The organism is Priestia sp. 179-F W1.4 NHS (genome assembly GCF_045369295.1).
Taxonomy (GTDB): domain Bacteria; phylum Bacillota; class Bacilli; order Bacillales; family Bacillaceae_H; genus Priestia; species Priestia zanthoxyli.
Map to the genome: position 1 here is coordinate 1 of NZ_JBIQFF010000003.1, position 57,671 is coordinate 57,671.

Annotated in this window: 56 protein-coding genes (1 of these 56 running past the window's edge); 47 read left to right on the forward strand and 9 right to left on the reverse strand. The window is 37.4% G+C overall.

What is annotated here, in order from left to right; translation table 11 throughout:
* Positions 1-117: 117 nt before the first annotated feature.
* The 9 genes from ACH0CI_RS15270 (at position 118) to ppsA (ending at position 7,328) form a co-directional block, all read left to right on the forward strand.
* A complete protein-coding gene (locus ACH0CI_RS15270) occupies positions 118-630 on the forward strand; it encodes a DinB/UmuC family translesion DNA polymerase (RefSeq protein WP_406901784.1) in 513 nt (170 codons plus the stop codon).
* Positions 631-644: 14 nt separating this feature from the next.
* Entirely contained in the window at positions 645-977 is a 333-nt protein-coding gene (locus ACH0CI_RS15275; RefSeq protein ID WP_335708180.1) for a YolD-like family protein, read from the forward strand.
* Between the two features lie 130 nt (positions 978-1,107).
* Entirely contained in the window at positions 1,108-1,623 is a 516-nt protein-coding gene (locus ACH0CI_RS15280) for an SMI1/KNR4 family protein (RefSeq protein WP_406901785.1), read from the forward strand.
* Between the two features lie 13 nt (positions 1,624-1,636).
* Complete coding sequence (locus ACH0CI_RS15285; RefSeq protein ID WP_335708182.1) at positions 1,637-2,014, forward strand: SMI1/KNR4 family protein; 378 nt, start codon at positions 1,637-1,639, stop codon at positions 2,012-2,014.
* A gap of 132 nt (positions 2,015-2,146) precedes the next feature.
* On the forward strand, positions 2,147-2,479 hold the full coding sequence (locus tag ACH0CI_RS15290; RefSeq protein WP_406901786.1) for a hypothetical protein: 333 nt from the start codon (positions 2,147-2,149) through the stop codon (positions 2,477-2,479).
* A gap of 77 nt (positions 2,480-2,556) precedes the next feature.
* The gene (locus tag ACH0CI_RS15295; RefSeq protein ID WP_406901787.1) at positions 2,557-3,057 is read left to right on the forward strand and encodes a hypothetical protein; all 501 of its coding nucleotides are present in this window, start codon (positions 2,557-2,559) and stop codon (positions 3,055-3,057) included.
* 104 nt (positions 3,058-3,161) lie between these two features.
* On the forward strand, positions 3,162-3,620 hold the full coding sequence (locus ACH0CI_RS15300) for a hypothetical protein (RefSeq protein ID WP_406901788.1): 459 nt from the start codon (positions 3,162-3,164) through the stop codon (positions 3,618-3,620).
* 349 nt (positions 3,621-3,969) lie between these two features.
* A complete protein-coding gene (locus tag ACH0CI_RS15305; RefSeq protein WP_406901789.1) occupies positions 3,970-4,353 on the forward strand; it encodes a hypothetical protein in 384 nt (127 codons plus the stop codon).
* Between the two features lie 368 nt (positions 4,354-4,721).
* Positions 4,722-7,328: a phosphoenolpyruvate synthase gene (ppsA, locus tag ACH0CI_RS15310; RefSeq protein ID WP_335708185.1), complete on the forward strand. Its 2,607-nt coding sequence runs from the start codon at positions 4,722-4,724 to the stop codon at positions 7,326-7,328.
* A 140-nt stretch (positions 7,329-7,468) separates the two neighbouring features.
* Here the strand turns inward: ppsA and ACH0CI_RS15315 are convergent, their stop codons facing one another.
* Entirely contained in the window at positions 7,469-8,215 is a 747-nt protein-coding gene (locus ACH0CI_RS15315; protein WP_335708186.1) for a gamma-glutamyl-gamma-aminobutyrate hydrolase family protein, read from the reverse strand.
* 286 nt (positions 8,216-8,501) lie between these two features.
* Here ACH0CI_RS15315 and ACH0CI_RS15320 point away from each other — a divergent pair, with 286 nt between their 5' ends.
* From ACH0CI_RS15320 to ACH0CI_RS15380, 13 genes are all read left to right on the forward strand, one after another.
* Positions 8,502-10,040 (forward strand): ABC transporter substrate-binding protein, encoded by a 1,539-nt coding sequence (locus ACH0CI_RS15320; protein ID WP_406901790.1) that lies wholly within the window; start codon positions 8,502-8,504, stop codon positions 10,038-10,040.
* A 59-nt stretch (positions 10,041-10,099) separates the two neighbouring features.
* Entirely contained in the window at positions 10,100-11,053 is a 954-nt protein-coding gene (locus ACH0CI_RS15325; RefSeq protein ID WP_335708188.1) for an ABC transporter permease, read from the forward strand.
* A gap of 9 nt (positions 11,054-11,062) precedes the next feature.
* Positions 11,063-11,971: an ABC transporter permease gene (locus ACH0CI_RS15330; RefSeq protein ID WP_034264721.1), complete on the forward strand. Its 909-nt coding sequence runs from the start codon at positions 11,063-11,065 to the stop codon at positions 11,969-11,971.
* Positions 11,968-12,966 (forward strand): ABC transporter ATP-binding protein, encoded by a 999-nt coding sequence (locus ACH0CI_RS15335; protein ID WP_028413752.1) that lies wholly within the window; start codon positions 11,968-11,970, stop codon positions 12,964-12,966. Before ACH0CI_RS15330 ends, ACH0CI_RS15335 begins: the two co-directional genes overlap by 4 nt.
* The gene (locus ACH0CI_RS15340) at positions 12,959-13,948 is read left to right on the forward strand and encodes an ABC transporter ATP-binding protein (RefSeq protein WP_047751176.1); all 990 of its coding nucleotides are present in this window, start codon (positions 12,959-12,961) and stop codon (positions 13,946-13,948) included. Before ACH0CI_RS15335 ends, ACH0CI_RS15340 begins: the two co-directional genes overlap by 8 nt.
* A 258-nt stretch (positions 13,949-14,206) precedes the next feature.
* Positions 14,207-14,689, forward strand: coding sequence for a Cys-tRNA(Pro) deacylase (gene ybaK / locus ACH0CI_RS15345; protein WP_034264724.1), 483 nt, complete (start codon positions 14,207-14,209; stop codon positions 14,687-14,689).
* Positions 14,690-14,853: 164 nt separating this feature from the next.
* Entirely contained in the window at positions 14,854-15,138 is a 285-nt protein-coding gene (locus ACH0CI_RS15350; protein ID WP_028413748.1) for a DUF5316 family protein, read from the forward strand.
* A gap of 87 nt (positions 15,139-15,225) precedes the next feature.
* Positions 15,226-15,636: a GNAT family N-acetyltransferase gene (locus tag ACH0CI_RS15355; protein ID WP_034264713.1), complete on the forward strand. Its 411-nt coding sequence runs from the start codon at positions 15,226-15,228 to the stop codon at positions 15,634-15,636.
* 374 nt (positions 15,637-16,010) lie between these two features.
* The gene (locus tag ACH0CI_RS15360) at positions 16,011-18,074 is read left to right on the forward strand and encodes a transporter substrate-binding domain-containing protein (protein ID WP_098999833.1); all 2,064 of its coding nucleotides are present in this window, start codon (positions 16,011-16,013) and stop codon (positions 18,072-18,074) included.
* A complete protein-coding gene (locus ACH0CI_RS15365) occupies positions 18,046-19,458 on the forward strand; it encodes a sigma-54-dependent transcriptional regulator (protein ID WP_406901791.1) in 1,413 nt (470 codons plus the stop codon). Before ACH0CI_RS15360 ends, ACH0CI_RS15365 begins: the two co-directional genes overlap by 29 nt.
* A 138-nt stretch (positions 19,459-19,596) precedes the next feature.
* Entirely contained in the window at positions 19,597-20,616 is a 1,020-nt protein-coding gene (locus ACH0CI_RS15370; protein WP_406901792.1) for a TAXI family TRAP transporter solute-binding subunit, read from the forward strand.
* Positions 20,617-20,680: 64 nt separating this feature from the next.
* Positions 20,681-22,027, forward strand: a complete 1,347-nt coding sequence (locus ACH0CI_RS15375) for an MFS transporter (protein ID WP_406901793.1) — start codon at positions 20,681-20,683, stop codon at positions 22,025-22,027.
* A 471-nt stretch (positions 22,028-22,498) separates the two neighbouring features.
* On the forward strand, positions 22,499-23,467 hold the full coding sequence (locus ACH0CI_RS15380; protein ID WP_335708464.1) for an extracellular catalytic domain type 1 short-chain-length polyhydroxyalkanoate depolymerase: 969 nt from the start codon (positions 22,499-22,501) through the stop codon (positions 23,465-23,467).
* Positions 23,468-23,602: 135 nt separating this feature from the next.
* Here the strand turns inward: ACH0CI_RS15380 and ACH0CI_RS15385 are convergent, their stop codons facing one another.
* Together ACH0CI_RS15385 and ACH0CI_RS15390 are read right to left on the reverse strand one after the other, a co-directional pair.
* On the reverse strand, positions 23,603-23,758 hold the full coding sequence (locus tag ACH0CI_RS15385; protein ID WP_016763750.1) for an aspartyl-phosphate phosphatase Spo0E family protein: 156 nt from the start codon (positions 23,756-23,758) through the stop codon (positions 23,603-23,605).
* A gap of 491 nt (positions 23,759-24,249) precedes the next feature.
* Positions 24,250-24,390, reverse strand: coding sequence for a hypothetical protein (locus ACH0CI_RS15390; RefSeq protein ID WP_165573386.1), 141 nt, complete (start codon positions 24,388-24,390; stop codon positions 24,250-24,252).
* Between the two features lie 524 nt (positions 24,391-24,914).
* Between ACH0CI_RS15390 and ACH0CI_RS15395 the strand changes: the two genes are divergently transcribed.
* Positions 24,915-26,366 carry an NADP-dependent glyceraldehyde-3-phosphate dehydrogenase gene (locus ACH0CI_RS15395; protein ID WP_406901794.1) on the forward strand — a complete coding sequence of 484 codons (1,452 nt, stop codon included), beginning with the start codon at positions 24,915-24,917 and terminating at the stop codon, positions 26,364-26,366.
* Between the two features lie 106 nt (positions 26,367-26,472).
* Here ACH0CI_RS15395 and ACH0CI_RS15400 read toward each other — a convergent pair whose 3' ends face one another.
* Positions 26,473-26,769 carry a hypothetical protein gene (locus ACH0CI_RS15400; RefSeq protein ID WP_028413740.1) on the reverse strand — a complete coding sequence of 99 codons (297 nt, stop codon included), beginning with the start codon at positions 26,767-26,769 and terminating at the stop codon, positions 26,473-26,475.
* 401 nt (positions 26,770-27,170) lie between these two features.
* On the opposite strand from ACH0CI_RS15400, the gene ACH0CI_RS15405 reads away from it, so the two are divergent.
* The 13 genes from ACH0CI_RS15405 to fsa all read left to right on the forward strand — a co-directional run bounded on the left by ACH0CI_RS15405 (position 27,171) and on the right by fsa (position 42,148).
* The gene (locus ACH0CI_RS15405; RefSeq protein ID WP_406901796.1) at positions 27,171-28,898 is read left to right on the forward strand and encodes a PrpR N-terminal domain-containing protein; all 1,728 of its coding nucleotides are present in this window, start codon (positions 27,171-27,173) and stop codon (positions 28,896-28,898) included.
* A 258-nt stretch (positions 28,899-29,156) separates the two neighbouring features.
* Positions 29,157-30,047 (forward strand): 4-hydroxy-tetrahydrodipicolinate synthase, encoded by an 891-nt coding sequence (gene dapA / locus ACH0CI_RS15410; RefSeq protein ID WP_406901797.1) that lies wholly within the window; start codon positions 29,157-29,159, stop codon positions 30,045-30,047.
* Positions 30,048-30,081: 34 nt separating this feature from the next.
* Positions 30,082-31,248: an iron-containing alcohol dehydrogenase gene (locus ACH0CI_RS15415; protein WP_098626732.1), complete on the forward strand. Its 1,167-nt coding sequence runs from the start codon at positions 30,082-30,084 to the stop codon at positions 31,246-31,248.
* A gap of 17 nt (positions 31,249-31,265) precedes the next feature.
* Complete coding sequence (locus ACH0CI_RS15420; RefSeq protein WP_034264664.1) at positions 31,266-32,579, forward strand: four-carbon acid sugar kinase family protein; 1,314 nt, start codon at positions 31,266-31,268, stop codon at positions 32,577-32,579.
* Positions 32,580-32,623: 44 nt separating this feature from the next.
* Positions 32,624-33,631, forward strand: coding sequence for a 4-hydroxythreonine-4-phosphate dehydrogenase PdxA (gene pdxA, locus ACH0CI_RS15425; RefSeq protein WP_406901798.1), 1,008 nt, complete (start codon positions 32,624-32,626; stop codon positions 33,629-33,631).
* Positions 33,632-33,782: 151 nt separating this feature from the next.
* A complete protein-coding gene (locus ACH0CI_RS15430; RefSeq protein ID WP_406901799.1) occupies positions 33,783-34,733 on the forward strand; it encodes a phosphoglycerate dehydrogenase in 951 nt (316 codons plus the stop codon).
* A 59-nt stretch (positions 34,734-34,792) separates the two neighbouring features.
* Entirely contained in the window at positions 34,793-36,106 is a 1,314-nt protein-coding gene (locus ACH0CI_RS15435) for an MFS transporter (RefSeq protein WP_098626736.1), read from the forward strand.
* A gap of 134 nt (positions 36,107-36,240) precedes the next feature.
* On the forward strand, positions 36,241-37,665 hold the full coding sequence (locus ACH0CI_RS15440) for a sodium:solute symporter family protein (RefSeq protein ID WP_098626737.1): 1,425 nt from the start codon (positions 36,241-36,243) through the stop codon (positions 37,663-37,665).
* Positions 37,666-37,702: 37 nt separating this feature from the next.
* Positions 37,703-38,896 carry a sialidase family protein gene (locus tag ACH0CI_RS15445; protein ID WP_406901800.1) on the forward strand — a complete coding sequence of 398 codons (1,194 nt, stop codon included), beginning with the start codon at positions 37,703-37,705 and terminating at the stop codon, positions 38,894-38,896.
* Positions 38,897-38,925: 29 nt separating this feature from the next.
* Positions 38,926-39,672 (forward strand): SDR family NAD(P)-dependent oxidoreductase, encoded by a 747-nt coding sequence (locus ACH0CI_RS15450; RefSeq protein ID WP_033578703.1) that lies wholly within the window; start codon positions 38,926-38,928, stop codon positions 39,670-39,672.
* 80 nt (positions 39,673-39,752) lie between these two features.
* A complete protein-coding gene (locus ACH0CI_RS15455; protein ID WP_034264652.1) occupies positions 39,753-40,655 on the forward strand; it encodes an AEC family transporter in 903 nt (300 codons plus the stop codon).
* Between the two features lie 254 nt (positions 40,656-40,909).
* Positions 40,910-41,419, forward strand: coding sequence for a hypothetical protein (locus ACH0CI_RS15460; protein ID WP_406901801.1), 510 nt, complete (start codon positions 40,910-40,912; stop codon positions 41,417-41,419).
* Between the two features lie 60 nt (positions 41,420-41,479).
* Positions 41,480-42,148, forward strand: a complete 669-nt coding sequence (gene fsa / locus ACH0CI_RS15465; protein WP_013082751.1) for a fructose-6-phosphate aldolase — start codon at positions 41,480-41,482, stop codon at positions 42,146-42,148.
* A 63-nt stretch (positions 42,149-42,211) separates the two neighbouring features.
* Here fsa and ACH0CI_RS15470 read toward each other — a convergent pair whose 3' ends face one another.
* The gene (locus ACH0CI_RS15470; RefSeq protein ID WP_406901802.1) at positions 42,212-43,105 is read right to left on the reverse strand and encodes a sigma-70 RNA polymerase sigma factor region 4 domain-containing protein; all 894 of its coding nucleotides are present in this window, start codon (positions 43,103-43,105) and stop codon (positions 42,212-42,214) included.
* 303 nt (positions 43,106-43,408) lie between these two features.
* Between ACH0CI_RS15470 and ACH0CI_RS15475 the strand changes: the two genes are divergently transcribed.
* Together ACH0CI_RS15475 and ACH0CI_RS15480 are read left to right on the forward strand one after the other, a co-directional pair.
* Positions 43,409-43,933, forward strand: coding sequence for a DinB family protein (locus ACH0CI_RS15475; RefSeq protein WP_406901803.1), 525 nt, complete (start codon positions 43,409-43,411; stop codon positions 43,931-43,933).
* 189 nt (positions 43,934-44,122) lie between these two features.
* A complete protein-coding gene (locus ACH0CI_RS15480) occupies positions 44,123-45,178 on the forward strand; it encodes an aldose epimerase family protein (RefSeq protein WP_406901804.1) in 1,056 nt (351 codons plus the stop codon).
* 62 nt (positions 45,179-45,240) lie between these two features.
* Here the strand turns inward: ACH0CI_RS15480 and ACH0CI_RS15485 are convergent, their stop codons facing one another.
* The gene (locus ACH0CI_RS15485; protein ID WP_013056562.1) at positions 45,241-45,366 is read right to left on the reverse strand and encodes a hypothetical protein; all 126 of its coding nucleotides are present in this window, start codon (positions 45,364-45,366) and stop codon (positions 45,241-45,243) included.
* A 65-nt stretch (positions 45,367-45,431) separates the two neighbouring features.
* Complete coding sequence (locus tag ACH0CI_RS15490; protein ID WP_013056563.1) at positions 45,432-45,854, reverse strand: CBS domain-containing protein; 423 nt, start codon at positions 45,852-45,854, stop codon at positions 45,432-45,434.
* 216 nt (positions 45,855-46,070) lie between these two features.
* Between ACH0CI_RS15490 and ACH0CI_RS15495 the strand changes: the two genes are divergently transcribed.
* Positions 46,071-46,535 (forward strand): hypothetical protein, encoded by a 465-nt coding sequence (locus ACH0CI_RS15495; RefSeq protein ID WP_335707922.1) that lies wholly within the window; start codon positions 46,071-46,073, stop codon positions 46,533-46,535.
* Between the two features lie 202 nt (positions 46,536-46,737).
* Here the strand turns inward: ACH0CI_RS15495 and ACH0CI_RS15500 are convergent, their stop codons facing one another.
* The gene (locus tag ACH0CI_RS15500) at positions 46,738-47,970 is read right to left on the reverse strand and encodes a cytochrome P450 (RefSeq protein ID WP_335707923.1); all 1,233 of its coding nucleotides are present in this window, start codon (positions 47,968-47,970) and stop codon (positions 46,738-46,740) included.
* A 267-nt stretch (positions 47,971-48,237) separates the two neighbouring features.
* Here ACH0CI_RS15500 and ACH0CI_RS15505 point away from each other — a divergent pair, with 267 nt between their 5' ends.
* The 7 genes from ACH0CI_RS15505 (at position 48,238) to ACH0CI_RS15535 (ending at position 55,230) form a co-directional block, all read left to right on the forward strand.
* Positions 48,238-49,131, forward strand: coding sequence for a TetR/AcrR family transcriptional regulator (locus ACH0CI_RS15505; protein ID WP_406901805.1), 894 nt, complete (start codon positions 48,238-48,240; stop codon positions 49,129-49,131).
* A 422-nt stretch (positions 49,132-49,553) separates the two neighbouring features.
* Positions 49,554-50,492: a cytochrome c oxidase subunit II gene (locus ACH0CI_RS15510; protein ID WP_221833694.1), complete on the forward strand. Its 939-nt coding sequence runs from the start codon at positions 49,554-49,556 to the stop codon at positions 50,490-50,492.
* A gap of 1 nt (position 50,493) precedes the next feature.
* Positions 50,494-52,461, forward strand: coding sequence for a cbb3-type cytochrome c oxidase subunit I (locus ACH0CI_RS15515; protein ID WP_406901806.1), 1,968 nt, complete (start codon positions 50,494-50,496; stop codon positions 52,459-52,461).
* A gap of 1 nt (position 52,462) precedes the next feature.
* Positions 52,463-53,062, forward strand: a complete 600-nt coding sequence (gene cyoC, locus ACH0CI_RS15520) for a cytochrome o ubiquinol oxidase subunit III (RefSeq protein WP_335707926.1) — start codon at positions 52,463-52,465, stop codon at positions 53,060-53,062.
* Complete coding sequence (cyoD, locus tag ACH0CI_RS15525; protein WP_028413717.1) at positions 53,063-53,359, forward strand: cytochrome o ubiquinol oxidase subunit IV; 297 nt, start codon at positions 53,063-53,065, stop codon at positions 53,357-53,359.
* 150 nt (positions 53,360-53,509) lie between these two features.
* Positions 53,510-54,004: a universal stress protein gene (locus ACH0CI_RS15530; RefSeq protein ID WP_026106550.1), complete on the forward strand. Its 495-nt coding sequence runs from the start codon at positions 53,510-53,512 to the stop codon at positions 54,002-54,004.
* A 341-nt stretch (positions 54,005-54,345) separates the two neighbouring features.
* Complete coding sequence (locus ACH0CI_RS15535) at positions 54,346-55,230, forward strand: SDR family oxidoreductase (protein ID WP_406901807.1); 885 nt, start codon at positions 54,346-54,348, stop codon at positions 55,228-55,230.
* A gap of 44 nt (positions 55,231-55,274) precedes the next feature.
* On the opposite strand, the gene ACH0CI_RS15540 is transcribed toward ACH0CI_RS15535, so the two are convergent.
* Entirely contained in the window at positions 55,275-56,177 is a 903-nt protein-coding gene (locus ACH0CI_RS15540) for a COX15/CtaA family protein (RefSeq protein ID WP_406901808.1), read from the reverse strand.
* A 391-nt stretch (positions 56,178-56,568) separates the two neighbouring features.
* On the opposite strand from ACH0CI_RS15540, the gene ACH0CI_RS15545 reads away from it, so the two are divergent.
* A protein-coding gene (locus tag ACH0CI_RS15545) for an NAD(P)-binding domain-containing protein (RefSeq protein ID WP_406901810.1) crosses the window boundary here: on the forward strand, positions 56,569-57,671 show its 5' portion. 334 nt of this gene lie beyond the right edge of the window; 1,103 of the gene's 1,437 nt are visible here — the first part of the coding sequence; the start codon lies at positions 56,569-56,571; its stop codon lies beyond the right edge, outside the window.

The window sequence follows — 57,671 nt, forward strand, 5'->3', positions numbered from 1 at the left end:
TGTACGTACGGTTTGGAGGAAAGTACAGGAAAACCTGTCGTAGAAATGCGATAAGGCGTCAGGTGCTTATCCTACCATCAACACGCGAATGGAATTGATTACAGTCGCATTTCTGATGTGTACATTCCTAGCTCTCGTTCATTTGGAAAAAGTCAGATTCTATTCCATGATTATACAAACCGAAAAGAAGTGGAGTTATTGCTGTTGGAGCTATTAGACGATGTATGTTTTCGTTTACGCATGCATCAAGTAGTGGCTCAGACTGTTCATTTATCCATTGGTTACAGCAAACGAACAGGTGGAGGCTTCTCAAGACAAAAGAAAATGAGGAGAGCTTCGAATTTAAGCCAAGATATCTTTCCGTATTGTTTAACCATCTTACATACACATGATAGCGGAATGCCGATTCGTTCCATTGGGATTTCCTTGTCGAACACACGCATTCAAGAAGAAGAACAAATGAGCTTATTTGAGGATATTGATCAGCGGGAAAGAGCCTATGCACTTGCAAAAACGATTGATGACATTCGTCTTCGTTATGGAAAGAATAGCGTTCTACGGGCCTCAAGCTATCTGGATCATTCAACGGCTCGTTATCGAAACGGCCTTCTAGGAGGTCATAAAGCATAAAGGAGGAAGCTGCTATGCAGAACAGAGGAATGAAAAAATGGCGACCGTTCGCCACTATGCCAGAGCAATACAAAGGATTACAGGAAATTATAAAAAAACAAGCAGAGATACCACAACCTTTTTTAACAGAAGATCAAATGGAACAGATTAATTTCACTTTGATTGAAGCGCTTCATACACATAAAAAAGTGTACCTGACGTATTACAAGCATGGGCAGTGTATAACGGAAACAGGAATTATTCAATTTGTTGATTCTCTAAGAGGTGTCTTTGTTTTTATAGATGAAGGATGTAAGCAAACAAACAAAATGAGGCTAAGTGAACTAATTGATGTTCGTTTCATGTAGTTTCATGTAGTAGAAAATAATAAAACAGTTTATTTACATAAGATTTCCATACATAATTAGTATAAGCTTAAAAAGTACAGGATCATTTTCATAGATTCATTTAGTAATGTTATATAAGGAGGCCTTTAAAATGAAGCAGGTTTGGCATGAATTTGAACAGTGGTTGAGAATAAATCGTCCAGAAGCAGTAGGAACACTTAACGAAGCAGCTGCTGAATCAGAAATTGCAGCGGTTGAACAAAAGATGGGACTAACCTTCCCCCAAAACCTTAAAGACTGGTTAATGATACATAATGGACAGAGCAATGAGTATATAGGAGTTATTGAAAATTATACTCTATTACCTCTAGAGGAGATTCTGTATACGTGGCAAACCTTAAAAGAGCTTTTAGACGGAGGAGAATTTGAAGATTTTCCAGAAGTAGAACCTGTTGGACCAGTGAAAAAAGAATTGTGGTGGAACCCGCGTTGGATTTCGATTGCCACGAATGGGGGAGGAGATGATATTTGTATAGACTTGGATCCGGCTGAAGGAGGAAAAGTCGGCCAAATTATCACCTTTTGGCACGATTGGGAACAGCGCGAAGTAATAGCAGACAGCTTAGAAGAATGGGTGATGGCCACGACAAATCATACAGATCATTAAAGGGGAGAAGCAAATGATAAAGCCGGATATAGAGAGAATTTATAAAATTCTTAAAGAGCTTCCAGGTACGTCGGTGAACGTAGAGTTTGAAGATGAAGTGGGAGAAATTCTTTCTACTCCTTATTATATCTATCTTAAAAGCGAGTTTTTAGATGGACAATTAGGCTATAGAGAAGATCTAGAAGCAAATTCCCTTATAGGAAATCAAGAAGGAGATTGGCAAGAAAGCTGGTATGTCATAGGGTATGATGAAGAAATCGGCGGTGACCCGCTTTTTATTGATATAGCGAATGAAGATTATCCAGTTTTTACAGCTGAACATGGTATGGGTGAATGGGACGCTTTAGAAATGTATGATTCTCTAGAAGAGTTTGTAGAAGATGTTACTTAATTATGGCTTCGTTAAAAGGTTTTGATAAGAGTACGGACATAAGAGGATAGATAGTAGTTTAATATCTACCTAGCTGTCCTCTTTTGTAGTACCTATTAAACTTAGAAAGAATGTAGAGAAAGGAAGGTCCTGATGGTAGGAATCGATTTCTATATCGTTAATAATGAGAAAGAAGCAGCTTCTTCTACTAAATGTGTAAAATTTGAGGAAAGAGTACAAGACAATCTGTTAGCGAGAGAATCCAAGGGTCCATTTGAATTATTGAAGGGGTTAGATCAGTATGGTGACAAGTTATTTTATGTACAAGAAATAAAGCAATTAGTAAAGATATGTGACGCATTACAGACTACCTGTAGACAACCAACGGAGATAAACCTGAATACGAGAGCTTTTGCTGAAGCATTAAAGAATCTTTGCTTAGAAGCACTGAAGCTAAATAAATTAGTATTTGCAGCTGGTGATTAATGTAGAATTAAATGAAATCCATGTTGTGGTTTCGTCGCTTCGATAATATGAATGAATAAATTCAAAGGGGAAACGTCTTGAAAAAAACAGTTCTAAATAAAAATAAAACACTTATAGAGTTAGGGTATGAGTTTCTAGTCGTTTGTCCACATTGTGCTTCTTGCGCCAAAGTCATAGCTTTAGATGACCCGAGTCCTTATATCGCTCACGTCAGAAGAAGGTTTATTTGTACTGCTTGCGGAGTCATAAAAAACAAAGTTATAAAAGCAAACAGTTATGGACAAGCAAGGGTCTCGTATGAACCTAAAGTGAATTATGAAGTGATTTTAGCCAAAAATCCCTGCGACTGGTATTTTCGACTTCCACTCTACTTACAAATCGCATGCAGTGGAAACACCTTATGGGCATTAAACCTAGAACATTTAAATTATATCGAAAGCTATATAGAAGCTGAACTTAGGGAATCACACTCCTATTATTTAAGTGTCGAGAGTCGACTTCCAAAGTGGATGAAGCTTGCTAAAAATAGGAATGAAGTATTAAGAGCCATTCAGAAACTAAAGGTGAAGAATTATTAGATGCTTTTGCTGATTCATTATAATTGGACATATATCTTTCTAATCAGCTTATAAATTAAGCTAAAGCATTCTGCAACTGAAGGTAACTTCTAAATAGCCTAAGTATGAGGAGAGAAGACTGTGTATCAAACGATAAAATCAACAATTTGATTTTAGAAATTGATGTTGAAGAAACCAAAAAACAGTACTTAAAAGATTGGAATTTATGCGATTGTCTATATTGTCTAAATTTCTATGAAGCTATGAATTCACGATCAGAGATAGAGCTTCAGTTTTTTAACCAATTAGGTATTAATCTTTCTCAATGTAATCACTTATCACATTTTGATCCTCAAGAAAATGGACTACACTTCTATATTGGCTGCTATCATATTGTAGGTAATGTATCTAACAAAACACCTCTTGAAATTATAAATTTAGATGATGCAATTGAAATAAGCAATAACCTACGTATGGGTTTTTCCAACAATTTAGAATTTGTCCCTAGCGGATTTACTAGATCCGTACTTCAACTTGATTTTGAGATAGAAGTTCCTTGGGTACTTGCTGAAGAACCGAGTTAACGTGCTTTTATATTTTAACTACCGCTTTAAAGTATGTTTTTAAAATGCTAAAGCAGGGATAGAAAAAAAGCTACAGTCAAGAGTAAAAGAGATAGTATACAAAGACGCACTATTCTTTAGTAAACAAAGAATAGTTGAATAAACACATGTGCTGCTTAAATAAATATGCTGTAAAAAAGCACTCACAAGAGTGCTTTTTACTTTGCCTTAAGAAATGATTTTACAAACAATCATGATACATATGGGTATTTCTACACTCCCTGTGCGCAAAAAACTGGAAAAAATTCTCTTCGTTCATTTATAATAATAGAGAACTATGTCGAATCCTAAATATTGGAGAGATTACTATATGAGAAGAATATTTCCTTTTATAATTTTTACCATTTATTGCATTCCATATGTTTATCTATCTATACGAAAAGATTTTGAAGATGATTCAAAAATAAACTATATAATCATGGCCATGGTTACAGTCGTACTATCTTATCTAAGCGGGCTGATTAGAGCAGATTTGTCACTTATTTTAGGAAATATCGTTTCTTTTAGTACTTCATATTTTTATAACGCGTTAAGACTTCCTGATCCAAAATGGGAAAAATACTTTTCGCCTGTTACTTCGGTTGAGCAAATCGTACTCATAAGCCTTGCGGCGCTTGTACTGCAGATGATTGTTTATACAGTTGCTAGAAAGCGAGCGAAGAGATACATTCGTAACGCTATGGTTTTAAAATAGCAAAAAAGAGAGTTAGTCATTTGATGGGCCAGACTCTTCAGATGACTAGCTGAAAGAAGGGGTAAAAAGAAATTCATTCTGTATGAGAAGATAAAGCGATTAAAAACATTGAAAAAAATTCTCTTGCAGTCAAACGAGGAGGGAAGAATAGCAGTGTTATGAGGCGTGTGCCTATCTGCTTTAAAAAGGATACAAATCAATTAGATAAGTTAGTTATACAACTTCCCAATATGTAAACGTAAACAAAAAGGTATGTATTTCTCTTCCTACTTTAATTATACCACATAAAAAAATGCCGATATAGACTGTTTATTCTCATTTACTGCTGGTAAAATCAATAAAACATTACCGGTTAGGAGAGATGTTGAATGAACTCTTTAGTTCTTAGCTTTCAAGAAATAAAAGATACACAGCTTTCACTTGTTGGAGGAAAAGCTTTAAATTTAGGCGCGTTATCAAAAATTCAAGGAATACAAGTACCGGAAGGATTTTGTGTGACGGCGGCCGGGTATCAAAAAGCTCTTGAACAAAATGAAACATTTCAAGCATTACTGAACCAGCTGACGATGCTAAATGCTGATGATCGAGATCAAATTGGTGAAATCAGCGAAAAAATTCGCCAAACCATTATGGAAATAAAAATTCCTTCTGACGTTGTAAAAGCAGTTATTCATTCTCTCTCTCAGTTTGGGGAAGAGCATGCTTATGCAGTTCGTTCAAGTGGGACAGCTGAAGATCTGCCACATGCTTCTTTTGCTGGTCAGCATGACACCTATTTAAATATCAGAGGCAAAGAAGCCATCCTTGAGCACATTAGCAAATGCTGGGCTTCCCTGTTTACAAATCGCGCGGTAACCTACCGGATAAAAAATGGATTTGACCATAGTCAAGTGCACGCATCGGTTATTGTTCAACGAATGGTTTTCCCGCAGGCTTCAGGTATTTTATTTACCGCTGACCCAATTACTTCTAACCGAAAGCTGTTATCCATTGATGCAGGCTTTGGACTTGGAGAAGCGCTGGTGTCTGGTTTGGTATCTGCCGATTGCTATAAAGTACAAGAAGGAGAAATCGTCGATAAAAAAATAGCAGCTAAAAAGGTAGCTATCTACGGATTAAAAGAAGGTGGAACAGAAACCAAGGAAGTTCATTTTGATCTGCAAAAAACGCAAGCGCTCACTGACTCTCAAATTTTACAATTAGAACGCGTTGGAAGACAGCTTGAAGCTTATTTTGATTGTCCTCAAGATATTGAATGGTGCTTGGCTGATGATACATTTTACATTGTCCAAAGTCGCCCAATCACTACTTTATATCCAATTCCTGAAGCAGCTGATCAAGAAAATCACGTGTATGTATCTGTTGGACACCAACAAATGATGACCGATGCCATGAAACCACTGGGATTGTCTTTTTTTCTGTTAACGACTAATGCACCGATGCGTACAGCCGGTGGAAGGTTGTTTGTTGATGTCACCCCTATGCTGGCTTCACCTGACAGCAGAAAAATGATGTTAGGTGCCATGGGACAGCATGATCCGCTCATGAAAGACGCACTTACAAGCATAATAGAGCGAGGAGATTTCATAAAATCTTTATCTAATGATCAAAGTTCCGGTAAAAGCAATAAAAGCGTGCCGCCTACGAAACCTAAGGTACAAATCGAAAACGACTTTACGATCGTTTCTGACTTGATCAAGAAGAATCAAGCTTCAATAGAAGAGCTAAAACAAACCATCCAAACGAAGTCAGGGTCGGAATTAGTCGATTTTATTTCAGAAGATATCGGGACATTAAAGAAGATTTTATTTGATCCACAAAGTACAGCTGTGTTTATGGCCGCTATGGATGCTTCATCATGGATTAATGAAAAAATGGAGACATGGTTAGGTGAAAAAAACGCAGCAGACGCGCTTTCTCAATCCGTCCCAAACAATATTACTTCAGAAATGGGTCTGGCGCTATTGGATGTCGCAGATGTAATTCGCCCTTATCCAGAAGTCATGCATTATTTAAAACATGTAAAAGATGATAACTTTTTAGAAAACCTGGTTAAGTTAGAAGGCGGACAGGAAACCAAAGACGCTATCTATGATTATCTCAGCAAATACGGAATGCGATGTCCCGGTGAAATCGATATTACGAGAACTCGGTGGAGCGAAAAGCCAGCTGCACTTATCCCTGTGATTCTTGGTAATATTAAAAACTTTGAGGCTAGCGCCAGCAAACAAAAATTTGAAAAAGGTTTGCAGGAAGCCTTAAAAAAAGAGAAAGAGCTATTAAGTAGATTAAAGCAATTGCCCGATGGCGAACAAAAAGCAAAAGAAACAAAAGAAAGAATTGATCTCCTCCGAAATTTTATCGGTTATCGTGAATATCCCAAATACGGGATGATTAACCGTTATTTTGTTTATAAGCAGGCTCTCCTGAAAGAAGCCGCTCTGCTAGTAAAAGCCGGCGTTATTGATGAATCAGAAGATATATACTATGTGACGTTTGAAGAACTTCAAGAAGTTGTGCGCACACATAAACTGGATTACCGAATCATCAGTAAACGAAAAGAAGAGTACAAATTATATGAAAAGCTAACGCCTCCGCGTGTGATTACGTCTCAAGGTGAAATTATTACAGGTGCGTACAAACGAGAAAACCTTCCGTCCCAAGCAATTGTAGGTTTACCAGTTTCTTCCGGAGTGATAGAAGGGCGAGCGCGCGTCATTCTAAACATGGAAAAAGCTAATCTATCAGATGGAGATATATTAGTCACTTCCTTTACCGACCCTAGCTGGACCCCGTTATTCGTAGGGATAAAGGGGCTTGTTACGGAAGTTGGGGGACTGATGACTCATGGCGCAGTCATTGCACGCGAATACGGATTGCCAGCGGTTGTCGGAGTAGAGAATGCTACTCGGCTAGTAAAAGACGGACAGCGAATTCGCGTACATGGAACAGAAGGGTATATTGAAATACTTTAAAAGCCAAAAATACTTGCAATATTTTATCTAATTAATAGATGAAGATTTGTCTAGATTTCTTTGCGCATCTTCAGTTCATACAAAAAGGCAGGCCACAATGGCCTGCCTTTTTTAAATTGGTAACAAAGTAGATTGAAACGTCAAATGCTGACTTTTTTCGTAGCTGTCTGCTGCACATGCTCCATAAACAGTTTAAACAAGTTCAGCATTGAAATATGTTCTTTTGCCATCATTTCTGGATGCCACTGGACGCCGACTACAAATTGATTTCCTTGTTTTTCAATGGCTTCAATGACTCCGTCTTTTGCCCATGCGGAAACTTCAAAGTCTGGCGCTACGTCTTTAATCGCTTGATGGTGAAATGAATTAATAAGAGCTTGATTACCGTAAAGGTCATGTAGGCGTGTTCCGTCTTTAATCATGATGGAATGAGAAGGGTCGCTTGTATTGTTGTATTGATCATGTTTGATAAATGACTCTTTAATGTCTGACATGTCTTGATAAAGCGTGCCGCCGTAAGCAACGTTTAAAATTTGTAAACCGCGGCAAATCGCTAATACCGGCTTTCCTTGATCAATCACATGCTTTAACAATAGATGTTCAGACTGATCTCGTGCTAAAAAAGGTGAACCTGTTTTGGTTGTCGGTTCTTCACCGTATAAAAGGGGATTGACGTCTTGTCCACCTGATAAAATCAACCCGTCTATACTTTCTGCCTGCGCTTTAATCATTTCTTCATCTTCTAGTACTGGCAAGATAAAAGGAACTCCGCCGCTTAGCGCTGTTGATTCGATATAGTCGTTATTCACATACGCTCGCTTATAGCCTGGAAAGCGTCCTCCTTGATCCACAATAATGCTTCCTGATATACCAATTAAAAATCCCACTGTTGTTTTCTCCTTTTTTGTTAAATTACCATTTCTTAAGATGTTTTTTTTACTACGTTGATAAAGTGTTTTCAATCGCTTGCTTTATAAGAAATAAATGGTTCTTTTATTCAACTATTATACATATATACCATATTTATTTAATAGAAAATGGTATAATAGCCTCTGTGTGTCAAAAATACTAATTGCCAAAGGTAGAAGGTAGTGCTACAATTGTTCACATTCCTACTATTCTTCTTATTATAGTCGGATTAAAATTTTATACAAGGAAATAGGAGTGATTTTAGTGAAAAGGACTTATTTACTTTTCATCTCTCTTTTAACCATTGTCCTCATGGTAGCAGGGTGCAGTGGTAACGCAAGTAAAAATACTTCAAGTGAAAAAGAAGGAAAAGAAGGCGGAACGCTAAACGTCGCGTCTCAAAGTGAGCCAGCAACGCTAGATGCTCAAATCACTGGGGACTCAGATGTGAAAGATGCAACGCGCAGTATCTATGAAGGGTTAATGATTTTAGACGACAAAGGAAATCCTAAGCCTGATTTAGCGTCTAAAGTAGATATTAGCGATGATAAAAAAACATACACGTTCCAATTAAGAAAAGGGGTTAAATTCCATAACGGTAAAGAAATGACTGCAGATGACGTTGTCGCTTCTATTAACCGCTGGATTAAGCTATCATCCCTTGGGAAAACAAACTTCTCTGGTGCTAAAATGACAAAAACCGGTGATTATACGGTAGAGCTTCATTTACCATCACCAAATGTTAACACGCTATCTTTATTAGCTGATCCAATCCCCGCAGCAGCTATTTTACCAAAAGAAGTGGTTGACAATGCATCTGATGAAGGGATCAAAGACTACATAGGAACAGGTCCATATAAAGTAAAAGAGTGGAAGAAAAATCAATATCTTTTATTAGAAAAATTTAAAGATTATTCTTCGAAAGGCCGCGAAGTTAAGAAAACTCCTCACGTCGATGAAATTAAGATTAGTTTCGTAAGCGATGAGTCAACTAGGATTTCTGGTATTACAACCGGACAATTTGACGTTGCGCTATCTGTATCAAGCGATAATGCCAAACAAGTTGAAGGCAGTCAAAATGCAAAAGTAGAAACATCACCAGGCGGATTTATGGGACTTTTCTACAACGCAGATAAAGGCGTCTTTAAAGACATCAATGCGCGAAAAGCAGTTAACGCAGCTCTTAACTCAAAAGATATCTTAGACAGTTCTTACGGAAGCTCAGATTATTACAAGCTTTCTTCATCCATTGTGAACAAAGAGTATCCAAACTACTACAGTACAGCTGGAAAAGAAGAATATAACCAGCATGATAAGAAAAAAGCAAAAGAATATTTGAAGAAATCTGGTTATAACGGAGAAGAAATTCGCTTAATGGCGTCTCGTGATTACCAAGATCAATACAATACAGCTGTTGTGGTTCAACAAGAATTAAAAGACATTGGTATGAATGTAAAATTAGAAGTATACGACTGGGCGACATTCAGCGATAAAATGAGTGATACAAACCAATGGGACATCTATCCTGTTGACTGGAATGCTCGTTCTACCATCTTCCAAGGATTCTGGACGACAAAAGGTACATCAGTTGAAAAATCAATGGACTACTTAAACAAAATTAAAGCTGCTCCTTCTGTTAAAGAAGCTCGCGGTGACATTGATGCCAGCCAGCAATACGTATGGGACGAGCTTCCGTTCACGCTTATTGGTCATAAAGTGAACATCAATGCCGTTTCTAACAATTCAAAAGGCTATGAGTATAATTTAGGTCCAATTTTCTACAATATGAGTTTAACAAAATAATATCTTATTATTCTAGTAAACAGAGGGCTTATGCTCTCTGTTTTAGAAAGGAGTTTACGATGGGAGCTTATACACTTAAGAGACTTTTTGCACTAATTCCTGTTTTATTCATTGTATCTATCGTTGTGTTTTTAATTACGCGCTTAACGCCTGGGAGTCCTGCAGCAATCATTTTAGGACAAGGCGCAAGTCCGGAACAAATTGCAGCGTTGAGCAAAGAAATGGGATTGGATGAGCCTGTTGTCAATCAATACTTTATCTGGCTATCTAACATCTTTCACGGAGATTTTGGTTATTCCTACTTTTTAAATAAACCTGTGCTCGAGGCAATTTGGGATAACGTAGGTCCTACGGTTTCTCTAGCTATACTTGCGCAAATTTTTGGCGTGGTGTTTGCTTTACTATTTGGTATATATGCAGCTAAACATAAAGGAACGATTCGTGATGAAAGCATTATGGGAGCCAGCCTTTTAGGTATCTCTATTCCTAGCTTTCTTCTCGGTTCATTCCTTATTTTGCTTTTTGCTGTACAGCTTCGAATTTTCCCTGTTTCAGGATACGTTCCGTTAAATGCCGGATTATTTGAATACTTAAAGTATTTAGTTTTACCAACGATTACGCTTGGAGCGATTCAAGCTGCCTTAATTACGCGTATGACGCGTTCATCTTTACTCGATACCATTTCTGAGAACTTTGTTAAAACGGCAAAAGCAAAAGGATTAAATGAACGCACAATTATGCTTAAACATACGCTGCGCGTGAGTTTTTTACCGATTTTAACAGTTATCGGAGAATCATTTGCGGGACTTGTGACCGGCGCGGCAGTAACAGAATCATTATTTAACATCCCGGGATTAGGTCAGCTGATTGTTTCATCAATTGAACGCCGTGATTACGCGCTTATTCAAGGAGCTGTACTTTTAATTACAGTTGCTTATGTGGTCATCAATTTAGTTGTTGATTTGCTGTATGCCGTGATCGATCCGCGTGTACGCAATTCTTATCATGATTAAAGGAGGGTGATGAATGTGAACGCACAACAAAATACAGAGACCATTTCAGTAACTTCAAAGAAAAAAAGAAACCCAGCGGCAGCGCGTTTCTTCTCAAATCGTTTGCTAGTAAGAGGAGCGATACTTATTCTATTATCTATTTTGATTGCTGTTTTTGCTCCGCTCATTTCTCCTTTTGGCAGTTTACAAATCGACCCTGCAAATCGATTAGCACCGCCGTCAAGCACGCACTGGTTTGGAACGGATAACTTTGGGCGAGATGTATTTAGTCGGACAATGTACGGTGTCAGAATATCGTTAATGATTGGAGCCGCAGTAACAATTATTGCTACTGTACTTGGTTTAATCGTTGGACTTTTATCTTCTTATTATAAAATTCTTGATTATATTTTAATGAGAATTTGTGACGGCTTGTTTGCTTTCCCGTCTATTTTACTAGCAATTGCCATCATGTCTGCTTTAGGACCTAAAACAAGCAATGTTATTATCGCACTGAGCCTTGTATTTATTCCTTCGATTGCGAGAATTGTTCGTTCAGCTGCGCTTGTTGTAAAAGAAAAAACATTTATTGAAGCGCTAAAAGCTCAAGGAGCAAGCTCACTTCGAATCATTTGTTTTCATATGGCACCAAACGTCTTATCGCCTTTAATCGTTCAAGTAACATACGTGTTTGCCGTGACGATTTTAACAGAGGCTTCGCTAAGCTTTTTAGGAGCCGGAATTCCTGCGCCAACACCAAGCTTAGGAAATATGCTGTATGACGGAAAGCTTGCGATTTACAACGCGTGGTGGATGACCGTGTTTCCGGGTGTATTTATCATTTTAATTGTACTTGGCCTTAATTTATTTGGTGACGGTCTGCGCGATTGGTTAAATCCGAAAAACGTAATGCTGAAGAAAAGGAGGAAAAAACGTTGAGTAACGCCCTTTTAAAATTAGAAGACTTACAAGTAACTTTTACAACGTATAGCGGAGAAGTAACGGCTGTTGACAATGTATCTCTTCAATTAAATAAAGGAGAAGTATTGGGCATTGTCGGTGAATCCGGATCTGGAAAAAGCGTAACGTCCGAATCTATTCTTCAGCTATTAGATGAAGACCTAACAAGCTACGATGGTAAGATTTTGTTTGAAGGAAAAAACTTATTAGACATGTCTTCAAAGCAAATTCAAAAGCTAAGAGGAAACGAAATCTCAATGATTTTCCAGGATCCCATGTCGTCATTAAATCCCGTTATGCCAATTGGAAAACAAATTGCTGAAGTGATTCGTCTGCATCAAAAAGTCTCTAAAAAAGAAGCGCAAAAGAAAGTCGTAGAGCTTTTGAGACTAACTGGCATTCCGTCTCCAGAACAGCGAGCAAAAGAGTATCCGCATGAAATCTCGGGAGGAATGAGGCAGCGCATTATGATTGCGATGGCTTTAGCCTGTGAGCCGAAGCTTCTTATTGCCGACGAGCCAACAACGGCTTTAGACGTAACCATTCAAGCGCAAATCCTTGACCTTATGATGGATTTAAAAGACAAGCTCAACATGGGCGTGCTGTTCATCACCCATGACTTAGGAGTTGTCGCTAATATTTGTACAAAAGTAGCCGTGATGTATTTAGGACAAGTGATGGAAGAAACGGACGTTAAAACGCTGTTTTCAAAGCCGCTTCATCCTTATACAATGGGCTTAATTAAGTCGGTTCCTCACTTAGATGGCGACCGAACAAAAGAGCTTTCGTCCATTCCAGGAACGGTTCCGCCGCTTTCAAACGTGCCAGACGGCTGTCGTTTTGCACCAAGATGCCCGTTTGCAACGGAAAAATGCCATAAAGAAGTACCTGTTTTAGAGCATGCCGATGATACGCATCGCGTTCGATGCTGGCACTATGAAAAAATTCAAGAAGGAGAGGTTGCGTATGTCTAGTGAAGCAAAGCAGCAAAGCGCCAAGCCCTTGCTTGAAGTTCGCAACCTGCAAAAATACTATCCGGTTCGTTCAGCTTTAGGAAAAGCAAAAGGCCAAATTAAAGCGGTTCAAGATTTATCTTTTGATATTTATGAAGGCGAAACTTACGGATTAGTAGGTGAATCTGGCTGCGGAAAAAGTACAGCAGGTCGCACACTTTTAAAATTAGTAGAACCAACGGGCGGGGAAGCACAGTTTAATGGAGAAAGTATTTTCGAATCTAAAGCATCACGCTTACGGACGATTCGTAAAGATTTGCAAATGATTTTCCAAGATCCGCATACTTCCCTTAACCCAAGGAAAAAAATTGGGGCTTCCATTCAAGAAACATTAACAATTCATAATGTAGGCGCCAAAAGCGAACGAAAGCAGCTTGTCATTGAATTATTAAAAAAGCTTGGGTTTAACGAAGAAGATTACAACCGCTATCCGCACGAATTTTCAGGCGGCCAGCGTCAGCGCATAGGGATTGCGCGTTCGTTGATTTTAAACCCGAAGCTTATCATTTGTGATGAGCCGGTTTCAGCACTGGACGTATCTATTCAAGCACAAATCTTAAACTTGCTGCGCAGTTTGCAAAGAGAAATGAAGCTTTCATATCTCTTTATCTCCCACGATTTAAGCGTTGTAAGACATATTGCAGACCGCGTTGGCGTAATGTATTTAGGCAGATTAGTAGAAGAAGGGCCAACAGATGAGATTTTTTCAAATCCTCGTCATCCTTATACAAAACTTCTTTTATCCTCTGTTCCGGCGATTCATGAACATGAAAAACGCGAAAAAATCGAGGTTAAAGGTGAAATTCCTTCTCCTCTTAATCCACCTTCAGGCTGTGCGTTTCATAAAAGATGCCCGTTCGCATTTGACCGCTGCATGAAAGAAACACCTGAAGATACAGTGATTGATAGCAAGCATAAAGTAAAATGTCATCTATATAGTTAAGGTGAAAATCTGTAGCGATAGAGAAAACAAACATATTGATGCAGCAGCATAATTGAATGAATAGAAATGAAAAAGTCACTAGTACATCTAGTGGCTTTTTTCTTTGAAAACATCGGGTTCCAAGGGTAGTGAAAAGTCATTATTTAGCATATTAGATTCATTTTTATATAAAAGATATGAATAACCCTTACTAACCTACCTATCCTAATATATGGAGATATGAAAACAAAACGTGTTATGATGGTATCGGTGATAATTATGGGTAAAAAAGCAGACAAAACGAACGTAATGCGAATTTTAGATCAGAAAAAAATTGAGTACAATTATTATTCTTATGAAACTAAAAATCTGAGTGGAGTACAGGTAGCTACTTCGCTCGGAGAGGATCTTGCTAAAGTCTTCAAGACACTTGTGACCGTTGGAAAATCAAAAGAACATTATGTCTTCATGGTACCGGTTGAAAAGGAGCTTGATTTAAAGAAAGCGGCAAAAGCGGCTGGTGAAAAGTCCTTAGAAATGATTCCTCAAAAAGAGCTGTTGCCTCTGACAGGATATGTTCACGGAGGGTGTTCTCCTATCGGGATGAAAAAGCAGTTCACAACCTTCATTGACTCTACGGCAGAAGACTGTGAAACGATTTACTTTTCAGGCGGGCGTGTAGGTCATCAGATACAGCTACCACTAAGTGACTTATCAAAAGTAATTCGTATACGTCCGGCAGACATCACAAAAGATAGTTAAAATGTAGTTCCCTTGAGCGAAACGCACTTAGACATAAGCGTTTCGCTTTTTTAGTTGGTTTAATAACTGTTGGAATAACAAAAACAAAAGTAAAAAGACAGAAAAAATGATATTATATAGTTAATATATGGAAACTTTATAAAAAGGATAGGAGGAGGACAAAAATGATTAAATCAATTATTGGTGGGTTCATTTTATCTTTTATACTTTTAGTAGCATGTACAATAGCTAACGTAAATTCAGAAACAGTACTTTTCACCGCTTTCATTATATTAGTGGGGCTAGCTCTTATCATATCTGGAGCAGCTGTAAGCGGTGATCGAATGAGAGCTAACCTTTCCACAGAATCAAAAGCAGACAAGAAGTGGAGAATAACAAATTCTATAAACCTTATGTTAGCTGCCGCTCCAGTTCTCGGGGTATTTCTTCTCATTCATTACTTTGTATAGTTTATTCTTCGACATGTAAGAGCAACCCGCAAGGTCCTAAAAAACAAACTAATTATTCATAAGATAATAGCGAAAAGAGGTGCTAGGATGAAAGAAATCACTTCAACTATGGTGAACCCGACAATAAAAAAGCTGTTATCTTATGCAACTTTAGAAGAGAAGGTTGATGGAGAGTATAAAAAATACACGTGTTTGCCAAGTCGGAAATTATATAGTATTGAAGTAAATGGAGACACAGTTAGCTGTATAGGAGTTAAATTTCTTAACGCCAAGGAAGCTGTTATAAAACATATAGCTGTTTTACCAAAAGAGAGAGGGAAAGGAATAGGAAGCAGCATGATTCGCTTTCTTTGTAAGAACTATGATATACATTCTATTTTTGCTGAGACAGATAAAGAGGCAGTAAACTTTTATTCTAAGTTTGGCTTCCAAATAACAAGTTTAGGTGAAAAATATCCCGGAGTGGAGCGCTTTTTGTGTGAATTTAAAGTTAAATGAGATAAATTTTGGATTGCAAGAAAAAGAGAGCTGCAAGATGACCAATAACGAAAGCAAATAAAAGGCATTCAAAATATGATATAATACATTTAGCAGCTCCTTATATTTATAGGGCTAAAATTACATACAACTTAACATCAAAGAAGCTAAAGGCCGAGAGTAAAAGAATATTAATTACCGAACAAATATGTTTTGTTTGCGATAACAAAAAGCCTCTAGAAAGAGGCTTTTCTTTATAAAAAAGATTGACAGAATATTTCAATATCATTTTATTTTGGTTCTTGAAATTCCAATACCTTAAGAAATACATAATAATAAAAGACATTTTTCATCTACTTAACTAAAGGTTTTTTAAAAGGAGACAGCTATATCTTATGTATGTTACACTCCGCCCGTTTTGTTTTATTTTATCTATTATCTTATTTCTAGCTTATCTTCCGGTTTCTGTAAAAGCAGAAACTGTACCCAATAAAAAAGCAAATTACGCAGCCGAAAAAAATACATACCGCATTGCTGGAGAAAAACATCTTGCGCCTTTTTCTTACGTGAACGATGAAGGAGTATTTACTGGTTTTAGTATTGATATGCTCAATCAAATAGCGAAAGAAGAGAATGTGAAATTTACATATATTCCAATGGATCTTTATCAAGCAACAAAAGCACTGCAAGAAGGTAAAATTGATGCCATTATGGGCTTGGAGTATTCGGCTAATCAAAATCAAGTGTTTAAGTTTTCCGATCCATATTTTACGATGGCAGATGCCGTAGTCATTCCAAACTCATTAAAATCCTCGGTTACATCTTTAACCGATTTACGAGGCAAAACAGTTGCCATGCGGGAAGATAAAATCTCCTTTGAACTGCTGATGAATGTAAGAAACATAGAGTTTCAAGTGGCTTTAAATCCAGAGGATGCGCTCAATCTCCTGTTTTTAAATCGGGCTGATGCTTTTTTTTCAAACAAGTGGACCGCGGAATTTTATCTTGAGAAATCAAAGAAAAAAGGACAGTACACTATACTCGATAATGTAGGAATACCTTCAGAGTTTGCGGTTGCAACTCGACCTGAAAACGCAAAATTTTTATCGATCATTAACCGTTCAATTTCACGTATGCAGGCGGATGGAACATATCAAGAACTATATAGAAAATGGTTTGTTTCTTCTTCAGAAGAACGCCTAAAAGAATTGCGCAATTGGATTGTTTTTCTTCTTATTATAGTTGTCTTAACACTAGGTAGTTTATTTACCATATATCTTTGGAACAAGCGATTAAAAAAAGAAGTGAAAAAACGTACATCGGCGCTTGCTGATGCAAATCAAAAGCTGCAGATTCAGCAAAAAGCAATTTCACAGGCGCATGCATTTCAGACACAAGTTATTAACCATATGTATTACGGAATTCTCACATTTGATCAATCGCTAAACCTTACAACTATCAATCAGCGGGCAAAAGAAATTCTTCTCATAGAGGATAAAACATTTCAATCTAGTCATATTCATCAACATCCGCTTATCCAGCAAATTTTTAAAACGTATAATACGATAAAGCAATCGCAAATGGCATTGCCATTTACAAAAGAAATTCAGCACAAACAAAATGGAGAAGTCTATTTTGTATTGTATCGAGTAATTCCGCTTTATGAAGATACAACTAAAATGAACGGTTATTTACTGACACTAGCCGATCGTTCTGAAGAAAGACTGCTTGAGAAGAAGTTAGCAACTCAAGAGAAAATGCGTGCGTTAGGTCAGCTGGTCGCAGGTGTAGCACACGAAATTCGTAATCCGCTTACATCCGTAAAAACGTTTATTGATTTGCTGCCAAATAAATATGAAAATCCAGAGTTTCGAAAAGAACTGTCCAAGCACGTTCCAGAAGCACTGAGAAGAATGAATCGTATTGTTGAAAGTTTAGTAGATTATGCACGGCCTAAATACCCTCAGAAAATAGCTTTTGACGTAGAAACATTTATAAACTCTGTAGCGGTTATTATTAGCCCTACGTTAAAAAAGAAAGCGGTTCACTTATCTCTTGATATTGAACCGGGTATGCGTCTTTACAGTGATCCTGATCAAATTAAACAAATTATGCTAAACCTGATGTTAAATGCGCTGGACGCGATGGAAAGCAGTCCTCGTAAGGAGCTCTCTATCAGGGCTGTAACAGAAAATGGATTGGGTTTTATTAATGTTAGTGATACAGGAAAAGGCATAGATGAAAAAGACGTCCCACATATTATGGAACCTTTCTATACAACAAAAAAGCAGGGAGTGGGTCTTGGTTTATCACTATGCTATCAGTGGATAGAAGAGAATAATGGAGAAATTACGATGCAAACAAAAAAAGGAAATGGTACAACATTTACGATTGTCTTGCCTGTTACGAAAGAAAAAGGAGGCCATTCATATGAAACCGACTGTTCTCATTCTCGATGACGAACCTGCTATTGGTTCATCTCTTCGTTTTGCTCTAGAAACAAACTACGAAGTGACCAATCTTACAGAAGTACCGGAAGCTTATCAATTTTTACGCAGTCAGCCTGTCCACGTTGTTTTGCTGGATTGGCGACTCGGCGAATATAATGGGCTTGAAGTGCTAAGTAAAATTAAAGACATTCAGCCTCAAACATCCATTATTATGATGACGGCTTACGGGACGATTGAATCGTCTATAGAAGCTATTAAAAGAGGAGCTTACCATTACATTACAAAACCTCTTGATATTGAAGAGCTTCATATATTAATTAAAAAAACGCTTGAACACCAGGAGCTTCATGATAAAGTTCGTGAATTAAGCGAAACGATTGAGAAAATAAAAGGCTACGATCAAATGATTGGTGAAAGTGCAGCTATGAAACAAGTTTTTTCGATTATTAATAGAGTAAAAGACATTGATTCGAACGTGCTTATATTCGGTGAAAGCGGTACCGGAAAAGAGCTAGTAGCGCGAGGGATTCACCGGCAGGGAAAGCGAGCAAACGGACCGTTTATTTCAGTTAACTGTGCGGCTATTCCAGAGACTTTACTTGAAAGTGAACTTTTTGGTTTTGTAAAAGGCGCCTTTACAGGAGCTACTCGCAATCAAAACGGGAAAGTAGCCGCAGCTGATGGAGGAACTCTTTTTTTAGATGAAATTGGTGAGATGCCTCCGTCGTTGCAAGCAAAAATGCTTCGATTTTTACAAGAAAAAGAAATAACGCCTCTTGGCTCATCGGAAACAAGAAAAGTAGATGTTCGGATTGTGAGTGCCACTAATAAAGAATTAAATCGTATGGTAAAAGAAAATGGCTTTCGCGAAGACTTATATTTCCGCTTGAATGTCATCCCTGTCACACTACCGCCATTACGGGAACGGAAGGAAGATATAGCGCTGCTTATTCCATACTTTTTGCAAAAATACTCAGAAGAAATGGAGAAACCGCTTTGTGTGCTGTCTTCAAATGCATATAAAAAGCTTTTAACGTATGATTACCCTGGAAATATAAGACAGATAGGAAACATTCTTGAATATGCCGTTGCTATGACCAAAGATGGAACGATTATGGAAAAAGATTTACCTATAACTGTTCAACACGAACAAGAGATTTCTTTGTCACGCTATGAGAATGAGCATTTCACCGAAGAAACAAAATTAATTAATATTCCAATTAACTACACGATGAAAGAAGCAGAACAGCTAATTATCGAATCAGTCCTTGAAGAGTGTGGAGGCAACCGCAGAAAAACAGCTCAGGCACTCGGTATCAGTGAACGAAGTATCCGTAACAAACTTCATCTTTACCGCACAATTCAACAAAAGGAGGCAAAAAATGCCGAGTAGGAACATATTTCCGTTTCTACCCGGCATTTTTTGCCGGGTTCTTGTCAGTTCCTCTGCCATTTAAGCGTTTTTTTGTTGGCACGAAAATTGCAACATATTATTGTAAGCGCCCACATTAAAGAAAATAGAGGTGAATAAATGAAAAGATATATAGGGGTGGCGCTCGTTTTCTGTTTACTATTTATCATAGCCGTCTTAAATAGAGATTTACTAACTATTCATAAGGAAAAAGAAAACAGCACTGACTCTAGCGCAAAGGCTAGTGAAGGGTTTGACGACAAACCGCTTACTATTGTAACAGGAGGACCAACAGGTGTTTACTTTCAGTTAGGCAATGCTCTAGCCAGAGTTTATGGAGAAAAGCTAGGAATCCAAGCCAGCGTAGAGACAACGGACGCTTCTGTAGAAAATATTAGTAAAATTGCGCAAAAAAAAGCCGAGCTCGGCTTTTCGATGGCAGATATGCTGGCAAGTTCTCGGGGAAAAGAAAAAGCCGTAATTAATAAGAAAGATTTATCCAATGTAAGAGCAGTAGCTTCTTTATATCCAAACTATATGCAAATTGTAGCTCTGAAGTCGGCTAGAATTCATACGCTTCAAGATTTAAAAGGGAAAAACGTGGTAGTAGGAGCGCTTGGCAGTGGTACAGAGGTATTGGCTATGAGAATTCTAAACAGCATGGACATCAGCACTCAGGATTTTCATGCACGGTTTCTACCTTTTTCTGAAGGGATTGAAGGAATTAAAAATGGAACCGCAGATGCAGCTTTTCTTTCTTCTGGATATCCTAACTCAGGAATTACAGAGTTAGCCTCAACGAACGAAATTGAACTGATTTCAGTGCCTGAAGAAGTGACAGAAAAATTAAAAAAATCATACCCGCCACTAGGGAGTGGGATGATTCCGGCTGATACATATAAGGATGTCAACACAGAAACAAAAACAGTCATGGTTAAAAACCTTTTGATTACTAATAAAGATATGCCCCCAAAAAAAGTATATGAACTGACAAAAGCTTTGTTTGAAAACGTAGAAGAGCTTGAGCAAACAAATAGCTCTGCTGAAAAAATAACGTTAGCAAAAGCGGTAGAACAACTTCCTTTACCACTGCACCCGGGTGCAAAAAAGTATTATGAAGAAAAAGGCATTATAAAATAAACTAAATCTTTATCTATAAAGTTGTACAGAAGAAAACACTACTTAAAGAAAAGAGGGATTAATTATGGCTCATACTAGTGAAGCTGCAAACAACAGGCGTGTTACAAGTAATATTTTTAAAGGGTCTGTTGGAAATTTAATTGAATGGTACGATTGGTACGTTTACTCTGCTTTTGCCGTCTATTTTTCATCGCAATTTTTCCCAGAAGGCGATCCAACAAGTCAGCTGCTTAACACAGCCGCAATCTTCGCTGTTGGTTTCTTAATGCGTCCAATCGGTAGTTTGCTAATGGGACGCTATGCCGATCGATATGGTCGCCGTGCTGCGCTTACCTTATCTATTACCATCATGGCGAGCGGTTCTTTGATTATCGCTTGTACCCCTAGCTATGGCACAATAGGGTTATTATCTCCTATTATTCTAGTACTCGCACGTTTGCTTCAAGGAATCTCCTTAGGGGGAGAATACGGAACGTCTGCAACTTATCTTTCTGAAATGGCAAGCAGCGGGCGAAGAGGATTTTATTCAAGCTTTCAGTATGTAACGCTTGTTGCTGGTCAGCTGGTAGCATTAGGTGTTCAAATTATTCTGCAAAACGTTCTTAGTGAAGCAGATATGATTTCATGGGGCTGGCGTATTCCTTTTGTTATTGGAGCCATCGGCGCGCTAAGCGTTTTATGGCTGCGACGTACGATGGATGAGTCAGAGCAATTTTCTAAAATGGACTCTGAAAGCCGTGAAAATGCAGGGACTATTAAAGCACTTATGAAGCACCCTAAAGCAGTGTTGACCGTTATTGGTTTAACATTAGGAGGAACGGTTGCATTTTATACGTATACAACGTATCTACAAAAATTTATGGTAAACAGTGTAGGGCTGGATAAAGGGGTCGTAAGCTGGATTAACTTCTGTGCGCTGCTTGTATTTGTTGTCATTCAGCCAATAGCAGGGATGCTATCTGATAAAATTGGACGCAGACCTCTGTTAATGAGCTTTGGTATTTTGGGAACATTGCTGACTGTACCGCTGTTTCTTTTTATGAAACAAGCACATAACCCAGTCATGGCCTTTCTATTAATGACAGTTGGACTTATCATTGTAACCGGTTATACATCTATTAACGCAATTGTAAAAGCTGAGCTTTTCCCAACGGAGATTCGAGCTCTTGGTGTAGGATTACCGTACGGACTTACAGTTGCCATATTTGGAGGGACAGCAGAATTCATCGCACTATGGCTAAAAAGTATCGGCCATGAATCAATTTTCTTTTTCTATGTAGCAGGGTGTATTGCCATCAGCTTTCTTGTTTATTGGCGTATGGGAGAATCCTCTAAAGATTCATATATAGAATCTGAGCTGAAGACAGATGACAAAGATGACAACGTCCCGCCAAGTAATCTCAGCTTTTAATTTTTGTTAAAGAAATAGTCGTTTGATAACATAAAAAAGGACGGGCTTTTACAGCCAGTCCTTTTCTAGTATTCCGTGCGTATACATGTATTAAACGTACTAAGTGACTGTTCTTGCTATAAAATTCTTTTTTCTATAGTTTTGCATTATGAATTTGTACACTATTTAGTGATAATAAGTCCTCGTATAATCTCATTCCAGTAATGTTTAAAACTAGGCTTTGCTTTCGTCATTATGAACACTCCCTTTAAAATTTTCCTGATTGGCTAGTTGTTATACTAAGTTTAATAAAATCACCTAAAGTTGTTATCCAACGCAGAGCGTAACTTAGTATATGAATTTGTACGACTAAAGCATGAAGAGGAAAATAATTAAAGGCATATAAAAAAGATCAGCGCCATAATAAAAGGATTATTTTGTGATATAACGAAATAGAGAGTATACATCAGAAATAGAGAGAGGGTAAACTTCGTGAATACTTTATGTTCCTTTTTTATGAATCCAGTTTTAAGCGCTTCAACTTTTTTAATAGAATTACAGAGTGCGTTCTTTCGCCCTATTTGGAAAGAGTATAATTATGATGATTATTTTACCTACAAGGTATATGTTCCAAGTACATATACTGGATTAAGTAAAGTACCATTAATCGTTATGCTTCATGGATGTCAACAAGATGCAGATGATTTTGCTGCGGGTACGGAAATGAATAAGCTAGCGGAAGAAAAAGGTTTTATTGTTCTCTATCCTCAAATGAATTACTTTGCTAATTCCAACGGGTGCTGGAATTGGTTTTATGAGTATAACCAGTTTCGCGGTAATGGAGAGCCAGACATAATAAAAGATATGATTGATCACATAACCACTAAATATGCGATTGATTCTACTAATATCTACCTTGCTGGCATGTCAGCTGGAGGCTTTATGGCGAATGTGATGGCTATTGCTTATCCTGATATATTTAAAGCGGTAGGCATTCATTCAGCAGGCAGTAATGCGTATGCTGTAGACCTCATAACAGCCGGAGAAGTTATGCTATATGGATCTCTAAATCCTGAATTTGACGGTGATGAAGCTTATAAGAAAATGGGACCTTACGCACGGCCTGTTCCCATCATTACGTTTCATGGCCAATCAGATACAACAGTTAATCCAATTAATGCGTCTACATTAATTCAGCAGTGGATTTATACATATAAGTATTTCGGTATCGACCTACATGAAAATGCTGCTTCTTACACTTCAAGGGAAAACGAAAATCATTATAGTTACATAACTTATGACTACGTAGATGCAGAAAATAAAATCTGGATGAAAAAAATTATGGTAGAGGATATGGGGCATGCGTGGTCAGGAGGAAATGACACTGGATCAGATACTGATTCAAAAGGTCCTAATGCTTCAAAAATGATGTGGGATTTTTTTGAAGCACAGAATGATTAAATAAAATATGAACGAGCGATCAAGATGTACTACTAAATAACATCAGCCTTCATTTTTTTGAAACAAATAATTGTCGATCAACAGTAAAAAAGGATCTTATCGAAAGATCCTTTTTCTGTTATCAACCAACATTTCTTAACAAGTAGCTTCAAACCGATTTAACAATACATCTAGATCCTGACTGATTTTAATCGTATTACTACTTGTAAACCCTTCTTCTAGGGCAATCATCATCATCATTTTTCGTATAAATTCTATCTTTATCAGCAGTAGCCTACATTTGAAACACATTAAGTTTCCTCCACTTGCCACGTCATTTTAAAGGTTTAAATTATTGAATTTTTTATGTAAAAACGGTTCAAATCTAAAAATAGAACCTAAAAAATATAGTAACAAATAGATAGTGTCGAAGTCTGTCGTATTTTGAATTCAGATATTTTCATTTAAAAAGAATTAACTCTTAAACGTTTTGCTGGAAGCTTCGCTCTGTCTTAATTATGATTGTTCCACCGGTTGTAAATAACTGACGGAGTAACAGAGCTTACTCTGTTTTTTGGATATAGGCATAATCAGATTACATTTAGGGATGTTAACATAAGATTGGACTTATTTAAGTTAGTCAACTTTAAACAAAAACATATCTTTTTTTCATTTATTGGTTTCTGTTTAACTATTTATGGCTATCAGGCACTGACAAATAAAGATAAATGATAGGTGAGGGCCGTTTCTAACCGCTATAGACTTTGTAAAAAGCGCAACAAAAAAGCGTCTGTTAAGACGCTTTATATATAATACATATACTGCTCTTCTTTATTGGCATTTGTTGTTTCATGGATTATTTCTTCCGGGATATTGGACGTCCGGTTAGTAAAAAGCATAAACAACGCAATAATTGATGCCACAAAACCTAAAGTAACAATCACAATAAATCCCTCCCTTTAGAATATATATTCTACTTTCATCTTCATTTTCCTATATTTATTTTATACCCTTATTTTATTTTCTCAACACATAGAATAAAAAGAGTGTATGCATCGCCTGAATAACCATCCAAAGTAAATACAATCAAGGTAGCTTAAAACAGACATTTCACTTAAAAAAGTAGGAAACCATAAAGATTTCTTCGTATTCGGGGCATGAATCATTAAAATTATTAATCATTAAGATAACTTATTTATATTGTACGAATGAAAGAAATTTATATATATTAAAAATACGAAATATTCATTAAATTATACGAGGGTTTGTTTCAAGTTAAAAAGAAAAAAGCTGCTGCTTTAAAGGCAACAAGTAAGCACTATAAGATTAAGGAGTTACACGGAATATAAAAGTTATAGAAATGAATACAAGTAGAATTCTTTTTGCTCAAATATTCACATAGTTTTCATTCGTAAAAAAGACTGAAAATTTTGATAATAAATTTCACTTTTATTAAGGGGGACTTTTTATGACAACAACGGTTTTAAATGTATCAACTTATTCTTTTTATCTTAACGGTGAGTGGAAAGAAAGCAAATCAGGGCAGACGATCGATATTGTTTCTCCATACCGTCATGATGTGATTGGAAAAGTGCAGGCTATCACAAAAGAAGAAGTCGATGAAGCGGTACATGCCGCGCAAAAAGCTCAGAAGGGGTGGGCGGAAACTTCTCTGCAAGACCGTGCCAAATATTTATATAAGTGGGCAGATGAGCTGGTAAAAATGCAGAGTGAAATTGCCGAAATTATTATGAAAGAAGTTGGAAAAAGCTTAAAAGATGCAAGGAATGAAGTCGTACGCACGGCAGACTTCATTCGCTATACAGTTGAAGAAGCTCTTCATATGAACGGAGAAAGCATGAAAGGAGATAGCTTTCCTGGAGGTTCTAAGTCAAAGGTTGCGATTGTTGAACGCGTGCCTTTAGGCGTGGTACTCGCGATTCCTCCTTTTAACTATCCGGTAAATTTGTCTGCTGCTAAGCTTGCGCCTGCTCTTATTTCAGGAAATGCAGTTATCTTCAAACCCGCAACGCAAGGAGCGATCAGCGGTATTAAGATGATTGAAGCTCTTGATCAAGCAGGGATTCCACAAGGACTTGTAAACGTCGTAACGGGCCGCGGATCTGTAATTGGTGATTACTTGGTTGAACATAAAGGCATTAACATGATTTCGTTTACCGGAGGAACAAATACGGGTACTCAGTTAGCTAAAAAGGCAGGCATGATTCCTCTTGTACTAGAACTTGGAGGAAAAGACCCGGGTATTGTATGTGAAGATGCAGATTTACAGGAAGCAGCAAAACATATTATAAGCGGAGCATTTTCTTATTCGGGTCAGCGCTGTACAGCTATTAAACGTGTACTTGTACATGAAAAAGTGGCAAACGAGCTGGTCGACATCCTAAAAGAAGAAGTACATAAACTATCAGTGGGTTCTCCTGAAGATGGATGTACAATCGTTCCATTAATTGATAGTAAGGCAGCGGACTTTATTCAAATTTTAACTGCAGACGCGCTCGGAAAAGGTGCAGAAGTTGTGACTGGGAACAAGCGTGAAGGCAACCTTATCTATCCTACTCTTTTAGATAACGTGAATGATACTATGCGTGTAGCATGGGAAGAACCATTTGGTCCTGTGTTACCAATTATCCGCGTCGCTTCTGACCAAGAAGCCATTGACATCGCAAACGAATCAGAATTTGGCTTACAAGCAAGCGTTTTTACAAAAGATATTAATAAAGCCTTCTCAATTGCAAATAAAATGGAAGTCGGTTCCGTTCAAATCAACGGCCGCACAGAACGCGGCCCTGATCATTTTCCTTTTATCGGCGTAAAAGGATCCGGTATGGGCGCTCAAGGCATTCGTAAAAGCATTGAATCCATGACTCGTGAAAAAGTAACGGTATTAAATCTTCAATGATTGAATTCCATGAGCTATCCAAATCGAGTCAGTAAAATGTAGAGAATCTCATGGAAAAAAGCCTGTGCTCCAAAAAGCACAGGCTTTTAAACGTCTTATTTACCTATCACTCGATTCCATCTTTATAGTTCTTATGCCAGTTTTTATCACCTTTGTGCTCGATATCTTCAACGGTTTTTTCGAGCTCTGACATAATGAGTGTTTTTACTTCATAGATGGTATCAAAAAAAGCTTTCTCTTCATCCGGATTGGGCTTTATTTTGGCTGCTGCCGAAATATCAACATATCTGCGATGTTCAGTTGTTAATTTATCAAGCGCATCAAAAATATGAGAGGTCAGAACAGCAACCTCTTTATGATTATCAGGCAGCTTTTCTTTTAATGTTTCAATTCTTTTATCCATGTTAAAGTCCCCCTATAACGTGTTGTATTTATGTAACTTTCCCACTAATAAAAATGAATAACCTTAAATAGCAAAAATTCATGGGAATTAGCACGTGAAACAAAAGTATACTACAGGATATCATGTTAAAGTGAAAAATTGGTGAAATGAGTGGGTATATTTTCAATATAGAGAAGTCTGTACTAATAAAAGAAGAGGTCGTTTAGCAGGTAACCTTTGTCCGTGTTTTCAAGCCTTGCCTATATTTAACTGACATAAAGCTTTTTTTAAAACATTTGTAAGTTGATTGATTTTGCATCAAAAGAATTTTTTGGTATATTATAGATGTGTTTAAAAATGCAACAGAAGGTGATTGAATGAAAGTACTGGCTATCGCTCCTTATAACGGTTTAAAAGAGCTAATGATTACCCTAGGAGAAAAAGAAGAGTTCGAGTTGCAAGTAGAGATAGGTGATTTAGAAGAAGGCCTGACTCTTGCTAAAGATGCAATACATAATGGCATAGATATCATCATCAGTCGAGGAGGAACGGCGGAACTCATCCAAAGAGAGTTGACTATCCCGGTTGTTGAAATTGAAGTTTCTGGTTACGATATGCTTCGCGTGCTGACGCTTGCTAAGGGTTACCCAGGAAAAAAAGCAATTGTTGGGTTCTCTCCTATTTCAGAAGGAGCTTCTACAATTTGTGAAATACTAGATATCAATATGTCTGCATACAAAGTCAAAAGCGAGAAAGAAATCGAGCCTATTTTAGTTCAATTACAGCAAGATGGATATACAAATATTATTGGAGATGCCATTACGGTAAAAATAGCTGAAAAGCTTGGACTCAATGGCATATTGCTGACTTCTGGAAAAGAAAGTGTTTTAAAATCTTTTCAAAATGCAAAGAAAATATATGGATTTCTTTCGTCTTTCAAAAAAAATTACTTGATGTCTTATGATATTATTCAAAATGAAATGGAAGGAATTGTTGTATACAATTCAACGTCTCAAGCTATTTTTTCTAATCCTTATTTTAATACGAATTTTAGTGACAGCTTTAAACAAAACCTCAATGTAGAAGAGGCTGTAAAGACTGTATGTAACACAGGTTCATTTGAAACAGTTTTTAGTAGGGATGATGACTTTTGGACCGTAAAAGGATATCCTCTGGAAACCTCACATTCAAAATTGATTGTGTTTCGCATTAATCAATATAAGTCCAATGAAAATCAAGGTATAGATGGAATCTCAATTGTGTCTTTAAAAAACGAAGCAAGCTCTGCAAGTAACCTTACTACTGTCGTCACAAAAAATGAGAGAATGCAAGGTGTTTTAAAAGCTGCAACTATTTATGCTAATACGGAAGAACCTGTATGGATTAGCGGTGAAGAAGGAACTGGAAAAGAACGACTAGCAAAGCTTATTCATGTTAATAGTGAAAGACGTGAATATCCACTGCTTATTATAGATTGTGAAGTCCTCTCAAAAGCACAGTGGGCGCGCCTCCTAGACAAGAGTTCTTGTGATAATTTATTAGCCCATAATCCACATGGAAGCGTTATTTTAAACAATATAGATTTTTTAGAATTGGATACTCAAAAACAATTAACAAGTTACTTGAAAAAGAATTCAACTACGTGCCGTTTTATAACTTTATCGCGTAAAAGTATCAAATACTTAACTGAAACACAGCGTTTTGATCAAGAGTTGTATTATTTATTAGCTAGTTTAACCTTGGATCTTCCTTCATTAACAGAAAGAAAAGAAGATATCGAAAGCTTAGCTCTTTTCTTTATCGGAGAATACAATATAAAATTCGGCAAGCAAATCGTAGGGATACGTAGCGATGCAAACGAAAACTTAAAGAATTTTGAATGGACTGGTAATATAAAGCAGCTAAAACAGATCATTAAAAAGAGTGTACTATTAGCTGAAGGGGCTTTTTTAGAGCTTCATGATTTAAAGAAAGTAATAAGTACCATTCGCGTTACAAGTGACAATCAGGAAATTGATTTAAACGGAACGTTAGAAGAAATCGAACGAAAAATCATAAAAAGAATATGGTTAGAAGAGGGTATGAATCAAACAAAGACAGCTGAAAGGTTAGGTATAAATCGAACCACTCTGTGGCGGAAACTAAAATAAAATTTCCTATATGTATTCTATTGAGTCAAATTTAAAAACCACTTTATCTATAAGTTAGTAAAGATAAAGTGGTTTTTGTTGTTTAATTTTTAAACAATTTAGAAAATATTAAATTTTATCTTCTTTAACTGTTGATTAATTAAACATTTATGTATATAATTCGAATTGTAAACGTTTTTAAAAAAGCAAATTGTACATATACGTTGCAAAAATAAACAATTAACTAAATGCAAATAGATACTGTAGGGAGGAAGGAATATGGAGTTAAAAGGAATTATTCCAGCGTTATTAACGCCTTTAACAAAAGAGCAGACAATAAATGAACCGGTACTGCGTCAATTAACTAGTCATCTTATTGAATCTGGTGTGCACGGCATTTTTGCTTTAGGAACAAATGGTGAATTTCATCTCTTCACAAAAGAAGAAAAATTAAAAATTGCTCAAGTGATCATTGATGAGGTCAAAGGAAGAATCCCCGTAATTGTTGGTACGGGAGGGAACAGTACAGAAGAAGTTATTGAATTATCAAAGCAGATGGAAAACCTTGGAGCAAATGCTCTTTCTGTTATTACTCCTTATTTTGTTACACCAACTCAAGAAGAAGTGATCGTTCATTTTCAGCGAATAGCAGAAGAAACATCTTTACCAGTTCTTTTATACAATATCCCTTCAAAAACGGGAATGAGCTTAGAGCCCGACACTGTCGCCAAGCTAGCAGATGTTCCTAATATAGTAGGAATTAAAGATAGCAGCGGCAGCTTCGAAAATATCAAAAACTATATTCATGTAACAAAAGACAAAAACTTTTCCGTGTTTGCGGGAACGGATTCTTTAATACTAAAGACCTTAGAAGCAGGAGGAGTAGGAGCAGTTGCAGCAACTGCAAATATGGTCCCTGATATTGTCGTATCTATTTACACCAGCTGGTTAAAGGGATTTAACAACGAAGCGGAAGAAGCTCAAAAAAAATTACAGCCTCTTCGAGACACATTTCAATACGGGACGCTTCCATCGGCTTTGAAAAAAGCTGTCGAACTATATGGAATTCCGGTAGGCCCTCCTAAACTGCCAGTCTCTGAACTATCAGGAGAGGGACTTGAAAAGGTAAAAGAAATGGTTGCGGGCTATAAAAAACAGAATGCACTTTAAAATAAACTAACTATAAGGAAAAGAGGTTAAAATGATGCAAAAGCTTTATCAATTTCAAACGGCAAATCATCTTATCGCAGGACCAAATTCAATTGAAAAAGTAGGAGAACACCTTTCTCTATTAGGTACAGAAGTCAAGTCAGCCTTAATTATTACTCAACCATCGATGAAGAGGTTAGGTTTTGTCGAGAAGCTTATTCATCAGTTATCTGACAAAGGCGTATCAGCCTATGTGAATATTGATGTTCTTCCAGAGCCAACGGTTGAAAACATTGAAGAAGTTTTTCAAGCCATTAGCAAAGAACAGTATGATGTATTAATTGGATTTGGTGGAGGAAGCGTGCTTGATGCAACAAAAATTCTTTCAGTCTTACAAACAAATAACCAATCTATCCGTGAACTATTAGGTACAGATTTAGTTAAAAACCCAGGTACACCAACTATCTTAATTCCAACTACTTCAGGAACAGGTTCGGAAGTAACGCCTAATGCGATTGTTACACTGCCCGATGAAGAATTGAAGATTGGAATCGTAAGTAAGTATTTACTGCCTAAATTAGTGGTACTCGATCCAGTTCTAACATTAAGTTTGCCAAGACCTATCACAGCTGCAACTGGGATGGATGCATTTACTCACTCATTAGAATCATTTATTTCAAATAAATCAAATTTAATAAGCGATATGGTTGCATTAGAATCAATTCGTCTCATCTCGTCTAGTATTATAGAAGCTTATCAAAATGGGAATTCGGTCGAGGCGAGAGAAAAAATGCTTGTAGGTTCTATGTACGGCGGAATGGCTTTAACAAGTGCAGGTACTGCTGCGGTTCATGCATTAGCGTATCCGCTAGGCGGAAAATTTAAAATTCCTCACGGTGTAGCTAATTCGATGCTTTTACCCCATGTGATGGAGTTTAACATGGATGCCATTGAAGATCGGTTGTTCCTCGTAGCTGAGCCTATGGGAATTAAAATAGAGGGTTTCTCAAAGACGGAAGTAGCTCAAAAAGTAGTAAATCGTATTGTAGAGTGGACAAACGTTTTAGAAATCCCACAAAATCTAAAAGAATATGGAGTAAAGGAAGAAGATGTTCCAGAGCTAGCTCTTTCCGCTTCAAAAGTAACGCGATTATTAAATAATAATCCTAAAGAAGTAAGTTTGAAAGATATGGAAGGAATTTACCGTAAATTACTTGTTTAAAAAGGTGATGACATTCTATGAAAATATCCGTTATTTCTGATGATTTAACAGGCGCAAGTGATTGCGGAGGACAATTAGTTCGTTATGGGTTAGATGTTTCTGTCGTTTTAACCGATGACAATAGTAATTTAAGTAAAAAAGAAGCTTTTATATTTAATACGGATAGCCGCGCTGTTTCAGGGAAAGAGGCTTACGAAAGAGTTAAAAACGTTTGTGAAAGAATTCAAGGTGAAACATTTGATGTTATTTACAAAAAAATTGACTCCACAATGAGAGGCAATATCGGACAAGAAATTAATGCTGTGTACGACGTATTTCAACCTGATTTTGTTTTTATCGCTCCAGCCTTTCCAAACGCCGGAAGACAAGTAATTAACGGCGTACATTTTCTGAATCAAAAACGTTTAGATGAAACTGAAGTAGCGAACGATCCTAAAACTCCCGTAAAGGATTCTTTAATTGCCCGACTGGTTAAAAACCAAGCGCAAAAGGAAGTGGGCCATCTTTCGTACAAAGATCTTCATGCAGGATATGAATTTATCTTCAAAAAGCTTAAAGCATACAAAAATCAAAACATTTCATACATCACAGTAGATTCAATTCATGAATCAGATCTTAAATGTCTGGTTGAAACGATAAAAAAGACGGAATTTTCTGTTGTATGGTCCGGTTCAAGCGGATTAATTAACTATTTACCTCAAGCTTATGGACTACAGCCATCCACAAAGAAAGTCAGTTTTCTAAGAAATGATCAACCCGTGCTATTTGTTATTGGAAGCGTAAGTAAAGTTGGAAGAAATCAGCTGAATCAACTATTACTATACTCTGACACCATTAGTGTAGAAATGAACCCATCAAAAATCATTTTAGACGGTGTTTCCAGACAAAAAGAAATAGATCAGGTAATAGAGAGGGCCTTAACATTTCTGAAAACAGGAAAAAGTATTGCTTTATTCTCTTCAGAAGAAGTAAAAGAAACACAAGAGATTGGTAAAAAACAAGGCTATAGCGCTATTGAAATAAGTGACTATATTTCAATGGCCATGGGAGAAGTAGCTGTAGATCTAATTAATCAATGTACCATTACTAATCTTTTTCTTACAGGAGGAGACACGGCTCAACAAGTGTTAAGTCAATTACAGGTTCATAGACTTCATTTGGTTGACGAAGTGGAGCCTGGTATACCACTTGGCAAGTTAGATTATAAAAGAGAGATTTTTGCTGTAACGAAAGCAGGAAGTTTTGGTACAGATGTAGCTATGCTTAAAGCTAAATCGAAGCTGCAGGGGAAAAAAGATGTTTGGGAACCCTCTGTAAGATTAAGCAAATAATTAAACAGTGCAATAAAAATTGAAGTGAATTTTAAAGGAGGAATATGATGAAACCTGTTATCGGAATTACAATGGGCGATGCAGCTGGAGTAGGTCCAGAAGTTATTGTAAAAGCACTAGCAGATCCATCGGTTTATGAAGCGTGTCGTCCTATTGTTGTAGGAGACGCTAAGATAGTAGAAAGAGCGATCGAAATGACACAAACCTCGTTAACTGTCCATCGCGTTAACGAGGTAAATCAAGGAGAATTTACTCATGGCGTAATTGATTGTCTTCATTTGGACTTAGTGCCGGAAGATCTTCCAGTTGGAGAAATCTCATCATTAGCTGGGAGCGCAGCGTTTAAATTTATTAAAAAAGCGATCGAATTAGCAAAACAGCAAGAGATACAGGCCATTTGTACGGCACCTTTAAATAAAGAAGCGTTACATAAAGGCGGCTACACTTACCCTGGCCATACTGAAATTTTGGCAGAGCTTACGAATACAAAGGATTATTCCATGATGTTATCTTCACCGAAGCTAAAAGTCATCCACCTTACTACTCATGTAGGATTAAAAAAAGCAATAGATGCTATTACACCGGAACGAACATACACCGTTATCAAACTTGCTCATGAAACATTAAGTCGCGCAGGGTATAAAAACCCGCGAATTGCCGTTTGCGGAATTAACCCTCACGCTGGAGAGAACGGTTTATTCGGAGAAGGAGAAGAGGAAGAAAAACTAATTCCTGGTATTCAAATTGCAGCTTCTGAAGGGATAAATGTTACAGGTCCATACCCTGCGGATACGCTATTTTTCCGTGCAGTTCGCGGAGATTTCGATATTGTCATCGCTTGTTATCACGATCAGGGACATGTGCCTATTAAAGTCCTAGGGTTAGAAGAGGGTGTCAACATCACAGTTGGTTTAAACGGCGGCGTTATTCGCACTTCTGTCGATCACGGTACAGCATTTGATATCGCAGGAAAAGGAATTGCTGATGAAAGAAGTATGTTAGCTGCTCTCCAGTCCGCTGCAGAATTGTCGCCTAAAAAGGTTTTAAAATAGACAGTAACGCAAATAACAAGGGCGTTTTAAAGGGACTTTGAAAGAGATCTAAAAAGGAATATATTTGAAATTCAGATGTTGGTCTCTCCCTTTTAAATATAAAACGTAAAGTTTACAAATTTGAACATTTAGAGAGGACGTATGAATCGTAATGAAAGTTGTATCCACTTCTCCATCATTCGCAAAGTATTCAAATGAACCAATTGATTTATTAACAAAAAACGGAATTGAGTTAATTCAGTTACCTGCCGATATCTCAGAAGATCAGTTCTTAGATCATATCCAAGATGCAGCTGGTGCTATTGTGGCTTTTAATCATATAAATCAGCATGTTCTCAGTAAGGCCCCTCATCTAAAGATTATTTGCAAACATGGTATTGGAGTCGATAACATCGACTTAAAAGCTACGAATGAACAAGATGTTTGGGTAACAAACGTACCGGATGCAAATAAACATGCGGTTGCAGACTTTACTTTTGCTTTAATGCTTTCACTGGCTAGACAAGTCCCGTTAGCTCATCAGCAGACTAAAGAAGGAAACTGGCCAAGGATTTTTGGTTCCGATATTCACAATCAGACAATAGGTATTGTTGGTTTAGGCAGTATTGGACGAGAAGTTGCTCATAGAGCAAAAGGCTTTAGTATGGAGATACTAGCTTATGATCCATATCCTAATTATGATTTTGCAAACGCTAATGGAATTAAATTTGTCGAGTTAGACGAATTACTAAGAAACAGTGATTTTGTTACACTCCACATGCCGTTAACTAAGCAGACTAAAAACTTAATTGATTCTGAACAGCTAGAGATAATGAAAGAAAGCGCGTACCTTATAAATGCGTCAAGAGGTGAAATTGTAGTAGAAAAATCCTTGTATAAAGCCTTAAAATCAAACACTATTGCCGGCGCTGCTTTAGATGTATTTGAAAAGGAGCCTGCTCAGGAGCACCCTCTATTTGATTTACCTAACTTTATTGCTACTCCACATATTGCTGGGTACACAATTGGCGCTATTAACTCACTTGGAATGGTTTGTGCACAAAATATCGTTGATGTAATTATAAATAAAAAGCGCCCTCAGCATGTCGTAAATAAGCTATAAAATTTTAGAATTTCTAATTTTGAAAACGTTTTCTTATATAGGGGATGGGAGGCGAAATTATGTTAGAAAATCAAGCTGTAACTTCCAGTCAAACAAGTCCAGCTACTAGAAAGAAGTCTAAAATACGTTGGGTTATTGCAATTCTAATGTGGGCAGCTATTGCCATTAATTATATTGATCGTACGGTGCTTTCTGCAGCGGCTCCATATATCACTAAAGAATTTAACCTATCGGCGGGAGAAATGGGAATTATTATGTCAGGTTTTTTCTGGTCATACGCACTACTACAAGTTCCCGCCGGATGGTTTGCTGATAAGTTTGGGCAAAAAAAATCTTTGGGGTTCGCTGTAATATGGTGGTCTTTAGCTACAGCAGTAACAGGGTTAGCAACGGGATTTAAGTCATTACTTGGTCTTCGTGTTGCTTTAGGAGTCGGTGAAGCAGCTGCTTATCCAAGTAATGCAGGTATAGCTTCAAGATGGTTTCCCGATAAAGAAAGAGCAACAGTAGCTGGTATATTCGATAGTGGTTCCAAGTTTGGTGGCGCTATTGCTATGCCGTTAATTGTTTGGCTAATAGCTATTTTTAGTTGGAAAATGACTTTTGTAATTATAGGTGCGCTTGGTGTGATTTGGGGCATAATCTGGATGCTGTATTTTAAAGACAACCCCGAAGATCACAAAGGAGTTAATGAAGCGGAATTGGCCCATATTCGAAAAGGCCAAGTCAAGCAAGATGGTATTGATAATCAACAAACAATGAAATGGTTTGAATTGCTTAAGCATAGAAATATCTGGGCAATGTGCATTGGATTCTTCATGATTAATTACAATTCTTATTTCTTTATAACATGGCTTCCTTCATACCTTGTTGCAGAAAGAGGAATGAATTTAATTGAAATGGGGTTTGTAGCCTCATTGCCATTACTATGTGCAATGGTTGTTGAGATAGGTGCAGGTTGGTTGTCTGATCGTGTATATTCAAAAGGTCTTTTATCATTAACTGCTACTAGGAAACTATTTTTAATTATTGGCTTATTAATGGCTTCTTGTATTGGATTTGCCGCTTTTGCAGACTCTGCTGTAACAGCCGTCGTTTTATTATGTATTGCTAAATCAGGAACAACAGTGGCTGCTTCACAAGTATGGGCGCTTCCTGGAGACGTTGCTCCTAAAAATATGACTTCAATAGTAGCCGGAATGCAAAACACGGTCTCAAACATGGGAGGAGTTATTGGTCCTATCGTTACTGGATTTATTGTTGGGGCTACAGGTTCGTTTGTTCCTGCTTTGCTTTTCTCAGCTGGATTAATCGTTCTAGGTATCTTTAATTATCTATTTTTATTAGGAAAAGTTAAGCCTATCGATGCTTGAGCGTAAGGATACAAAAATATAGTAAAAGTTAAAATGATTTTACTTCATTACTTAATTGTTTAAACAAAAAATAGTTAATAAAGGGCTGTTAGCTAATCCTAAGGCTCTATTGTTATTATAGGAGGAAGTCCATAATGAAAGCATTAAATCCTTCAAGCCTGATTTTTGTTTTAGCAGTAATTGTTGTATATATTTTATTTACCACATGGTTAACAATGAGATTAAGAAGTAAATCCAGCGCGGAATTTAATAACGCAGCCAAAACATTGCCTGCGCTTGTAGTTGGAATCTTATTAATGTCAGAGTTTATCGGCACTAAATCAACAGTAGGGACTGCTGAATCATCATTTACTGGTGGTATTGCGGCTTCTTGGTCACTTATTACGGTAACGATTGCTTTTTTCCTCTTTTCATTCTTTTTGGTTAATAAATTTTATGGGACCGGGAAATATACTATTTCCGGTATAATTGAACAGAAATTTGGAAGATCTACAAAAACGGTTGTATCAATTATTATGATAGCTGCTCTTTTGCTTGTGAATCTAGGAAACTACCTGAGTGGTTCTGCGGCCATTGCTTCTCTTTTAGGTTTACCCTTGATGACATGTGCTATTATTACAGCCATTGTCAGTACATTTTATTTTACATTTGGGGGAATGAAAGGGGTAGCTTGGGTAACTATTCTTCACTCATTCGTGAAATATGCGGGTGTCTTGATCACAGTAGGAGTGGCATTGTACCTTTGCGGTGGGTTCAAGCCTATCGTGCACGAACTGCCAAAAAGCTACTTTACATGGGATGGAACGATTGGTGGAGGGACTATTTTTGCATGGCTTATCGGGAATATGGGAGCTATTTTCTCTACACAATTTATTATTCAAGCCATTACGTCGTCAAAAAGTGCAAAAGCAGCTAAAAAATCAAGTTTATATGCAGCACTATTGTGCTTGCCGCTTGCATTGGCAATCGGAGTGATTGGGGTATGTGCACGATATTTGTATCCAAATATCGATCCTATCTACGCGTTTCCAGTATTCTTAGAACATATGAATCCAGTATTAACAGCAATTGTAGCAACTTCCTTAGTAGCATCCATTTTCGTTGGGGTTTCAACCGTGGCTTTAGCTACAACAACATTAATTGTTGACGATTTTTATGTTCCAAAAGCTAAACCATCTCCAGAACAACAGATGAAGATGACTCGAATTATTTCTGTAGTTGTTGGTATCATTCCTTTACTTGGTGTGGTTTTAGCCCCAGAACTATTAACTTTATCTTTTTTCACTCGTGCATTGAGAACATCTATTGCTGTGGTAGCTGCAATGGGATTTTATCTTCCATTCTTTAGTTCAAACCGAGGTGCAACTATCGGCTTAGCAATGTCCGGTATTTTCACAACTGCATGGTATTTGCTAGGAAACCCTTTTGGTATTGACAATATGTATGTCGCTGTCATTACACCATTTATTGTGATGGTAATTGACCGATTTATCGGTGGAAAAGATAAAAAGTCTGAAAATACTGAATCCAATACTGTAGAATATATAGATGCAAAGTAGAAAATAGCTTAGTTTAAGTTAAAAGGAGAGAAATGCAATGAGTAATCAATCAACGACTATTGTAGCAGATGGAAAATTAAAAATGTGTCCAGACGGATTGGAACATGTAGAGGCATATATTCCTTCTGATTGTATACAAAATCACGCTTCTAATTTACTTGTGTTAGACAATGGTGACCTGTTATGCACTTGGTTTGGCGGCACACAAGAGGGAATAGCCGACATTCACATTTATCTATCAAGACTTAAAAAAGGCCAAAAAGAATGGAGTAAAGCTGTAAAGCTTTCAGACGATCCCGCTCGTTCTGAGCAAAACCCAATTTTATTTCGTGCTCCAGACAATAAATTATGGTTATTGTACACGGCACAAAAATCCGGTAATCAAGACACAGCGATTGTAAGATATCGTATTTCGGAAGATGAAGGCTATTCGTGGGGACCTATTGAGACTTTATTTGATCAGCCAGGTACTTTTATTCGACAGCCTATTGTTGTATTAGATAACGGTGATTGGCTTTTACCTGTTTTCTATTGCATTACGCCTCCGGGACAAAAGTGGACAGGAAATAAAGATATAAGCGCGGTGAAAATCTCAAAAGATCAAGGTGAGTCTTGGGAAGAGTATGAAGTGCCTAATAGCTTAGGGTGTGTTCATATGAATATTGAAAAAATAGATGATGGTACGCTTTTAGCATTGTTCCGCAGCCGCTGGGCTGATCATATTTATAGCAGCCGTTCAACTGATTACGGGGAAACGTGGAGCGAGCCGATTCCAACGCAGTTACCTAATAACAATTCTTCTATTCAATTCACAAAATTAAATAACGGGGATTTAGCGCTCGTCTTTAACAATATGAACGCCGATAATTGTATGGAACGCAGGCTGTCGCTTTATGATGAAATTGAAGATGAAGAGGATACAGATATTCTGTCTGCTAATCAAGATACGCCTGAAAAAGATGATGAAGGCAGACAAGCATTTTGGGGAGCACCTAGAGCACCGATGACAGTTGCGATTTCAGAAGATGGAGGGAGAACATGGCCATATAAAAAGGATATTGAAATAGGGGATGGCTATGCAATGACCAATAATTCAAAAGAAAAATTAAATAGAGAATACTCATATCCTTCTATTAAACAAAGCGCTGATGGAAAAATTCATATCGCTTTTACGTATTTTAGACAAGCTATTAAATATGTATGTGTGTCAGAAGAATTCATAAAGTCTTAATAGCTTCATATACTTCGGAGGGATAAAGTATGCTTTTGGAAAACAAAATTGCGATTATTACAGGAGCTAGTAGAGGTATTGGAAAGGCTATCGCTTTAACTTTAGCTAAAAATGGTGCCTCATTAGTTATACACGGTACGAATCAGACTTTATTAAATGAATTAGCTTTACAGGTTGAGGACTTAGGTAGAGAATGTATTGTAAAAGCTGGGGACGTAGCAGATCCAAATGTTGCAACCGAGGTTGTAAGAGCTGCTGTAGAGCGTTTTGGAAAAATTGATATTTTAATAAATAATGCGGGTATCAATATGCGCAGCTCAACATTAGAAATGACTTTGGATGATTGGAAAAAGGTATTAGATGTTAATTTGAATGGAACTTTATATTTCTGTAAAGCCGTCTTACCTTATATGATAGAACGAAACTATGGGAAAATTGTCAATGTAAGTTCTACAACAGCCAAAACAGCGCATAGAAATGCAGCGCCATCTTACGGAGCTTCAAAAGCTGCAGTTAACTACCTTACGATGCATTTAGCTTTAGAAATGGCGCATCATAATATTTTTGTAAATGCTGTATGTCCAGGTCCTGTAGAAACGGACATGAGCAATCAATGGACAGATGAATACAGGAAAGAAGTAACAAAGCGAATTCCGTTAAATAAGTTAGGAACTCCTCAAAATGTTGGGGAAAGCGTTTTGTTTTTAGCTTCAAGTATGTCTGATTTTATAACGGGTGAATCTATTAATGTGAATGGCGGAACGTACATGAATTAGGGAATGAAAAGCCTAGAGAGTTGACTATCTAGGCTTTTCAATTGTTTCTCTAAAGAATAGAATATAAACAGGTGATTAAAATGGAATTTTTAACAATCCTATTACCTATTTTCGGCATATTTACACTAGGTTTTATTGGACAAAAGAAAATAGGGTTCGATACAAAAACGATATCCACCATGGCGCTTTATTTAATGTCTCCGATATTAGTTTTTAGAACGTTTTATACGACAAAATTTCAGGTGGATTATTTATATCTTGCTTTTTATACGTTTGCCCTTTGTTTTACTTTAATTATAGTTGTATATATTGTGGCGTTTATTCAGAAGTATTCCACTCGAGAGACATGTGGAATGATATTAGCCTCTTCTTTTATGAACAATGGGAATTACGGTACTCCTGTGGTTTTACTAATCTTTGGAGTTTCAGGGCTTGACTGTGCAATCATTTTAATGGTTATTCAACAGCTGGCAATGTGTACAATTGGAGTCTACTACGCCGCAAAAGGAAGTGCAGAAGGAAATGGTATACGTTCAGCTATTCGTGCTGTTCAGCGCATGCCTGCTATATATAGCGCCTTTTTGGGAGCTTTTTTTCAATTTTTCAATATTCATTTAGGGAAATCAGTCCTCGAAGCGGTAGATTTAGTAGCAAATGCAGCAATTCCTACGGTTATGATTGTACTCGGCATGCAGCTGGCAAAAATATCAGTTAAAAATTTAGCCAAAAGCAAAGTTTCTTTATCGCTTATAATTAAACTGATCATTTCTCCTGCCGTTGCTTATTTACTTACTTTGTTTCTTCCAGTTGATGACATGGTTAAACAGATTATGATTATTACGGCCGCTATGCCAACAGCAGCAAACACGACCATGTATGCGCTGCAATTTGATACTGAGCCAGAATTTGTTTCAAGTGCAACGCTTATTAGTACATCGTTGAGTTTAGCTACTTTACCCCTAATTTTTACAATTGTATTGTGAAAATCTTTTATGACTACGTAATTTTTATGTCATCTGAACTTTTTTGACTACTTTTTACGATTTTATGACTTTTTTTGAATGAATTTGATTGTTTTTGATGATTTTTCGAATAATCTGATATATAATGAAAGCGTAAACAGTAAAACGTGTCGGTTGGTTAAGAAAAACATCCACAAAAATGGGATTCGTTATTACATAAAATCAGACCTCTGTTTTTATAAAAATAAATAGAATTTGAGAAAAGGAGAATGAGGATGAACATATTGGATGCAAAAGTAGTGAATACAAAGTACGGTTTAGAAACATATCTGGATGTATCAGAAAGCGTAGAAATAAAAGAAATTCATATGCCAAGTTCAGAGAGCCAATCTCACAAAATTAAATTTGGAATCAAGTATTTTCTTTTAAGAGAAGGAAAGTATTACGATAGCCAAAAAGGTTATTTTTGGCTTTGTATGAATCACGATTTTAGCAGCCTTATGCTGAGTGAAACGGAAACAGAGAGTTTGTTTGCAGTTAAAAGTGAAGAAGAAAGAGAAGCAACAAAAACGCTATTAGCAGAATGGTTTATCCAAACAAATGCGTACAAAGAAGTCATCAACGAATGTATCCATCAGATTAAAACGGAGAATATTCGTACAGAAGAAGACATTGAAGACCGAGTGGACGCCATACAATTTTTAGAAAAATTAAAGGTATTAACTGCAAAAGAGATTGAAAACGCTTCTATAGAAAATCTATATGCCCTTCAGCAAATTGGCTAGGCGGTAGTTCACGCAAGTTGAGATGCAGATTGATGTACAACAATAAGGAGGAATAGTGAGATGAAATTTTTTATTGATACAGCAAACCTTGAGGATATTAAGAAAGCATATAAAGTTGGTGTTCTAGCAGGTGTAACAACCAATCCATCTTTAGTAGCAAAAGAAGGCGTAAGATTTGAAGACCGCATCGAAGAAATTCTTCAAATGGTACCGGAGGTTGAATCCGTTTCCGCTGAGGTAACGCCTGACGCACTTTCTGCTGAAGACATGATCGCTCAAGCTGAAGAACTGATTAAAATTAACGATGGAGATAAAAACATTACGATTAAGCTGCCTATGACATTAGCTGGCTTGGAAGCGACGCGCTACCTTGCAAAAAAAGGCGTAAAAACAAATGTAACCCTAATCTTTACAGTAAACCAAGCGCTTTTAGCAGCTCGTGCTGGAGCGACGTATGTTTCTCCATTTTTAGGACGTCTTGATGATATTTCAGAAGACGGAGTACAGCTGGTATCTAAAATTGCTGAGTTATTCCGCGTTCAAAACATCGACTCTCAAATTATCGCCGCATCTGTAAGACACCCGGATCATGTAACGCGCGTAGCACTTGCAGGGGCTCATATTGCCACAATTCCATACGCTGTTATTGAGCAATTAGCAAAACACCCGTTAACTGACCAAGGAATGGAAAAATTTGCAGCAGATTGGGAAAAAGCAGTTAAAGCTTAACAAAAAGTCATATCAATAAAAAAAGCTTGGGATAAGCATAGCTTATTCCAAGCTTTTTTTCGTTTAACTCGCTAATTTCTTTTTACGTAGACGCTCTAAGCGGCGCTGCACGCTATTTCTTGAACGCCCGAGCAGCTGTCCAATTTCTCGCTGATTGCGCTTTTCCTGATAAAACATACGCCACAATCTAGCATCTTCTTCTGCTGTCCACTTTTTATGCTCATATTTAGGACGCTTGACATAGTCTAGTTTTCTTTGTTCATCCACCCACGCTGGTTCTGGAATAAGCGTATTTTTAGATATTTTAAAAAAATTAAGGCACGATTTATTTTGTTCAGCCCACTTCCAAAAAGATTGAATGTCAATTCCCATGAATGTTCTAGTCTTGGCGATGATCATCTTATACGGTAGATTCTCTTTATGAATCCACTTATAAATTGTATGAACATCTACTTCAAGGCAGGCTGCTAGTTCACACGCTGTAATATGTCCTACGTGCGCTTTCGCTCCATACACTTCTAAACGACTTAACCTCGATTCTAGTGCCTGCACACTTCGCTGCAATTTCGCTGATATGCGCGAAAGGGGTTTTATTCCGTAATACCTTAGCAAATATTCGTCTTCTTGTACGGTCCATCTTCGCATCGATGTTTTTCGTGTTAGTCCCAAAACTTTTATGCGTGTAGCAATAGAAGAAGGGCTTCTGCCTAAGGAGTGTGCCATTTTACGGTTATTCATGGTATCAATGTTCTCCTGTAAAAAAGCATCTTGTTTCGGCGTCCACTTTTTACGTAAAGCTGTATCTGAAGCTCGAAGATTTAATCGAGTAAGCCGTTTATTAACCGATTCCTTACTTCTATGTAAATGCTCACTCATCTTTTGAAGCGTCATAACGCCATAGTGTTGGATAAGAAATCTATCTTCTTCTTGTGTCCATCGCTTTTGATTTTTACTCACTGTTGTCTCACTCCAATTCAAACGAAAAGCTCAAGATGAAAAAGTTGCTAGCAATCTATTTTACCGATGAGCAGTACCCATCCAGACTGATACTCACTGCGTTCTAGCCTATGTATATTTTATCATATTTCTACAGAAAAACCAAACATGTGTTCTGTTTTTTTGTTTTAGTAAGCATTAAAGGAAGGAGAAGATTATCTCCTTCCTTTAATAGAAGTCAATTGTGATAAAATTGACTAGAAACGCAAGGATTTTCACATAACTGACAGCTCAGCATCATTACGTTGAGAAAGGGGAATGAGCATGAATTTTAATTTAAAAGAAGCGACCCAAATACTTGAGCGTACGCCTAAGACGCTTGAAAAACTTTTGTCGGGTCTATCTGCAGGGTGGCTGCAATGTAATGAAGGAGAAGGAACTTGGAGTACCTCGGAAGTAATAGAACATTTAATAGAAGCAGAAAAAAACAATTGGATACCAAGGCTAAAATTCATCCTTCAAGAAGGAAAAGGAGGAGCTTTCCCTCCATTTGATCGCTATGCTCATTTACACAAGGAATCTACTAGTTCTATTGAAGAAAAGCTTCTTGAATTCAACATGATAAGAATGCAGAATTTACAACAACTAAAGCTGTTAATTAAGCCTGAAAAGCATCTTGAAGTGAGAGGAGAACACCCGGAGTTTGGGGAAGTAAAAGTCAGAGAATTGCTCTCGACTTGGGTTGCTCACGATTTAACGCATATTGCCCAAATTGTTCGAGTAATGGCAGAACGATACAGAGAAGATGTAGGACCTTGGGAAGAATACTTAGGAATACTAAAGAAATAGCAATGACAAACAGTAGCCAGCCTTTATCATTCAAGCTTGAATTAGGAAATGTACACGATTACAATAAAATGAGAATAATGAAGATTCAGGAAGGATTGCAGAGGGAACTATAAGAACATATCCCATGTGTATAACATGTAGGGTCCGTTAAGCAATTTACGAATAAAAAGAGGATTGGACTGATTAAAAATGAAAGTGAATTTTGAGAAATTTGGCGAACTAAACAATCAAGCTGTACATGCTTATACCTTATTAAATGATGAAGGGCTTAAAATCACCTGCCTTGACTATGGATGTGTGATATCAAATATTGAAATGCCGGATTCTGAAGGGAAGATTGAAAGTGTTGTCTTGGGATTTGATTCAATAGAACAATACCAAAAGTATTCTCCTTATTTCGGAGCTGTGGTAGGACGCGTAGCAGGACGTATAGGGGGAGCGGAGTTTCAGCTTAATGATGAAACCTATCGTCTAGAGAAAAATGAAGGAAATAACCATTTGCATGGCGGTTCAGAAGGGTTTAGCCACAAAATATGGCATGCAAAAACAATCGAGGCAAGTGATCACGTAGGTGTTGAATTTACATATGTAAGTAAAGATGGAGAAGAAGGGTACCCTGGCAATCTTGAAGTGAAAGTTACGTATACGTTGACTAATAAAAATGAGTTTCATATCTCTTACGAAGGAACAACAGATCAAGACACTCTTATCAATTTAACAAACCATACGTATTTCAATTTAAGCGGAAATCTAAAGGAAACGGTCTTAGATCATGTTTTAAAGCTGAAAAGTAACGAATTCTTAGAGCTGAATGATGATCTTTTACCTACTGGAGAAACGATAAGTGTCACAGATACCCCATTTGATTTTAGAGAAGGACATAGCCTCAAGGAAGGAGTGGAATCTACACATCCGCAAAATGTATTAGTTGGTAAAGGATACGATCATCCATTTCTTTTAGAAGCAGAAACTGAAAACCAGATGTCATTATTTGATCCAGCAAGCGGCCGCAAAATAGAAGTCAAAACGGATCAGCCTTCAGTTGTTCTCTATACGGGAAATCATCTAGACGAAGAATTTGAAATTAGAGGGGTTCACTCAGAGAAATACCTCGGTGTTTGCTTGGAAACACAAGGTTTACCAGACGCTATTCATCATAAGCAATTTCCTTCTTGTGTATTAAAGCCTGGTGAGAAATATGAAGCATCTACTCACTATACATTTATAACTGATCGCAGCCTGTAACAAAACGGAATGATAAAAAGGATTGCAACCGAGCCTCTGCCGATTGTAATCCTTTTTTATTCTTACTTTTTCTTTTGGCTTTTTGCACGATTAGCGTCAAGTTCAGCCGCATATTCTTCTTGAGACTTTCCTTGCTTTTGACTCTCAGACTGAATCTTTTTAAATTTGTTATCGTTTAAATTTGGCATATTAGCACCTCCTTGTAGACAGGGTTATTTTGTACAAACATTAAGGATTTATATGCTAAAAAGTTTTAATGAACTTGATTAGAAATTTCGCTTAATGCTGCGCCGGCTTCATCAACATATACGTTCACTGTCGCAAGGTCGCCGATTGCACAGATTCCAACCATATTATTATTCTCCACTACAATAATGCGGCGAATTTGATGATCGGCCATCATACGTGCACATTCATGAATATCCGTATCTGGAGAACAAGTAATCACATCTTTAGTCATACAATCATGGCAATGCACAGTGTTGCAATCTTTTCCATCTGCCACGCAGTTTAACACGATATCACGGTCTGTGATCATTCCCATTACTCGATTTTCTTGACACACTGGCACAGAGCCGCAATTAATATCACGCATTAATTTTGCTGCAGCTGTTACTGGGTCGTGCGGTGCACAAGCTTTCACATCTTTAGTCATAACTTCACGTACTGTAGTCATTTTTAATTCCTCCTTTTAAACATTCACCTCCGTATTTTCTCCATGCACATGCAGAATATGAGAATCAATAATTTCCTGAAAGCAAAAAATCTTGTAATAAAAGACGAATAAAAGAACGAACGCAGTGTAATAAACACATAAAAAAGAGCCTATTACACAAACTAAAGAGAATATGATTTAGCTTACATTTTCGTAACGGCAGGAGTTGGGTACATAATGAAAGGAAAGTTAACGCTTTTGGCAGTACTTTTATTGCCTTGGCTGTCTATAATAAAAGTTGATAAATTTGTCTTTAAAAGATACCTACCTGTTTTGACATTTAGTTCATTAGTTATTGCTTTTATCAGTGAGTTATCTAAAAGCTTTACATGGTGGAAAGTGAGGAAACCTCTTTTCCCTAAACTTTCAAGCGACGTTTCTTTTATATTTGGACCGTTTTTTATAGCTAATTTTTGGGCATTCAAGCTGACCTATGGGAATTTCAAAAAATATTTGTTAATTAACATCCTATTTGACTATCTATTTGCTTATCCCTTGACCAGTTTGGCAGAAAAATTAAAGGTATACAAAATGGTCAACATGACGCGGTTTCAACTTTTTGTGATCTCGATTGCCACTGCTTTTATTAATTATTTATATCAGTATTTCATAGAAGATGTAATAAGGCAAAGAAGGCAATAGCTGATAGTTCGTTAACGAGCTCACCGGCATTTAAGTGTCGCTTACTGCCAATTGTAGATGGTATTGAAGGCCTTCAAGTGTAGTACATAAATACTTAGCAGAGATCCTAAAAGTCCAATAAATAACGGAATAACAAAAAGAGAAGCGTGACGGAGAAGGTAAACCTCTTTCACGCTTCTCCGCTCTATTACGTACATAACCTTTATTTGTACACCGTCATGGGCAAGTATGTTAAAGATTGACCCGTAGCTGAAGCTGTTAAATGCGGTTCTAATTCAAAATCTTCAAATGGTTCGATATGAGAAAAGACCTCTAAAAATGCTTCTAAGATAATTGTCATTTCAAGTCGGGCAAGAGGGGCGCCCAAACAAAAATGAGGTCCGTTTCCGAACGTTAAGTGCTTTTTATTATTTGGACGATGAATGTCTACAGAAAAAGGGTTTTCAAACATATTTTCATCCATATTACATGCACTCATCCACGCAATAACGACATCTCCTTTTTTTAGCTTAACGCCTAATAGCTCGTTATCTTGTTTAACCGTGCGATCTCGTCTGGAGATATGAAACCGATATCGAAGCATTTCTTCTACTGCTTTTGGAGCTAATTCTCTATTGCTTCTCAGCTCGCTGTATAACGACTTGTCGTCATATAAAAAAGAATAAAACATATTTGCAATGGCGTGACTTGTGGTTTCAACTCCTGCACCTAAAAGCAGCATGGTAGCGTGCACAATTTCTTCATCTGTGAATGTTTCACCGTCAACTTCCGCTTGAATTAAGTCTGAAATAATATCATCAGAAAGGTTGGAGCGCTTTTCAACGACAATCGGGTAGAGATATTGAAAATATTCAGCTCCTGCACGTTGCTTTTCTTGTTCAATCTCTTTTAATCTTTCCTGGTCATAAGGCTGAAAAAGAATATCTACCCACTTTTTGAACTGATATCGGTCTTTTACCGGTACGCCGAATAAATCTGCTATAACTAAACTAGGAAAAGGAGAAGATAAATCTTCAACAATATTAATAGTTGAATTCTTTTGTATCTCTTCTACAAGGTCTGCTGCAATTTGTTTGATTCGCGGCTCCCAGTTCTTTAAACTGCGAGGAGTAAAGGCGGCAGCAAGCAAAGATCGCGCTTTCCGGTGGTCAGGAGGATCTAAGTTTGTAAGGTTGGTGATTGGAGATGTGCTTTTTTTCTTGCTATTATCTCCAACAAAAATAGTAGTTCTTTGTCCATCGCTTGAAAAAAATTCGTAGTTGCTCAAGACTTGTTTAACATGTTCGTATTGGAATACATTCCATGTGTTTGTTTCTTCATGAAAATAAACGGGGGAGTTGTTCAACATTTCTTTATACCATTGTATAGGGAAAAACTCTTCTGCACGTGATTGAAATTTTGGAATTTCTGTCACGGGAATGACTTCTTTGTTCATATGATCTTATTCCTCCTTCAAAATAGGTATAGATGTGGACTTTACTAGCTACATAGCGCTCAGTAGTTGTCACTTGCTAGATAAATAGTTACTTTGGGGAATTAACATATACTATTAGTACGTTTTTATACTACATGTATAAAAATATACTAATAGTATATAATTATTTTTACTTGGTTATCAAGGAAAAAGGATAAAATTCAAGTAGGAAAAGGCAGATAAGTTATACTAAATAAAAAGTAAATTGTAAACAGAGGAGTAACAGCAATGAATCAAAAACAGCTCGATATTTTAGGGCATACGCACCAGCTTTTTATGGAAAAAGGATACGTAGACACTTCGGTACAAGATATATTAGAAAGAAGCGGGATTTCAAAAGGAACATTTTATAAATATTTCTCATCTAAAAGCGAACTGCTTCTCTCATTACTTTCGTCTCTGCAAGAATCGCTTATTCTACAAAGAGAAAAAGTAGCCATTGAATATAGAGGGGATAATCAGAAGGGATTTCAAGAACAGCTGATCTTTATGCTGAACTTTGCAGAGCAAAACAAAATTCCTGAAATGATTGAAAGTACACTCGTTTTAAATGAAGTTAAAACATTTCATTATATAGAGGAATTAAAAGCTGCAACATTCAACTGGATATATGAACGTTTTCAGCAGATTTTTCCGTCTAAGACTTCTCCTTATTTATTTGATGGAGCTGTGCTGCTAGAAGGAATGCTTAACAATATGTTTAAAATGAACAAAGCGCTGGACTATCCATTACCTATTGAACAAATTGTCCGTTATTGCATGAAGCGTACAGAGGAAATCATAATCGAAGTAGCAGAACAAAAAGAACAGTTATTTAACCCTTCCGTTTACTCTGCGATATTTAATAAGAAAACAGAAAGTCATTTTTCGACAGATCTGACGCGTGTAACTGCGAAGTTAAAACGGGTGATTGAAAATAAACTAACAAATGAAGAGGAACGAAAGAGAAGTCTAGAATTTGTTACGTTTATATCGGATGAATTACTGCAAAATGATAAGGAGCCTCGCACGTTTATCATTCAGAGCTCTCTTTTATCGCTAGAGAAAATCAATACTCTCGCACAGACCAAAGAGCTAGAGGAATATAAGGAAGTCGTGACTCTCTTAACAAAAAATGATTGATTGGATGTTTCAGCAAGTAAAGCAAACAAACTAGTAAGAAATAAAGCTCCATACTTCATTACTCCCAAAAAGCTCTTCCAGTTAATAAGAACTGGAAGAGCTTTTTTACTTTTATCGGAATCTACGCGCTAGGAGAAAGATATTTCACACCACATTTAACCAAATATGTGACGAAATTATGGTAAAGCCATTTAAACTAAATAAAAATCGCTTCAAGTGTGAGAAATATCACACCTTTTAAACATACAACATGATAATTTTTTAGGAGTAAGCAATATGTCATGACAAACTTCAATATGTTAGGAGGTTTTTAGCTCTTTGATCTGTTGAGATGCATCTCTAATATGAACGTTTATATACCATTATTATGTACAGAGATTTAAAGGAAGGGAGCCTGAGCTGAGGTGAGAAAGCAAAAATCAATGCATATTGGCAAGTTAATCATTCTCTCCGTATTCATCACAATTTTTTTAGCAGGCTGTGATAGTCGTTATTTGATTTTAAATCCACAGGGGGCGGTAGCTCAAAAAGAATACCAGTTAATTATTTTTTCCATAATTTTATGCGCAATTGTCGTTATTCCTGTTTTAGGTCTGCTTGTGTATATCGTTTTACGCTACCGTGATAAGCCTGGAAACAAGGCTCCGTATCGACCAGATTGGGACGATAGCAAGCGTCTTGAATTTATTTGGTGGGGCATCCCCATTATTATTATTGGCATTTTAGGTTTCGCTACGGCCAAGACGACTTATGAATTAGTAGATCCGCCGAAAAAAGATGTAAAGCCGCTAACGATTGAAGTAACGTCTCTTGATTGGAAATGGTTATTCCAATATCCGGATCAAGATATTGCGACAGTCAACTATGTCGAAATTCCAAAGAATGTGCCCGTTCAATTCGTGCTAACGTCAGATGCACCTATGAATTCCTTTTGGGTACCCCAGCTAGGAGGACAATTATATACAATGCCGGGAATGGCCATGGGGCTTTGGCTACAAGCTAATCACAAGGGAGAATATTTTGGTTCAGGTGCTAATTTTACGGGTGAAGGGTTCGCTCATATGAACTTTAAAGTTAAATCTACATCGACAAAAGAATTTAATCAGTGGGTAAGGCAAGTAAAAGAAACAGCACCAGCTTTAACAAAAGCTGATTATAACAGTCTCGCAAAACAAGGTCTTTCTTTAGAGAAATCGTATTCTACCATTCCTAAAGGTTTGTTCCAAGAAACTGTCATTAAAAACGGTGGTCAATATTATAGTCAGCATCACCATATGAAAAATGAAGACATGAAGACAATGAATGTGGCTTCTGATGAACAAGCACATACACAGCACGAGCACCAGGAAGGAGGAAACTAAGTTGTTAGACAAATTAAAAGATTTTTCATCTCATTTTTTTGTGACAGGGGAGCCAATGATTTACGGAGCCGATGTCGCCATATTGTTAACACTAGCCGGTATTATTTTTATTCTTACGTATCTTAAAAAGTGGAAGTGGCTATGGCGTGAGTGCCTCACAACGGTGGATCATAAAAAAATTGGAATCATGTATATGCTCTCTTCATTGTTAATGCTGTTTCGAGGCGGAGTAGATGCATTATTGATGCGTATGCAGCTAGCATTTCCTCAGTGGCATTTTCTAGATTCTAATCATTACAACGAAATTTTCACTACGCACGGAACCATTATGATTCTATTTATGGCAATGCCGCTTATGTTTGCTTTCTTTAATATTGTTGTACCTCTTCAAATTGGAGCAAGAGATGTCGCCTATCCTTTTTTAAACGCGGTAAGCTTTTGGCTATTTTTCTTTGGCGCCATGCTTTTCAATTTGTCGTTTGTAATCGGAGGATCGCCAGATGCAGGGTGGTTGAGTTATCCGCCGCTTTCTGGCATGCAGTTCAGTCCTGGACCAGGTCAAGATTTTTATATTTGGGGCATTCAAATATCAGGTATTGGCAGCTTGGCTTCTGGAATTAATTTTATTATGACCATTTTAAAAATGCGTGCTCCTGGCATGAAACTTATGCATATGCCGCTATTCACGTGGTCTGTTCTAGCAAGCTGTATTATTATCATTTTCGCGTTTCCTGTATTAACCGTAACGCTTGCTTTATTGTTTATCGACCGCTTCTTTGACGGACACTTGTTTACCATGACCGGCGGTGGAAATCCGATGATGTACATTAACTTAATTTGGATGTGGGGACATCCTGAAGTGTATATTGTTGTGCTTCCGGCATTCGGCATTTTTTCTGAAATTGTTGCAACGTTTTCTCAAAAGAAGATATTTGGCTATAAATCTATGGTTTTTTCAATGATGATTATTAGCGTTCTATCGTATTTCACGTGGGTGCATCATTTCTTTACGATGGGTGCAGGTGCTAATGTAAATGTATTTTTTGCTATTACCACGATGGCCATCGGGATTCCAACGGGTGTTAAAGTGTTCAACTGGTTATTTACAATGTTCCGCGGCCGTATTCAAATGACCCAGCCGATGCTATGGACAATTGCTTTTATCCCGTGCTTTGTTGTGGGAGGAGCAACGGGTGTTATGCTTTCAGCAGCTCCCGCAGACTATCAGTATCATAATAGCTACTTTTTAGTTGCACACTTTCACCAAGTGTTAATCGGAGGCGTTGTATTCGGCTTCTTTGCAGGTTTGTACTATTGGTGGCCAAAAATGTTTGGCTTTAAACTAAATGACCGTCTTGGCAAATGGGCATTTTGGACGTGGAATATTGGTTTTTATGTATGCTTCATGCCTCAATATGCACTAGGGTTTATGGGAATGACGCGCCGTATTTATACGTACGATTTTGACATGGGGTGGGGACCGCTGAACGTTATCTCTACAGTGGGAGCCTTCTTTATGGGCATAGGGTTTATCTTTCAAGCATGGCAGATTCTTCATGGCATTAAGTACGGAGAACGAGATGTAACAGGAGATCCATGGAATGGACGTACATTAGAATGGTCCATCCCTTCACCTCCGCCGCACTACAATTTTGCAGTGATTCCAACAGTAACGGGGCAAGATGCGTGGTGGACGATAAAAGAAGAAAGAAAAAAGAAAAAAGCGAAGGAAACAGCGGCTTTTTCTCCAATTCATATGCCTAAGAATTCAGGTATTCCATTTATCATGTCGATTTTCTGGTTCATTGCTGGTTTTGGCTTAACGTTCCACTGGGTATGGGTGGCGATATTCGGTTTGACAGGAGTAGGAGCTTGTTTACTAGCTCGTTCTTTTCAATACAACTCGGACTATTATATTCCCGTGGATGAAATTCAACATACAGAAGATTCAGTAGGGAGGGTCGGATAACATGGCATATGCGACAGCGCACCACGAAGAACATCATCATGAACATGATGAAGAAATCAAAGTTATGGGTTTTTGGCTTTTCCTCGTAACGGACTGCATCTTATTTGGAGCATTATTTGCTACGTATGCCGTTCTTGTTAATCATACTGCGGGAGGCCTTACGGGAAAGGAATTTTTTGAAGTTCCAGGATTTGTTTCTGAAACGTTTATCTTATTAACGAGCAGCTTTACGAGCGGATTGGCTGTATTAAGCATGCACAAAGGAAAAATAAAGCCTTTAATTGGCTGGCTAATCGTAACTCTGCTTTTAGGTATATGCTTTGTTGGCCTTGAAATTCATGAATTTCAAACTATGGTTCACGAAGGAGCAACCATTTCTACGAGCGCATTTTTTACGGCTTTCTACACGCTGGTTAGTACGCACGGGCTGCACGTCTCTGTCGGAATCATTTGGATGATTTCAATTACAATCCAGTTAAAACGATACGGAATTACCTCTATAACAAAACGAAAAGTGACGATTATCAGCTTATACTGGCATTTTCTTGATGCTGTCTGGATCTTCCTTTATACGGTTGTATATTTAATGGGGGTGATGTAGATGGAGAACCACGGGTCGTTAAAAGCTTATACAACCGGATTTATTTTCTCAATTATTTTAACCGTTATTCCTCTGCTGCTGGTATTAAACCACGTACTTGCTAAAAATATATTACTAGCTAGCATTCTAGGAATGGCCGTGCTTCAATTTTTCGTTCAATTGTTTTTCTTTATGCATATTAAAGACGGAGAGAAGCCTCGTTATAATGTGATGGCTTTAATACTTGGAATCGTTTTTGTTATTACGATTGTAGCAGGATCTGTTTGGATAATGACTTTTAACTCTCAAGTTCAATAAAAATGGAGCCGTGTACGATGTGCGCGGCTCCATTTTTTATTAATTTCTATAACTTGTGATAAAAATCACATACTTTCGCTTGCGCAAGAAGTACAATAAAAGTGTAGCAAAGAAAGTTCTTTATAAATGAATGTTAAAGGAGAGATTATGATGAATATGGCTTATCGTAACATCCTCGTAGCAGTAGACGGTTCTGTAGAAGCGGAGTGGGCATTCAAAAAAGCAGTTAACAGTGCGAAAAAAAATAACGCTCATTTGATAATTTGTCACGTTATCGATATACAGGCGTTAAGTCCATCACCTTATGCATTTTATACGGATACACGCTTTCAAGATGCAGAGAAATTTGCTGAAGAACTTTTAACCAACTATAGTAACCTAGCCATTAAGGCTGGAGTAACGAAAGTCGAGACCTTAATTGAACACGGTTCTCCTAAAACAAAAATATCTAAAAAAATTGCTCCCGATAAGCACGTTGATTTAATTGTATGCGGTGCAACCGGGTTAAACGCGGTAGAGCGTATCTTAATCGGAAGTGTATCTCAGCATATTTTACGCTATGCCAAATGTGATGTGTTAATCGTTCGCACCCCTAAAGAAGCTGAAGAGGAATCAAAGCCTTTACAAGTAGAACTAACAGAGTAGCAGACACAGACGAGAAATAAAACTTGTTGTGCACAGCAAAATACAAAGCTCTCACCATTTCATTTATTTAAAGAGTGGGGGGAAACGTATTTTAGTTAAAAGAAGATCCGAACAAGGAGTCAAGGTTCTCAAGAGAGAACGTGACTCGTTCGGATTTTTTTATTGTGATGGTGAATGTAGTTTTCATGTATCCAGCTGTTGATTGAAGGGGAATGGCAGAAAGAAAGGTGAGGATAGTAGAGCACATCAAACATGTTTATGAAAGAAGAAGAGGGGAAGAACAAGCATATAGAAAACTTTTCCTTAGTTGGTTAAGGTTGATTTATAAAGGAGTGACGAATATGTCAAAGTTAAATAATCCATTAACTCAATATTTCCATGAAGACTATCCAAAGCAGTATCAAGAACCGCCTGGTGTACAAAAAGAAATGAACGTCATCCCAGACTGCGGGGAGAACAGTTACATAGGTGCAGGTAAATTAAAAGGCAGAAAAGCTCTTGTAACAGGTGGGGATTCAGGTATTGGCCGAGCAGCAGCTATCGCTTATGCAAGAGAAGGAGCGGACGTTGCGCTTAATTACTTGCCACAAGAGCAAACTGATGCAGAAGAAGTAAAAAAGCTTATTGAGGCAGAAGGCAGAAAAGCAGTACTCATACCTGGTGATGTAGGCGAAGAATCTTTTTGCAAGGAGCTAGTAGAAAAAGCTTATAAAGAATTAGATGGATTAGACGTTTTAGCGCTCGTAGCAGGTAAACAGCAGGCAGTAGAAGATCTTGCTGATTTAGAAACGGATCAGCTGCGCAAAACCTTTGAAGTAAATGTATTCTCTTTATATTGGACCGTAAAAGCAGCGCTGCCTTATTTACCGGCAGGTGCTTCTATTATTACCACAAGTTCTGTACAAGGCTATAGCCCAAGTCCTAATTTATTAGATTATGCAGCTACAAAGTTTGCCATTAACGGATTCACTCGCGGACTAGCCAAGCAATTAGCTCCAAAAGGTGTTCGCGTTAACTCCGTTGCTCCAGGACCTATCTGGACGCCGCTTCAAATTTCTGGAGGGCAGCCAAGCGACGCTATTCCAGGCTTTGGACAAGATACACCTTTGCAGCGTGCTGGTCAGCCGGTAGAGTTAGCAAATGTATACGTATTTTTAGCTTCAACGGATGCAAGCTACGTAACAGCTCAAGTTTACGGAATTACAGGCGGAATAGAACTAGCTTAAACCAAAAAACACGTGCAGTTCATAACTGCACGTGTTTTTTGGTTTTATCGTCTTTTACCTTTTAAAGTTTGTACACAAATGTAGCTAAGCGTAGCGAATAAAGCTGTAATAAACGCCGAGTGAGACAGTGTAGCAAAGACATTTAAACGAGACATGACAACAAAGATACCGCTAAATATTTGAGCAAAGGTTAAAGCAACTGCAATGATGGACGCGTAGTAAATATCACGGCGAGTTTCTTTATACTGTTTGATAGCAGATACCATAATCCAAATGATAAGAACAAACAGCACAAGAGCAGCAAATCGGTGGGCAAAGTGAATGCCTGTTGTTCCTGATAGCTTTGGAATAAGAGTGTTGCCATAACAAGCTGGAAAGCTTGTACACGCTAAGCTTGCACCTTTGTGACGCACATATGCACCTAAATAAATATCGCAGTAGGTAAATATAAGCGTAAACCATGCGAGCCATCTAAATTTGCCTGTAACGGCTCCTTTAATAAAATGATCCGAACGGTCCTTTTGAATAACAAATATTGAAAGTGAAAATACACCGGTAAACGCAATAAGCGAAAGACCGAAATGCAAGGCTAGCGCCTCAGCTGACTGAGGCCAGATAACGGCAGAAGCCCCGAGCAACGACTCGATAACGATAAATGCAATACTCATGATCGCTAAAATTTTCACTTCACGGTTTCTGCGATAACGAATCCAAGCCCAAATAGAAAATGCTAAAACAAGAAGACCTGCAAATGCGGTAATCAAACGATGCGTATATTCAATCATTGTTGCTACTGCGTATTCGGGTATTAACTGCCCGTTACACAATGGCCACTCGTTTCCGCACCCTAATCCAGATCCTGTGGTTGTGACCAGACTGCCGGCAATCATTAAAATAAACATAACAATCGTTGTAAATATAGCTGTTATTTTAAATAAATTTCTCATACGTTGACTCCCTTTGTTGAGTTACTAATTATGACTATAGATTTGATGAATACGATAGTCAAGTAGTAGAGCGTAATTAACAAATAACTGTCACAAACTCGCACATGTTTTCCTTGAATTTGATGTCAGAAAAGCTTTCTTCACTAAGCTTTGTAATGGTTTTTTCCTTTTAAACAATGTAAATATGCTTTCATACATAAGATATAAAAAATTATATTAGTGATTTTATACAATTTGCAAAAAAAACTTTAGAGAGAATGGAGATACAATCATATTCCAAAAGTGATAATATAAATATAAATCAAACGATGTTATAAAACCTATCATTTTATGTTAGATATAAAATAAACTTTTTTATCACGGAGAAACTTTATTGAAAGGAGAGATAACGATGAGCTTAGAAGCTTTAAATAAAAGAGTAGAAACCGATCTTTCTTACCTTTCTTTCAGGAAACCAACAGAAGTACAGCCAATTATCCCTAAAAGTGGACACGTATACGATGTAATCATTATTGGAGGAGGTCAAAGCGGTTTAGGAACGGCTTTTGGCTTGCTGCGAGAACGCGTGTCAAATATTCTTGTTATTGATGAAAACCGTTCGGGTTTAGAAGGTCCGTGGGAAACGTATGCACGAATGATTACGCTGAGAACGCCCAAAAACTTAACATCTATCGATTTAGGAATTCCTTCACTGACGTTTCAAGCGTGGTGGGAAGCACAATTTGGCTCAGAGGGCTGGGAAGCTCTTGACAAAATTCCAAGAGGAGACTGGATGAATTATTTACGCTGGTACCGGAGTATTCTTAACCTTCCTGTGGCAAATGAAATAAAATTAACGTTAATTGAGCCGACGGAAACAGGTATTCATCGCTTGCATATTGAAGGAAATGGAGCTGCATGTCCTACACTGATGGCACGTAAAGTTATACTAGCTACAGGAATTCAAGGAGGAGGAGAGTGGCATGTCCCGCCTATGATTTCTGAAAAATTGCCGCCTCATCTTTATTCTCATACTTCACAAACGATTGATTTTACTACGTTAAAGAACAAAAAAGTAGCTGTTTTAGGAGGAGGAGCTTCGGCGTTTGATAACGCCAACTATGCGCTTTCCGAAGGAGTTGCTGAAGCTCATGTATTTGTTCGACGAAAAGAACTTCCGCGTATTAATCCAATCAGACAAATGGAAGCTTCAGGAATGATTGAGCGTTTCCATGCTCTGTCAGATGCTGAAAAATATGAAGTGATGGCTCATTTTTTCGAATACAATCAGCCGCCTACGAATGATACATTTGGACGCGCTTCCTCATGGCCAGGTTTTCATTTGCACGTACATGCACCGTGGCTCGATGTCGAGAAAAAACACGACAAAGCAGTTGTAACCACTCCTCAGGGAACGTTTACGTTTGACTATTTAATTATTAGCACCGGACTTCTAACAGATCCGGCTCTGCGTCCAGAGTTGCAACTTGTTGAAAAACACATCGCTCGCTGGAA

Bases quoted from the DNA above. Each gene is read 5' to 3' on its own strand.
- ACH0CI_RS15535 (WP_406901807.1), top strand. From the start codon at position 54,346: ATGTCAAAGTTAAATAATCCATTAACTCAATATTTCCATGAAGACTAT.
- ACH0CI_RS15405 (WP_406901796.1), top strand. From the start codon at position 27,171: ATGATTACCCTAGGAGAAAAAGAAGAGTTCGAGTTGCAAGTAGAGATA.
- ACH0CI_RS15385 (WP_016763750.1), bottom strand. From the start codon at position 23,758: ATGTGTTTCAAATGTAGGCTACTGCTGATAAAGATAGAATTTATACGA.
- ACH0CI_RS15500 (WP_335707923.1), bottom strand. From the start codon at position 47,970: ATGAACAAAGAAGTCATTCCCGTGACAGAAATTCCAAAATTTCAATCA.
- ybaK (WP_034264724.1), top strand. From the start codon at position 14,207: ATGGGTAAAAAAGCAGACAAAACGAACGTAATGCGAATTTTAGATCAG.
- ACH0CI_RS15370 (WP_406901792.1), top strand. From the start codon at position 19,597: ATGAAAAGATATATAGGGGTGGCGCTCGTTTTCTGTTTACTATTTATC.
- ACH0CI_RS15415 (WP_098626732.1), top strand. From the start codon at position 30,082: ATGCAAAAGCTTTATCAATTTCAAACGGCAAATCATCTTATCGCAGGA.
- ACH0CI_RS15330 (WP_034264721.1), top strand. From the start codon at position 11,063: ATGAATGTGAACGCACAACAAAATACAGAGACCATTTCAGTAACTTCA.
- ACH0CI_RS15360 (WP_098999833.1), top strand. From the start codon at position 16,011: ATGTATGTTACACTCCGCCCGTTTTGTTTTATTTTATCTATTATCTTA.
- ACH0CI_RS15280 (WP_406901785.1), top strand. From the start codon at position 1,108: ATGAAGCAGGTTTGGCATGAATTTGAACAGTGGTTGAGAATAAATCGT.
- ACH0CI_RS15460 (WP_406901801.1), top strand. From the start codon at position 40,910: ATGAACATATTGGATGCAAAAGTAGTGAATACAAAGTACGGTTTAGAA.
- ACH0CI_RS15530 (WP_026106550.1), top strand. From the start codon at position 53,510: ATGAATATGGCTTATCGTAACATCCTCGTAGCAGTAGACGGTTCTGTA.
- ACH0CI_RS15485 (WP_013056562.1), bottom strand. From the start codon at position 45,366: ATGCCAAATTTAAACGATAACAAATTTAAAAAGATTCAGTCTGAGAGT.
- ACH0CI_RS15480 (WP_406901804.1), top strand. From the start codon at position 44,123: ATGAAAGTGAATTTTGAGAAATTTGGCGAACTAAACAATCAAGCTGTA.
- fsa (WP_013082751.1), top strand. From the start codon at position 41,480: ATGAAATTTTTTATTGATACAGCAAACCTTGAGGATATTAAGAAAGCA.
- ACH0CI_RS15455 (WP_034264652.1), top strand. From the start codon at position 39,753: ATGGAATTTTTAACAATCCTATTACCTATTTTCGGCATATTTACACTA.
- ACH0CI_RS15395 (WP_406901794.1), top strand. From the start codon at position 24,915: ATGACAACAACGGTTTTAAATGTATCAACTTATTCTTTTTATCTTAAC.
- ACH0CI_RS15355 (WP_034264713.1), top strand. From the start codon at position 15,226: ATGAAAGAAATCACTTCAACTATGGTGAACCCGACAATAAAAAAGCTG.
- ACH0CI_RS15285 (WP_335708182.1), top strand. From the start codon at position 1,637: ATGATAAAGCCGGATATAGAGAGAATTTATAAAATTCTTAAAGAGCTT.
- ACH0CI_RS15375 (WP_406901793.1), top strand. From the start codon at position 20,681: ATGGCTCATACTAGTGAAGCTGCAAACAACAGGCGTGTTACAAGTAAT.
- ACH0CI_RS15540 (WP_406901808.1), bottom strand. From the start codon at position 56,177: ATGAGAAATTTATTTAAAATAACAGCTATATTTACAACGATTGTTATG.
- ACH0CI_RS15325 (WP_335708188.1), top strand. From the start codon at position 10,100: ATGGGAGCTTATACACTTAAGAGACTTTTTGCACTAATTCCTGTTTTA.
- ACH0CI_RS15450 (WP_033578703.1), top strand. From the start codon at position 38,926: ATGCTTTTGGAAAACAAAATTGCGATTATTACAGGAGCTAGTAGAGGT.
- ACH0CI_RS15495 (WP_335707922.1), top strand. From the start codon at position 46,071: ATGAAAGGAAAGTTAACGCTTTTGGCAGTACTTTTATTGCCTTGGCTG.
- ACH0CI_RS15430 (WP_406901799.1), top strand. From the start codon at position 33,783: ATGAAAGTTGTATCCACTTCTCCATCATTCGCAAAGTATTCAAATGAA.
- ACH0CI_RS15510 (WP_221833694.1), top strand. From the start codon at position 49,554: ATGCATATTGGCAAGTTAATCATTCTCTCCGTATTCATCACAATTTTT.
- ACH0CI_RS15400 (WP_028413740.1), bottom strand. From the start codon at position 26,769: ATGGATAAAAGAATTGAAACATTAAAAGAAAAGCTGCCTGATAATCAT.
- ACH0CI_RS15365 (WP_406901791.1), top strand. From the start codon at position 18,046: ATGAAACCGACTGTTCTCATTCTCGATGACGAACCTGCTATTGGTTCA.
- ACH0CI_RS15420 (WP_034264664.1), top strand. From the start codon at position 31,266: ATGAAAATATCCGTTATTTCTGATGATTTAACAGGCGCAAGTGATTGC.
- ACH0CI_RS15350 (WP_028413748.1), top strand. From the start codon at position 14,854: ATGATTAAATCAATTATTGGTGGGTTCATTTTATCTTTTATACTTTTA.
- ACH0CI_RS15275 (WP_335708180.1), top strand. From the start codon at position 645: ATGCAGAACAGAGGAATGAAAAAATGGCGACCGTTCGCCACTATGCCA.
- ACH0CI_RS15300 (WP_406901788.1), top strand. From the start codon at position 3,162: ATGAGGAGAGAAGACTGTGTATCAAACGATAAAATCAACAATTTGATT.
- ACH0CI_RS15340 (WP_047751176.1), top strand. From the start codon at position 12,959: ATGTCTAGTGAAGCAAAGCAGCAAAGCGCCAAGCCCTTGCTTGAAGTT.
- ACH0CI_RS15305 (WP_406901789.1), top strand. From the start codon at position 3,970: ATGAGAAGAATATTTCCTTTTATAATTTTTACCATTTATTGCATTCCA.
- ACH0CI_RS15290 (WP_406901786.1), top strand. From the start codon at position 2,147: ATGGTAGGAATCGATTTCTATATCGTTAATAATGAGAAAGAAGCAGCT.
- dapA (WP_406901797.1), top strand. From the start codon at position 29,157: ATGGAGTTAAAAGGAATTATTCCAGCGTTATTAACGCCTTTAACAAAA.
- ACH0CI_RS15490 (WP_013056563.1), bottom strand. From the start codon at position 45,854: ATGACTACAGTACGTGAAGTTATGACTAAAGATGTGAAAGCTTGTGCA.
- ACH0CI_RS15445 (WP_406901800.1), top strand. From the start codon at position 37,703: ATGAGTAATCAATCAACGACTATTGTAGCAGATGGAAAATTAAAAATG.
- ACH0CI_RS15475 (WP_406901803.1), top strand. From the start codon at position 43,409: ATGAATTTTAATTTAAAAGAAGCGACCCAAATACTTGAGCGTACGCCT.
- cyoD (WP_028413717.1), top strand. From the start codon at position 53,063: ATGGAGAACCACGGGTCGTTAAAAGCTTATACAACCGGATTTATTTTC.
- ACH0CI_RS15505 (WP_406901805.1), top strand. From the start codon at position 48,238: ATGAATCAAAAACAGCTCGATATTTTAGGGCATACGCACCAGCTTTTT.
- pdxA (WP_406901798.1), top strand. From the start codon at position 32,624: ATGATGAAACCTGTTATCGGAATTACAATGGGCGATGCAGCTGGAGTA.
- cyoC (WP_335707926.1), top strand. From the start codon at position 52,463: ATGGCATATGCGACAGCGCACCACGAAGAACATCATCATGAACATGAT.
- ACH0CI_RS15440 (WP_098626737.1), top strand. From the start codon at position 36,241: ATGAAAGCATTAAATCCTTCAAGCCTGATTTTTGTTTTAGCAGTAATT.
- ppsA (WP_335708185.1), top strand. From the start codon at position 4,722: ATGAACTCTTTAGTTCTTAGCTTTCAAGAAATAAAAGATACACAGCTT.
- ACH0CI_RS15435 (WP_098626736.1), top strand. From the start codon at position 34,793: ATGTTAGAAAATCAAGCTGTAACTTCCAGTCAAACAAGTCCAGCTACT.